This window comes from Puniceibacterium confluentis, from assembly GCF_007923445.1.
In the GTDB taxonomy this organism is placed as follows: domain Bacteria; phylum Pseudomonadota; class Alphaproteobacteria; order Rhodobacterales; family Rhodobacteraceae; genus Puniceibacterium; species Puniceibacterium confluentis.
Genome location: NZ_VOJI01000013.1, coordinates 57,011 through 113,435 on the forward strand (window position 1 = coordinate 57,011; position 56,425 = coordinate 113,435).

Consider the following 56,425-nt stretch of genomic DNA (forward strand, 5'->3'; position numbering starts at 1 on the left):
CTTGACCAGGGATGGGCGTGATCCGATCCCGGCACCTTAATCCGTCGGCCCGGAGTCGCGCCGATCCTGCCCGTCCCGTCCGCGCATCTGCCCAAGATACGGGATCCCTCCCCGGGCCTGCGCAATTTCCGGGACCAGGGCGCATTTGCGGGGCGAACGCCGTTTTTTGGCACAACCTATCCGAAATTGAGTTTACGCTGACCCTGTTGCCACACCGGGGCACATCACAAAAAGGAGGTTCCAATGTCCGGAAAAATCGTCGTCGGATACGACGGCAGCGCCGCGGGACGGCGCGCTCTCGACTTTGCGCTGGCACGGGCCAAGGCGCAGGATTCAAGCGTCCTGATCGCGCACGTCCTGGAGTGGTCGCCCTATTCCTTTCTGACTCCTGACGAACTGGAAGAGCGCCACGTCCGGCGCAAGGAAGAGATGGCGCGCGCCGAAACAGCGGTCATTGGCCCGGTGCTGGAAAAGCTCAAGGATTCGGGCGTCGAGATCACGACAGTCATAAAGTACGGCCATATCGCCGAAAAGCTGGCCGAAATTGCAAAGGACTCAGGCGCGATACAACTGGTCGTCGGCCGGGACGGCCACGGGTCCCTGGCGGCGCGGGTGTTCGGGTCGGTCGCGGGAACTCTGGTGCAGATCGCCACAGTTCCGACCACCATCGTGCCCTGACCCGGGCGCCATTCCAAAAGAAAAACAGACAGGGATAGTCAAATGCAAACGTACATTCGCACCGCGCTTGCGGCCTTGGGGGTAACGCTGCTTGGCGCTGCTCCGGCGCTGGCGCAATCCATCGACGAACAGGTGAACGCGCTCTTCGCGTCGTCGACCGGCTGGTTTGTCAATTTCATCTTCAGTTCTTTTCCCGGCACCAATTTCCCGTGGATTGTTGGCTGGCTCGTGGTCGCGGCGACAATCTTTACCTTTTACTTCGGTTTTGTGCAGTTCCGCTTTTTCGGCCACGCCATCGCACTGGTCAAAGGCGATTATTCCGACCCCGATGACGCGGGCGAGGTCAGCCATTTCCAGGCACTTGCCACCGCGCTCTCGGGCACCGTCGGTCTGGGAAACATTGCAGGTGTTGCAGTGGCCGTCGGCATCGGCGGACCCGGGGCAACCTTCTGGATGATCCTGGCCGGGCTCATGGGCATGGCGTCGAAGTTTACCGAATGCACACTGGGCGTGAAATACCGCAACGAGTATCCGGACGGCACCGTTTCAGGCGGCCCGATGTATTACCTCACCAAGGGGTTTGCCGAACGCGGCACCCCGGGGGGCAAGGTGCTGGCCGTGCTGTTTTCGATCTTCTGCATCCTCGGGGCCCTGGGCGGCGGCAACATGTTCCAGGCCAACCAGGCGCACGCGCAGCTGACCAACGTTCTGGGGGATTACCCGGGCTGGATCACCGGCATCATCTTTGCGACCATTGTCTTTGCCGTGATCATCGGTGGTCTGAAGTCCATCGCACAGGTCACCGAAAAGGTCGTACCGATCATGGGTGTCCTCTATGTCGGGACTGCCTTGATTATCCTGCTGTTGAACTATGACAAGATCGGCTGGGCTTTCGGCCAGATTTTCGAGGGCGCCTTTTCCGGTCTTGGCGTCGCGGGTGGTCTTGTCGGGGCGCTGATCCAGGGCTTCAAACGGGCTGCGTTTTCCAATGAGGCCGGAGTCGGTTCCGCCGCCATCGCCCACTCTGCGGTGCGCACCAAAGAGCCGATCACCGAAGGCTTCGTATCGCTGCTGGAACCCTTTATCGACACCGTGGTGATCTGCACGATGACGGCGCTGGTGATCGTGATCACCGGTCAGCTGATGATGGATCCGGAAACCGGCAAGTTCATCCTGAACGAGGCGGGAACGGCAATCAAGACGGTGGGTGACGTGTCGGGTGTGGCACTGACCTCTGCGGCCTTCTCATCCTCGATCAGCGGCTTCAAGTACGTCCTCGCGATTGCTGTCATCCTGTTCGCCTTCTCGACCATGATCTCGTGGTCTTACTACGGCCTCAAGGCGTGGACCTACCTGTTCGGCGAGGGCAAGACCAAGGAACTGGTGTTCAAGGTGATCTTCTGCATCTTTGTGGTGATCGGCGCAGCCGCCAGCCTTGGCCCGGTCATCGACTTTTCGGATGCGGCGATCTTTGCAATGGCGGTGGTGAACATCATCGGGCTCTACTTCCTGATGCCGATCGTGATGCGGGAGCTGACGAGTTACACCCAGCGGCTGAAGACGGGCGAGATCAAAAAGTACGCCTGATCTGATCCACTTGCGGCCACTGCATTGCGCGGGCAACGACCCTGACGCGTCCCGCCCCGCGGGACACAGGATTGCCGCCGGTCCATCTGGTCGGCGAAAAACCCACATGGCCGCGATTCTTCGGGTCGCGGCCATGTCATGTGCCTATTTGATCGACGGCGACATGTTATTTTAATTTTCGCTCATGGCCCGTGGCTGTCAGTCCAGATCTTCCGGCAGCAGCAGGTTCAGAACGATGGACAGGGTGGCGGCGGGCAGCAAGCCGCTTGTCAGCAGGATCTGCAGTGTCTTGGGCAGATGCTGCAACGCGCTCGGTTCGAGCTGAAGTCCGAGGCCGACCGAGAGCGACACCGCAAAAATCACCATGTTGCGGCGGTTCCAGGTCACGTCCGACAACATGTTCACGCCGGCGGCGCAGACCATGCCGAACATCACCACCACGCCGCCCCCCAGAACGTTGATCGGCACCGTCGCCACTGCCGCGCCGATCTTTGGCACCAGACCGCAGAGGATCAGGAACACCGCCCCGATGGTCACCACATGGCGGCTCATCACGCCGGTCATCGAGATCAGTCCGACATTCTGCGAAAACGAGGTGTTGGGCAGCCCGCCGAACACGCCTGCAACCGCTGTGCCCAGACCATCGGCAAAGGTTGCACCGGAAATCTCCGCGTCGGTCGCCTCGCGCCCCGCGCCACCCTTGGTGATGCCCGAAACGTCGCCGACAGTCTCGATTGCCGAGATAACGGCCATGAAGCACATGCCGATGACGATCGCAAAGTTGAATTCAATTCCCCAGCGGAATGGATTGGGCAGGGCAAAGACTGCGGCGCGACCGAGGTTGCCAAAGTTGACCTGGCCCATCACCAGCGCCACCAGATAGCCCGCGATCAGGCCGATCAGGATTGCCGCGACCGACATCAGCCCCCTGGTGAAGAACTTGATGGCCAGCGTCACGACGATCACCACCAGCGCCGGCAGCCACATCGCGAAGGTGCCGAATTCCGGTTTGCCCATCAGCGGCACACCCCCGGCCGCATATTAGATGCCCACCCGCACCAGTGCGAGACCGATCATAAGCACGATCAGCCCGGTGACCAGCGGCGGCAGGGCAAAGCGCAGTTTTCCGACCACCGTGCCAAGGCAGAAGTGGAACAGCCCACCGATCATGACACCGGTCATCAGCCCGGCCATGCCCGCCACACCCTGACCGGCAACCGCCGGGATCATGATCGGCAGAAAGGCAAAGCTTGTGCCCTGCACGATCGGCAGGCGCGCCCCGACCGGACCCATGCCAATGGTCTGGAACAGTGTGGCGATGCCCGCGAACAGCATCGACATCTGGATCATGTAGATCAGGTTCGGAAAGTCAGGGCTGTTCGAGCCAAAGCCGAAGCCCGCCGCTCCGGCAACAATGATCGCCGGGGTCACGTTGCTGGCGAACATCGCCATGACATGCTGGATGCCCAGCGGCACCGCCTTGGCCAGCGGCGGTGTATAATTCGGATCGGCAAGCTGTGCCGGAGCTCCCAGGCTGGTGTCTGTCATTGTCATATCCCTAGTTGTTCAGTTGGTAACAGCCGAGGTGTGTCTCTTGCTGGACAGTGCCCGGAATGAAGCCCGGGCCACAGAGGCCGGGAGCGATGATCGAGTCGGGGGCGCTCAGCCGAAATTTTTCCAGAGTGGCCGTGCTGCCGATCCTGTCGATGACAGCAAACAGCCCCGCGCCGTGCCGCGGTGTCAACACGCCATGCCATGTGCCAGGGTGCAAGCTCACACCCCGGCCCGGCGCTGCCGGAAAAGCGTGCAGAGCCCCCGAAGTCGGGCCGATCTCGACCCTATCCGGATCAGCCAGCAGCGGGCGGTACCTTGCAGGACATGCAGCCCGAGTTCCATCACCTCGACCATGTGCCGCCGAGCGGCCGGCCTGTATCGGCGCGGCGCCCCTTGGTCCCCGCGCCCAAGCGCCTATCTAAGATGGACAGACCCGCCACCTTTGGATATCACCCGCGCTCATGGCACAGACAAAGTCAGATCCCAACTACAAGGTGCTCTCGGAAAACCGCAGGGCGCGCTATGACTATGCCATCGAGGATGACGTTGAATGCGGGATCATCCTGCAGGGCTCCGAGGTGAAATCCCTGCGTGAAAACGCCTGCAACATCGCCGAAAGCTATGCTGCGGTCGAAAATGGCGAACTCTGGCTGGTGAACTCGTATATCGCGCCCTATGACCGCGCCATGTTCGGCCACGAGGAACGGCGTCGCCGCAAGCTGCTGGTGTCGCGCAAGGAGCTGTCGCGGCTCTGGAACGAGACTCAGCGCAAGGGCATGACGCTGGTGCCGCTGGTGATGTACTTCAATCACAAGGGCATCGCCAAAGTGAAGATCGGCATCGCCAAGGGCAAGAAGAATCACGACAAGCGTGAAGCCGACGCCAAGCGTGATTGGGGCCGCCAGAAGGCACGTCTGCTGCGCCACAACGGTTGAACCGGCGCTGTGGGGCGGAACAGGAACATCCTGTGACGCCCGTCTGAGCTGCCAGCCAGCCCTTGCCACCCCGGCCCTTGCGGAATATGCACGGGAACAGCTTCTTATGGGGGGAACATGGCCCAAGACGATCCCAGAACGCTGGTCTCGACCGACTGGCTCGCCCGGCACCTCAAGGACCCGGACCTGCGCATCCTTGATGCCAGCTGGCATATGCCGGACGCAGGCCGTGACGCCAGGGCGGAATTTGCGTCCGAACATATTCCGGGCGCCCGGTTCTTTGACATCGAGGATATCAGCGACAGCCGCTCGGACCTTCCGCACATGGCGCCGCCGATCGAGAAATTCATGTCCCGTTTGCGGGCGCTGGGCGTGGGCGACGGGCATCAGGTGGTGGTCTACGACACCGCCGGGTTGTTTTCGGCCGCGCGGGTCTGGTGGCTGTTCCGGCTGATGGGTCAGATGGACGTCGCGGTGCTGGACGGGGGCCTTGCCAAATGGCGCGCCGAGGGCCGCGAGACCGAGGACATGCCGCCCATTGTCCGCGACCGTCACATGACCGTGCGCCGCCAGAATCAGATGGTGAAGGACGTGACCCAGGTTGCCGCGGCCTCCAAGCTGGGCGATTACGAAATCCTCGACGCCCGCGCGCCCGCGCGTTTTCGTGGCGACGCGCCCGAGCCGCGCCCCGGTCTGCGGGCAGGCCACATCCCGGGCTCGAAGAATGTGCACTACGCCACGCTGCTGAACGATGACGGCACGATGAAGGACTCCGATGCGCTGAAGGCCGTTTTCGGCTCGGCGGGCGTGAATTTGTCCAAGCCGGCCATCACCACCTGCGGGTCCGGAGTGACGGCCGCTATCGTGTCGCTGGCGCTCGAGCGTATCGGCAAGACCGACCATTCCCTTTATGACGGGTCCTGGGCGGAATGGGGCATGTTCCCCACCGTACCCGTGGAAACCGGACCCGCCGCCACCGGAGACATCTGATGTTCGAAACCCTCAAGGAACAACCCGCGGACAAGATCCTGATGCTGATGCAGGCCTTCAAGGAAGACCCGCGCGACACCAAGATCGACCTCGGTGTCGGCGTCTACAAGGACGCCAGCGGCAACACCCCGATCATGCGCGCGATCAAGGCCGCCGAACAGCAGCTCTGGAACTCCGAACAGACCAAGGCCTACACCGGGCTGGCCGGTGATCCGGCCTTTGGCGATGCGATGGTCGCGCTGGTGCTGGGCGATGCCGTGCCACGTGCCAATGTCGCCGCCGCTGCGACCCCGGGCGGGACGGGAGCTGTGCGGCAGGGCTTTGACATGGTGCGTCAGGCCAACCCGGATGTGCGGGTCTTTGTCTCGAATCCGACCTGGCCGAACCACCTGTCGATCCTCAAGCACATGGGGATCCCGATGGTCCCCTACCGCTATTTCGACGAAGACACCCGTGGCGTCGATTTCGACGGGATGATGGCCGATCTCGCGCAGGCGAAAAAAGGCGACGTGGTGCTGCTGCATGGCTGCTGCCACAATCCCACCGGTGCCAACCTGAACCTGGCACAGTGGAACGAGGTCGTGGCCCTGCTGCTGAAAACCGGCGCGACGCCGATGATCGACATCGCCTATCAGGGCTTTGGCGATGGTCTCGACGCCGATGCCGAAGCGACGCGGCTGGTGGCCTCCTCGGTGCCGGAATGCCTGATCGCGGCAAGCTGTTCAAAAAACTTCGGCATCTACCGCGAACGCACCGGCCTGCTGATGGCGGTGTCGCAGGATGCCTCGGCGCAAAAGCTCAACCAGGGCACGCTGAACTATCTCAACCGGCAGAACTTCAGCTTTCCGCCCGATCACGGGGCCCGTCTGGTGACCATGGTGCTGACCGACGACGCACTGCGCGCCGATTGGAGCGCCGAGCTGGAAGAAGTCCGCAATTCCATGCTGGGTCTGCGCGAACAACTGGCATCCGAGCTTCAGCGGCTGTCCGGCTCTGACCGCTTCGGCTTTATCGCCCAGCACCGCGGCATGTTCTCGCGGCTCGGCACCACACCCGAGATGGTCGAAAAGCTGCGCGCCGATCATGGCATCTACATGGTGGGCGATTCCCGGCTCAACATCGCGGGTCTGAACAAGACGACCGTGCCGATCCTCGCCAAGGCGATCATCGACGTCGGCATCTGAGCCTGCGGGCTGACCGCTGGGGTCATTGCAATTGACGGATACAGGCGCTCCCGGGTTCGGGGGCGCTTTTTTGCGTTCCGGCACCGCGCGTCACAGATCAAAGGAACCATTCTTCAGGTCGCACGTTATTTGGGCACAGAGCAATCGCCGTGGCAGACGCGCCCGGCCATACACACAGAGTGAGGACCTTCGCATGAGCCGCATCATTTATATCATCGGTCTGATCGTCGTCGTTCTGATCATCCTCTCCTTCCTCGGCCTGCGCTGAGGGCGAGAGGACGGCGAAATCCGACATCCGGTGCTCTGCACGCCGGGCTGACGGTACACGCCATATCTGAAAGTAACCTGCCTGCGCGACGGCCTTTTCGCCGCGCAAGCTGATGACGCGCGGCACGCCGTGCCGCGGTCTCGAATGCGCCTCAGCGGGCGCATTCTGTTCGCTTGCAACACACGGAGCAGGTCTGGTCCTGCCCGGAAACCCCTGAAAGGAAAACCCATGAACTGGGATCAAGTCGAAGGCAAATGGAAAGAAATGACCGGCAACATCAAGGCACAGTGGGGCGATCTCACGGATGACGAGGTTACCGAGATCAACGGCAACCGTCAGGCGCTGGAAGGTAAGATCCAGGCCAAGTACGGCAAATCCAAGGAAGAAGCGCAACGCGAAGTCGACGACTTCCTGAACCGCTACTGAGTTTGCTCGGCGTGGCTGTCGCCCCCGGCAGCCACGTCCGACAAGCCCGAAAAGGCGTTCCCGACCGGGGGCGCCTTTTCGGTGTCACTCTCTCCTCGACAATCCCGCCCGTTCAGCCGCCTCTAATGTGTCCTGGCCCCTTTCGCGGTGAACGCGCGGCTGGTCAGCCGTGCACGTCGAGACTGTCCTGCGGGGCCTGCTCGCGGTCGAACATGCCGTAATCGCGGATCACGTGGCAGACTTTCAGGCGATAATCCGAAAACACGCCTTCGCGGCCACGCCGCTGTGCGCCTCGGTGCCCGTGAAGCTGGCGCCAGCGCTGAACCGCGGCTTCGTCCTCGAAAAAACTGATCGACAGCAGCTTGCCCGGGTTGGTCAGACTCTGGAACCGTTCGACGGACAGAAACCCCTCCACCTCTTCGACCAGCGGCCGCATCGCGGCGGCAATGTCCAGGTATTCCTCCTTGCGCCCCTCCGCAGGGATCACTTCAAAGATAATCGCGATCATGGCCACACTCCCTCACTGTTGGATGCACCATGCGGACCTGTTCCTGCACTGACAAGCCCCGGTCGCACTGTCCCGGAAGATCACCGGCCAGGCCACAGATCAGAGTCAATGCCCCTTGCGCCGACACAGCAAGCGCGGCCAGATGGCGATGTCAAAGCCCGGAGTCCTCCCATGCACATCCTACCCGTGACACCCTCGGTTCTTGCCGAATACGATGCACCCGCACCCGATCGGCTGATTTCCGGGTCACCCAGGTTCACCACCTGGAATCTGGAAGAGCGCGACGGGCTTTATTGCGGCATCTGGCAGTCGACACCCGGCAAGTGGCGTATTGCCTACGACGAATGGGAATACTGCCGAATTCTTTCCGGGGTATCGGTCCTGACCGAAGAGGGGCAGCCGCCCCAGACCTACCGCGCCGGCGACAGCTTCATCCTGCGCCCCGGGTTTACCGGCACATGGGAAGTGGTCGAAACCACCACCAAGGATTATGTGATCCGCCTGTGACCGGATCAGTGCGAACCTCCCATGCCCCTGGCGGCCTTTTGCGACCCGCGCCCGACCAGCGACAGACATGGCAAATCTCGCTCGGCGCGCCGGTCCTGGCGACATCCGAGCGGCAGGGGCGGGCAAATAATTGCCCGCGCCAGTTGTGGAAATGCCTCAGACCACGTTGAAGCCGGGGCCGTAGGGATAGTGGGTGATGTCTTCGGCCCCATCCGCATGCACCACCAGAATGTCATGCTCGCGGTATCCGCCCGCGCCCGGCTGCCCGGCCGGGATGGTCAGCATCGGTTCCATCGAAATCACCATTCCAGGCTCAAGCACGGTGTCGATGTCTTCGCGCAGTTCCAGCCCGGCTTCGCGGCCGTAAAAATGCGACAGCACGCCAAAGCTGTGCCCATAGCCAAAGGTGCGGTATTGCAGCAACTGGCGCTCTTCCAGAAAATCATTGATCTTGAGCGTGATCTCGGAACAGGTCGCACCCGGCTTCAGCAATGACATGCCATATTCGTGACAGGCCACGTTCGCCTCCCAGATGGCACGCGACGCCGCGTCGACTTCACCCACGAACATGGTGCGTTCCAGTGCGGTGTAATAGCCGGAGATCATCGGAAAAGTGTTGAGCGACAGGATGTCGCCGCGCTGCAACTTCCGCGCTGTCACCGGATTGTGTGCGCCGTCGGTGTTCAGCCCGGACTGGAACCAGACCCAGCTGTCCCGGTATTCGGCCTCCGGAAAGGCCCGCGCAATCTCGGTCTCCATCGCATCGCGCCCGGCCATGGCGACGTCGATTTCGCGCACACCCTCACGGATTGCGTCCTTTATGGCAAAGCCGCCGACATCCGCCACCCGGGCCCCTTCGCGGATCAGGGCAATCTCGGCTTCGGATTTGTGCATGCGCTGGCGCATTGTCGCGTCGTTGACTGCAACCCTTCCTTTGGGAGCGAGAAAGGTGTCGAGTTTTGCCAGCCCCTGAAGGGTCAGATGGTCCTCTTCAAAGCCGACGACCTGACCGGTGCCGGTAACCGACAGGATTGCACGCCAGAAGTTGTCGCGCTGCCAGTCGGTATAGGTGATGTTGTCGCCGTGGCAGCGCCGCCAGGGCTGGCCCGCGTCGATGCCCGCCGAAATGGTGACTGATTCGGTGGCGGTGACAACCAACCCGTACGGCCGCCCGAAGCTGCAATACAGAAAGCCCGAGTAATAGGCGATGTTGTGCATGGAGGTGAAGACACAGGCGGTGACGCCCAATCTTTCCATACTGCTGCGCAGGCCGGACAGCCGGGCGTCGTATTCTGATGCCGCAAACGGCAGGGCAGCTTTGTCGCCATTGTGAAACCGATAGAATTCAGGACGTTGTGTCATGTGACCCTCCAGAGAGCTATCGCATCCGGGAGTCATGGCAAACCTGACCCGCCTGTGACGCGACACAGAAAGGTCCCGGCGTTCAGGACGGGGAAAAAGCTCAAGGGGATCCCATGCGGCGACGCCATCGCCCTGCTTTGCAACAGCGATACGCCCGAAGGCGCCGCCACGCAAGATGGGTTTTCGGTCGCCGGATGCGGCGGTTGAAAAACGGCCCCGCTCGGCCCGGGAGGAGCCCCCGGTCGCGCCGCGCACCTGACGCCAGTCGGCAATCCGTCGGCCCGGGTCTTGCGCTGCCGGGCCCGGCGCTATGGCGCCAGCACCCGGCGGACCATTGCGCTGTCAGGATCCAGCAATCCGTCGATCACGTCAAAATGGTGTTTTGCGGGCTCGACCACATGGCCGCAACGCCATGCCTCGGCCAGCCACCGGGCCTGATCCAGAAAGGCCGGCCGCTCGTCGGCGCCGACCCATACGGTCACCGGCATTTCAGGCGCCTGCTGAAACACCGGGCTTTCGGCAAGGGCTTCGTCCGGGTCGAGCTTAAAATCGGTGTTCATCTGTGTGTCCAGCAGCGGGCGCAGGTCCGACACTGGTGAAATCGGCATCGCATGCGCGATCCGGCGGTGCACCTCGGCATCCAGCATCCCCGGAGCGAGCATCCGCGCCACCAGGTGACCGCCAGCCGAATGCCCGACCAGGCGCAACGGTCCCGCCACCTCGTGCGCGGCCACCGTCACGGCCTGCGCCACCTGGCGCGAGATGTCCGTGATCCGCACCCGCGGGACCAGATCGTAGGACGGCATCGCCACGGCCTGGCCGTGGCTCAGTAAACCGGTGGCAAGATGCGAGAACAGATTGCGGTCAAACCGCCGCCAGTAGCCGCCGTGCACAAACACGGTCAGTCCCTGTGGCGGCGCGTCGGGCAGAAACAGATCCAGCGCCTGCCGCGCGCCGTGTCCGTACATCAGCCCCAGCCGCGCCCGCCCCGTCACCGACAGCCGTTTGCGACAGGATTCGGCGGCGGCATCCCAGCGCGGCGCATAGCCTTCGGCGTCGGGGATATGACCGACATTGTCATAGGCATCGTCAATGTCCATTGCTTTCCTCGTGCTGAATTCTGAACTATATGCATAGCAGACGATGCGCCGCAGACTTCTGCAATATCGGAGACAGACATGCTCGACCAGACAACCAATCTCGCCTCGCTGCTCAATGACCCCAGCCTGCTGGAAACCCGCGCCTATATCGGCGGAAAATGGGTGGACGGAGACAAGGGCACCTTTGACGTGACCAACCCGGCGCGCGGCGATGTGGTGGCAAGGGTCGCCGACCTGTCCCGCGCCCAGGTCAACGGCGCCATCGCCCAGGCCGAGGCGGCGCAGAAGGACTGGGCCAGGTGGACCGGCAAGGAGCGCGCGGCGGTGCTGCGCAAGTGGTTCGACCTGATCATGGCCAACCAGCACGACCTCGGGGTGATCCTGACCGCAGAGCAGGGCAAGCCGCTGACCGAGGCCAAGGGCGAGATCGCCTACGGCGCGTCGTTCATCGAATTCTTCGGCGAAGAGGCCAAGCGCATCTATGGCGAGATGATCCCCGGCCACCAGCGTGACAAGCGCATCATGGTGATCAAGCAGCCGATCGGCGTCGCCGCCTCGATCACGCCGTGGAACTTTCCCAACGCGATGATCACCCGCAAATGCGGCCCCGCGCTGGCGGCGGGCTGTGCGTTCGTGGCCCGTCCGGCGGCAGAGACCCCGTTGTCGGCCATCGTTCTGGCGGTTCTGGCCGAGCGGGCCGGGATTCCGGCCGGGGTGTTCAACGTGGTGCCGTCGTCCTCTGCCTCGGAAATCGGCAAGGAGTTCTGCGAAAACCCGGCGGTGCGCAAGCTGACCTTTACCGGCAGCACCGAGGTCGGGCGCATCCTTCTCAGGCAGGCGGCGGATCAGGTGATGAAATGTTCGATGGAACTGGGTGGCAATGCGCCGTTCATCGTGTTTGACGATGCGGATCTGGATGCCGCTGTCGAAGGCGCGATCCTGTGCAAGTTCCGCAACAACGGCCAGACCTGCGTCTGCGCCAACCGGCTGTACGTGCAGGCGGGCATCTATGATGCCTTCGCCGAAAAACTGCGGGCGCGGGTGGCAGCGATGAAGGTGGGCGACGGTCTTGAGGACGGCACCGATCTGGGGCCGCTGATCAACCGTGACGCGATCGACAAGGTGCAAGAACATATTGCCGATGCGAAGGCCAAGGGTGGCGCGGTCATTCTGGGGGGCGAGACGCAGGAGATGCAGGGCAACTTCTTTGCCCCGACCATCGTCACCGGCGCCACCAAGGACATGCTGTTTTCGACCGAGGAAACCTTTGGTCCGTTGGCGCCGCTGTTCAAGTTCGAGGACGAAGACGAGGTGATCGCCCTGGCGAATGACACGATCTTCGGGCTCGCCTCCTATTTCTACGCCAAGGATCTTGCCCGGGTTTACAAGGTCGCCGAGGCGCTGGAATACGGCATCGTCGGCGTGAACACCGGCATCATCTCGACCGAACTGGCACCCTTCGGCGGGGTCAAGCAGTCGGGGCTGGGCCGCGAAGGCAGCCATCACGGCATCGAGGATTACCTGGAAATGAAATACGTCTGCCTGTCGGTCTGATCCGGCCGGCAAACTGATCCGAATGTGCGCGCCCCTGCGGGGCGCGCGCTGTGCGTCTCGTTTCCCGCCTGCGGCGGGACACTCGGGCGGGCGCCTGTGGGACCCGAAAGATGTCACGCGGACGTTGCAAAACTGTCAAACCGGTGTTGTCCAAACGGCGCACACCGCCCCAATGATAACCTGGGGGACATTCATGCCAATCCGCACCTTCTGCCTGACCTCGGCCCTCGCGCTGAGCGCGGGCGCGGCCTGTGCCGACAAGAACTTCAATCGCATTGCAAGCTTTGCCACGCCGGGCAACATGGCGGCCGGTGAGGTCGTCACCCGGGAAAGTTCGGCTGAAATCATCTCGGTCAGCGGTGACGGCATGACGCTGGCCTATACCGACAGCCCGCTTCGGGTGCTTGGGCGGATCGACATCAGCGACCCGGCCAATCCGCAGCCGCTGGGCAACATAGCCCTGGGCGGCGAGCCGACTGCGGTCAGTGTCGTGGGCAAGACCGCCTATGTCGCGGTGAACACGTCGCAAGATCACTTCGCGCCGTCGGGACACCTTGCGGCCTTCGACCTGGTCTCGGGCGATGAGCTGGGACGCTGCGATCTGGACGGTCAGCCGGATTCCACCGCCTTTGCCAGCGACGGCTCGTTCCTGGCGGTTGCCATCGAGAACGAGCGCGACGAGGAGGTCGGTGACGGGCGGGTCGGGCAACTGCCCGCCGGTGACGTGGTGCTGATCGATCTTGCCGACGGATCGCCGGACTGCGCCAGCCTGCGCCACATCGACGTGACCGGGCTGGCTGATATCGCGCCCGAGGACCCCGAGCCGGAATTCACCGATATCAATGCCCTGGGCGAGGTCGCGGTGACCTTGCAGGAGAACAATCACATCGTCATCCTGTCGCGCGACGGCACCGTCCTGAACCACTTCAGCGCCGGATCGGTGGATCTTGTCGGTATCGACGCCACCGACGAACGCGCCGTACTGCGGTTTGACGAGGCCCAGCCCGCCCGGCTGCGGGAACCGGATGCGGTGCAGTGGATCGACGACAATCATCTCGTCATCGCCAACGAAGGCGACATGGACGGCGGGTCACGCGGATTCACCGTGTTCCACAAGGACGGCACCGAGGTTTATGAAAGCGGCGCCAGTTTTGAACATGCCGTGGCGCAGGCAGGTCATTATCCGGACAAACGCTCGGACGCCAAGGGGATCGAACCCGAGGGCATGGAGATCGCCACATACGATGGCGTGCCCTACATGTTCCTGCTGGCCGAGCGGGCTTCGGTGATCGGGGTCTATGACATGCGCGATCCGGCGAGCCCGGTGCTGCGCCAGATCCTGCCCTCGGGAATTGCGCCCGAGGGTGTCGTGGCCATTCCGCAGCGCAACCTTTTGGTCACCGCAAACGAGGCGGATCTGGTCGAGGATGGCGGCCCCCGCGCGCATGTCATGATCTACGAATACGCCGAAGGCGCGGCGGCCTATCCGACGCTGACCTCCTCCGGAGCCGGGACACTGATCGGCTGGGGCGCGATTTCCGGCATGGTGGCTGGCGAGGGGGCGACGCTATATGCGGTGAACGACAGCTTTTACGGCTTTCAGCCGACGATCTTCACCATCGACACCGCTGTGACTCCGGCGCAAATCACCAGCGCCCTGCCGGTGACCCGGGCCGGCAGCCCGGCGCAGAAACTGGACATGGAAGGCATCACGCGTGACGGTGACGGCGGTTTCTGGGTGGCCTCCGAGGGGCGGAGCGACCGTCTGGTGCCGCATGCGCTCTACCACGTGAATGCCAAAGGCGAGATCACGGATGAAGTGAGCCTGCCCGCCGCGCTTCTGGCGCAGGAAACCCGGTTCGGCTTTGAGGGTGTGACTAGGGTTGGTGACTGGTTGTGGATGGCGATGCAGCGCGAATGGGGTGACGATCCCAGGGATCATGTGAAACTGGTCGCCTACAATGTCGAGACCGAAGAATGGGGCGCGGTGCTCTATCCCAAGGCGGCGGCCGACGTCGGCTGGACCGGACTGTCCGAGATCGTGGCCCGCGGCGACTGGGTCTACGTGATCGAGCGGGACAACCAGATCGGAGACGCCGCCAGGGTCAAGAAGATCTACCGTATTCCCGCTGCCGACATGGTGCCGGGCGCGCTGGGCGCGGAGCTGACCGTGGTCCGAAAGGAAGAGGTCCGCGACCTGATCCCGGACCTCAAGGCCTGGGGCGGCTATGTTGCGGACAAGGTCGAAGGGCTGGCAATTCTGGACGACGGCACCTTCTGGGTGTCGACCGACAATGACGGAGTCGACGACAGCTCGGGCGAAACCTTTATGTGGTCGTTCAAATAGGCGGCAGCCGGGCCCGTCTGCTCTGGCGTGCAGGGAGGGCGGCGGATCGGTGAAGGGTGATGTCGGTGACTGCGCCTGCCCTGTTCGGGGCGGGCGTTCCGGTTTGGCGACCGGCACCGCCTCGGGCGGGCAGGCACCGTGGCGATTGCCTGCAGGGCGCCGAAGGCCGTCACATCTCTGGCGACATTTCGATGCGATAGTGCACGCTGTCCCAGCCCTCGACCGAACAACGTGCCCGCACGAACAACTCGCGTACGCCATCCGGGACCATCACCGAGGACAGCGACCGGGTGAACGGCTGCTCCTGTACATGCGGGTGCAACAATTCGCGGGTGGCGATGACCCGGCCATGCACATCCTCGATCCGCCAGCTGTCGGCATAATGGTCCCAACCGGTATCCGGATGCCGCAGCGTCACCGCAATCCGCCAGTTCATGCCAACCTTGTCGGTCATGACTGCCTCGATGTTGGGGCCGTTGGCCCAGGCGGCGGAAGCCGTCAGGGCGGCGAGGACAAGACAGAGCAGGGGCGTTTTCATTCGCTCACCCTAGCAGTTTGCCGGGCCTTGTGGCGTCAACTCCGTGTGTCTCGGGCGTGTGCTTCTCGCGATCGCTGCCATCCAGCAACACTTTGCGGGAGGCTGACCAGAATTCGCGCCGCAGGATGACCACCAGCGTCACGATCGTGGCCACGGCCAGTGCCCATGCCCCCAGCAACCAGGCCGCCGCCGCGATGCCAAAGTAGACCGACCGCAGCCCGCCGTTGAAGCTGCGCGCGGCGGTGATGTTGATCTCTCCGGACTTGGCGGCACGGATAAAGGCCACCGGATTTCGGGCATCGTTGGGCACCGCCGCCATCAGCACGGCGCAATACCCGAACAACCGATGTGACCAGACGAATTTCAGGAATGCATCGGTGGCAAAGAACAGCATGAGCAGCAGCTTGATCTCCCAGACGATGGTGGGGGCGCTGCCCAGCGTCAGATCCTGCGCCACGCCGCGCAGCAGGTCGGCATTGCCGATCAGCGCCAGCCCGCCGCCGATGGCAATCATGCTCGCCGACGCAAAGAAGGCCGCGCCCTGGCGCATGTTGTCGATGATTGCGGAATCAAAGATCCGGGGTTCACGGGTCACAAAGTGCCGCATCCATTCGCGCCGGTAATCCGCCATCAGACGTGACACCGACGGCCTGTGTTCCGGTGGATGTTCGATGATCCGGTTGCAGATGATCCAGCCCAGCACAAGCACTGCCAGCGCCGCATAGTCCAGCGGCGAAAACAGGGCGAGTTGGTCCATCCAGATCAAAGCGCAGCGCCTCAGAACGGCTTGGCCACCACGACCCAGAGGATCGCGATCACGCCAAGCACACTGATTTCGTTGAAGATCCGCAAGAACCGGTCGGATTCACTGAACACGCCGCGACGTGCCCGCAACACCATGCGCCCGGTCCAGGCGTAATGGCCTGCCAGCGCCAGAACCAGCACCAGCTTGACCCAGACCCAGCCCGGAAACCCCCAGAACGCGGCCAGCCAGAGCCCGGTCAGCAGCGCGACAACGCCAAGGCCGGCGGAAAAGCGGTAGAGCCGGACAGTCAGATCCCCGAGCGGGCCGAACTCACCCAGGCGCGCGTGTTCCCGTTTCCAGAAGATCAGCGCCCGGGGCACGGCGAAAATGCTGGTCATCCAGCCCATGACGCAGAGAAGGTGTATGATCTTGACCCAGTTCATGACACGATCCCTGCGACAGCCCGGGGCGCAGTGCAAGCCGCCGGTGCGACTCTGGCAGAAATCAATTGTCGCGCGTGTCATTTTGGTTATATTATGTTACCAATTTACGGAGAAGCCCGATGGAAATGCCGGTCCCGAACGCCGATGTGATTGCCCGAAAAGCGCAGCTTGTCGACGGCCTTGCCAGGATCCTGCCGGCCGGAGCGGTGATTTCCGAAGTGTCCGAGACCCGAGCCTATGAATGTGACGCGCTGACCGCGTACCGCTGCCCGCCGCTGGCCGTGGTCCTGCCCAGGACGACGCAGGAAGTCTCGGCAGTGCTGAAGCTGTGCCATGCAATGGGGGTGCCTGTGGTGCCGCGCGGGTCCGGCACGTCGCTGGCCGGGGGGGCGCTGCCGACAGCGGACAGTGTGGTGTTGGGCGTGGCGCGGATGAACGACGTGCTCGAAACGGATTACGACAACCGGTTCATCCGGGTGCAGACCGGGCGCACCAACCTGTCGGTCACGGGGGCTGTCGAGCAGGACGATTTCTTTTACGCCCCCGACCCGTCCTCGCAACTGGCCTGCGCCATCGCCGGCAATATCGCGATGAACTCGGGCGGGGCGCATTGCCTGAAATATGGTGTCACCACCAACAACCTGCTGGGCGTCACGGTGGTGCTGATGGACGGCACGGTAACGGAAATCGGCGGCGCGTTCCTCGACAGCGGCGGATTGGATCTGCTGGGCCTGATCTGCGGATCCGAAGGGCAGCTGGGCGTGGTGACCGAGGCGACCCTGAGGATCCTGCGCAAACCCGAAGGCGCGCGCCCGGTCCTGATGGGGTTCGACTCCAACGAAGTCGCCGGCGCCTGTGTGTCGGACATCATCAAGGCCGGGGTGCTGCCCGTCGCGATCGAATTCATGGACCGTCCCTGCATCGAAGCCTGCGAAGCCTTTGCCAAGGCCGGTTATCCGATGTGCGAGGCACTGCTGATTGTCGAGGTCGAAGGGTCGGCGGACGAGATCGACGAGCAGCTTGCGGTGATCCTCGACATCGCCCGTCGGCACAACCCGGTCGAGTTGCGTGAAGCGAAAGATGCCGACGAGGCGGGCCGCATCTGGCTGGGCCGGAAATCAGCGTTCGGAGCCATGGGCCAGATCAACGACTATATGTGCCTGGACGGCACCATCCCGGTCACCGCGCTGCCCCATGTGCTGAAACGCATCGGTGAACTGGGCAAGCAGTACGGTCTGGGTGTGGCCAACGTCTTTCACGCCGGCGACGGCAACATGCACCCGCTGATCCTGTTCGATGCCAACAAACCCGGCGATCTGGAGCTTTGCGAAGCGATGGGCGCCGATGTGCTGCGTCTCTGTGTCGAGGTCGGCGGCTGCCTGACCGGCGAACATGGTGTCGGCATCGAAAAACGCGATCTGATGGTGGATCAGTTTGACCCTGCCGACCTTGAGGCGCAGATGGCGGTGAAGGATGTGTTTGATCCGAACTGGTTGCTCAACCCCGCCAAGGTGTTTCCGCTGGCGGTATCGCAGAGCCGGCGGCACGTTGCGCTGGCGGCAGAGTGACGGACAAGGAGGGGTCGGCGGTCGGCCCCGCTGCGCGCCGCGCATTCATCCCGGGATATTTGGACCCAGAGTAGACATGAGACCTGAGACAGAGGCCGAACTGGCCGAAATGATTGCCGCAGCCAAGGGCCCTCTGCATGTGCAGGGGGGCGGGACGCGTTCGGTTGGCCAACCGGTGACGGGCGATGTGGTGCGGACTGCCGGGCTGACGGGCATCACCCTGTACGAGCCCGGGGCGCTGACGCTGGTGGTCCGGGCCGGAACCCCGCTGGCAGAAGTCGAGGCGGCGCTGGAGTCCGAAGGCCAGAGACTGCCGTTCGAGCCGATGGATCATCGCGGGTTGCTGGGCACCGGGGGCACGCCGACGATCGGTGGCGTCGTGGCCACCAATGCCTCGGGGCCGCGCCGGATCCAGGTCGGAGCCTGCCGGGATTTCATGCTTGGGGTGCGGTTTGTCGATGGTCAGGGCACCATCGTCAAGAATGGCGGGCGGGTGATGAAAAACGTCACCGGCTATGACCTGGTCAAGCTGCTTTCGGGCAGTTGGGGCACGTTGGGGGTGCTGAGCGAGGTGTCGCTGAAAGTCCTGCCGAAACCGGCAAGCGCGGCGACGCTGATCCTCTCGGGACTGGATATCGGACAGGCAGTAACTGTGATGAGCCATGCGCTGGGCTCGCCCTACGAAGTCAGCGGCGCCGCGCATGTGCCCGCCGCCGGACAGACGCTGTTGCGGATCGAAGGCTTCGCGAAATCCGTGGCCTACCGCGCCGGAAAAATCCGGCAGATGTTCACGCAACACGACGTTGCCGTCGTGGACGATGCTGCGGCGGTGACAGAGATCTGGACAGGTATCCGGGATGTCGCGCCACTGCAGGACCGGCCCGGCGACGTGTGGCGGATCTCTGTCAAACCTTCGGACGCGGTGCAGGTGGCGGCGCAGTTGAATGCGGAGGCGTTGTTGCTTGACTGGGGCGGCGGGCTGATCTGGGCGCGGATGCCCGAAGGTACAGACCTGCGCGCCCGTCTGGGCGGCATCGCGGGGCACGCGACGCTGGTGCGCGGATCAGACGCCAGCCGCGCGGCCCTGCCGGTGTTCCACCCGGAACCGGCACCGCTGGCGCGCATTTCCGCAGGGCTGCGGGCCCGGTTTGATCCACGCGGCATTCTCAACCCCGGGCTGATGGCGGGATGACCGCCGCCGCGCTTCTTGCCTATGCTGTGGCGTTTGTGGCCGGGCCGCTGCTGTATGTGGCGATACTGAAACTTGCGGCCGTCAATACGGTGCCTGCGGCCCTGACCGTCGCGGTGGTCACATCCATGGCACTGGCAGTCAGCCTGCGCGAAAGCGTGCCGCTGCTGGCCCTGGCATGCCTGTGGCTGTCCTGGGTTCTGGCCGTTGCACTGATGATCCTGGCGCTGCGGCGCCGCGCCCTGTCCCCCCGGCTGAAACGCGTCAGCTTTGTGGCGGGACTTCTTGGAACGACTTTGCCCTGGTTCGGACTGGCCACGGCCCAAATGGTGACTTTCTGACATGCAGACGACCTTTACCCCCGAACAGTTGGCCAACCCCGACACGGCGCGCAGCAACGAGATTCTGCGCGCCTGTGTGCACTGCGGTTTCTGTACCGCCACCTGTCCGACCTACCAGATTCTGGGGGATGAACTGGACAGCCCGCGGGGGCGGATTTACCTGATCAAGGACATGCTGGAAAACGAACGGGTTCCGGATGAAAAGACCGTCAAGCACATCGACCGCTGCCTGAGTTGTCTGGCCTGTATGACGACCTGCCCCTCGGGGGTACATTACATGCATCTGGTCGATCACGCCCGGGCCTATATCGAGGATCGGTACAAACGGCCCTGGTCCGATCGCGCGTTGCGGTGGATGCTGGCACAGATCCTGCCGCACCCGACACGGTTCCGCCTGGCCCTGCTGGGGGCCAAGATCGGGCGGCCTTTTGCCTTTCTGATGCCGGATGCCCGGTTGCGGGCGATGCTCGAGATGGCACCGAAGTCGATCCCGCCGGTCAGCCGCAACGACACGCCGCAAAGCTTTGCGCCCACGGCCCCGCGCCGCCGACGGGTCGCGTTGATGACCGGCTGTGCGCAAAAGGCGCTGAACACCGATATCAACGACGCCACCATCCGGCTGCTGCGCCGTCTTGGCTGCGAAGTTGTCGTGGCCAGGGGCGCAGGCTGCTGCGGCGCGCTGACCCATCACATGGGCAAGATCGACCAGAGCCATGCGTCGGCGGCCGCCAACATCCGGGCCTGGGTGAGCGAGATGGACGGGGACGGTCTGGACGCGATCGTGATCAACACCAGCGGCTGCGGCACCACTGTCAAGGATTACGGCCACATGTTCCGCAATGATCCGCTGGCGGCGGATGCGGCCCGGGTGTCGGCAATTGCCAAGGATATCAGCGAAGTGCTGATGGATCTGGACCCCCCCGAAGGTACGGACAGGGGGCTGACCGTCGCCTATCACGCCGCCTGTTCCCTGCAGCACGGCCAGAAGATCAAGACCTTTCCCAAGGATCTGCTGAAGCGGGCCGGTTTTCGCGTCGTCGAGCCCGCGGACCCGCATCTGTGCTGTGGTTCGGCGGGGACCTACAACCTGATGCAGCCGGAGATCTCGCAGCAGCTCAAGTCCCGCAAGGTGCGCACGCTCGAGGCAAGAAAACCCGATGTCATTGCCGCCGGAAACATCGGCTGCATGATGCAGATCGGTTCGGCCACCGGAATTCCGGTTGTGCATACCGTCGAACTGCTCGACTGGGCGGCCGGAGGGCCCAAGCCGCCGCGCCTGATGACAGATACGTGAGCAGCGAATTAATCAAGCCCGTGACAAAGTTTCGCCTCAGGTGGCCGCTACACCGTGGACACCAGAACGGAGAATGACTGTGCGGCTGCCAATCGCTTTACTCGTGTCCCTGCTGCTGTCCCTGACCGGCGCGACGACTGTCGCGGCTCAGGGCCTGTTTTCGCTCAACAGCCTGCAGGACGGCCGCGAATGGCAGGCTGTCGGTCGTCTGGAAATCGCCGGCGAGGCATTTTGCACCGGTGCGTTGATCGACACCAATCTTGTGCTGACGGCGGCGCATTGTCTGTTCGATGCTGAAACCGGTGCCCGCGTGCCCACCGATCAGATCCAGTTCCTGGCCGGATGGAGCAGCGGCCGCGCTGCGGCCTACCGCCGGGTGCGCCGGGCGGAACCGCATCCGCAGTATGACTTTTTCGGTGCCAACGATGCGGGCCGGGTCCGGGTCGATGTCGCACTGCTGGAACTGCAGCATCCGATACGCAACGGGGTGATCGTACCGTTCCGGACGGATCTGCGCCCGCAGACCGGAGACCGGGTGGGCGTGGTGTCCTATGCCCACAATCGCTCCGAAGCGCCCTCGGTGCAGGACACCTGCGAGGTGATGTCACGCCAGCAGGGGGTGCTGGTGATGTCCTGCCAGGTCGATTTCGGCAGTTCGGGTTCGCCGGTGTTTTCCTTTGCCTCGGGGGCGCCGCGGATCGTTTCGGTGGTGTCGGCCAAGGCCGAGGCCAATGGCGTCGCGGTGTCACTGGGCACCGACCTGCTCGAACCACTGGTCGCGATCCGCGCGGTTCTGGAAGGCCAGGAGGGCCTGTCGGCCAACGGGATATCCAGCGTCAGCCGTGTCGGCTCGGCCTTTCACAACGACACCGGCGCGAAGTTCGTCAAACCATGAAGCTGCGGGGACTTCTTGCCCTGGCGGCGCTGTTCTGCGCGCCGCTCGCCGCCGCCGACAGCCTGAAGGGGCTGGATGGGCTGGACCGGCGCGGCGAACTTCTGGGCTGGGAAGGCGTTGGCCGGATCGACCTGCCCGGCGGGTTGTGTACCGGCGTGCTGATCGCGCCCGACGCAGTCTTGACGGCGGCACATTGTGTGCACGACCGATCGGTCGAGGATGGAATACTGTTTCGCGCCGGCTATGCCCACGGCACGTCAATGGCGGACCGGCGGGTGTCGCGTATCGTGCTCGCTCCGGGTTACAGGGGCACGTCGCAGGGCCGCATCGGCGGGGATATGGTGCGCCACGATGTGGCTCTGCTGCGGCTGGCCGCACCGATTTCCAGCGCAGAAGCGGACCCATTCCGGATCTTCGACGGTTCGGCCCCCGGCGCTCGGGTCAGCGTCGTGTCATACGGACGGGGCCGCGAAGAGGCATTGTCACGCCAGGCCGACTGCGCCATCACGCAGGTCTACCGCCACGGAATCATGGGGTTTGACTGCAATGTGACCTTCGGCTCGTCCGGGGCGCCGGTGTTCGTGCGTCAGGACGGGAGGTTGCGGATCCTGTCGCTGATCTCGGGCGGCACCGCGCCGGGCCAGGCGGGCGGCGAGGCCTATGGCATGTCGCTTCCCGACGTGGTCCAGCCGCTGATGGCGGAGCTGCGCCGCGATGACGCGCGCCCAAAGGTCACCAACGGTGCGCGCCGCGTCATCGTTGGCCAGCGCACCAGCGCAGGCGGCGCCAAGTTCGTACGGCCCTGAGACGCCGTGCCTGCCGGGTTCACCGGCGGACAAGGCTGCCTGTGTCTGACTGCGAGATCCCGAAAATCCTGTGCCGGGCGCTCTTGAAAGCACGAAAAACCCTTCCCAACTATAAGCCATCGGGATGCCGAAGATCGGGTCTCGATGCAACCTGCGCCTGTCCCATGACGGGAAGGCGTGACACATGAAAATGGTATCGCTCACTGGAGGATGACCCATGAGAAGCTTTGACTTTGCACCCCTTTATCGGGCCACTGTCGGATTCGACCAGATCGCAGACATGATGGACCGGGTGCTGGCAAATGACGGCGCACTGCCGACATATCCGCCCTACAACATCGAAAAAACCGCCGATGACACCTACCGCATCTCGATCGCGGTTGCCGGATTCTCGGACGAGGACCTGTCGGTCGAGGTCAAGGAACACGCGCTCGTCGTGTCCGCCCGCAAAGCCGATGAAGATGGGCCCCGGGCCTATCTGCACCGCGGCATTGCCACCCGCGCCTTCGAGCGCCGGTTCCAGCTGGCCGACCACGTCCGTGTCACCGGTGCCAGCCACGCCGACGGCATGCTGCATATCGACCTGTCCCGCGAGATCCCCGAAGCGCTGAAACCGCGCCGGATCGAGATCGCCAATGCCCAGACCAAGGCGATTGAAAAGGACGTGGTCGACGCCAAGTCGGTCAACTGATCCCCGTTCGGGCCTCAGCCTGAATTCCGGCCCCCGGCAAAGCACTTTGCCGGGGGCTTTTGCACGTCCCGGGCAGGTCTGAAAATCTATTCCCTGTGCGTGGTGCGCCACGCCGCGGGGGCTAGCTGCGGCCCTCGCGCAGCCAGGCGCCGATGACCATCACCGAAGCCAGCACAAGCACCAGCCAGGCGGGCAGCATCGGTGTCTGGGTGACATCCCGGGTTTCATAGGCGTTGCGCGGGGTGAGGCCGATCCAGCCGCGTCCGGCGGCGGGGCGGCCCGAACCGACCTCGCGCAGCGTCGGAAGTCCGTCTTCCAGTCTGGGCGTGCCGCCGCGCATCGTGTCGATCACCTGGTCCAGCAGATCGCCGGTCGCGATGGTCTGTTCGAATTCGCGCGGTGCCGCAGGCCCAAGGCCGATGACCGAGGTCTGCTCGCCTTCCGCCAGCCGGTACAACCCGATCTCGGATCCTTCGTACAGGGCTTCGAACCGGCCGGGGCTGACTTCGTTCAGCGTCACCGTCGCGGTGCTGCCGTCAGGAGCGGTGACGGTGACCTGGCCAACCGTTTCGGACAGGGTGCGCCGGACGATGCGCATGGTCTGGCCGGTGGCTTCGGCGAACAGCGCCTCTTCTTCCAGCTCGGGTTCCTTCATCATCCAGTGTGCAAGACGGCGCAGGAGGTCGAGCTGGGGGCCGCCGCCTTCGAAACCGCGCGACCACAGCCATGCCTGATCCGACGCCATCAGCGCCACGCGGCCTTCGCCGACCCGGTCCAGCACCAGCAGCGGGCGGTCGTCGACCCCGGACATCACCACTTCGGCGTCAGAGCCGGGTGTGACTTCGATCTGTCGCATCCAGCGGCCCCAGGTGTCCTCACCCGGCAGACCGGCGGTGACCGGATGGCGCCGACCCAGGTCGGTGATCGCGGGCCGATAGCCCTGGTCCAGAACCCGCGCAGTGGGTTCGGCAGGCAGAATCGTGGACAGCGGCGAGCGGTATAGACTGTCGGCGCTGGCGTAATCGGGCCCGGCCGCGATCAGCAGGGCGCCGCCCTGCTCGACATAATTGCGTACGTTGTCGAGGTAGATTGCCGGCAGGATGCCGCGCCGCTTGTAACGGTCAAAGATGATCAGGTCGAAATCCTCGATCTTTTCCAGAAACAGTTCGCGGGTCGGAAAGGCGATCAGAGACAGTTCGGTGACCGGCACGCCGTCCTGCTTTTCCGGTGGGCGCAGGATGGTGAAATGCACCAGATCGACCGAGGAATCGGACTTCAGCAGGTTGCGCCAGGTGCGCCCGCCTGCATGCGGCTCGCCCGACACCAGCAGCACGCGCAACCGGTCGCGCACGCCGTTGATCTGCACCAGGGCGGTGTTGTTGCGATCCGTCAGCTCGCCCTCTGCTTCGGGCACGGTGAACTGGATCACGTTGCGCCCACCGTGGGGCAACGGCACGGGCAGATCGAACGCCTCGCCGATCGGCATGGTGAAGACCTGCGGTTCGCCACCGTCGACGGATATTTCCAGCGTCGTCGAGAGGGCCGCCGGGGCCGCCCCCTCATCCTCGACCATCAGGGTCAGGGTCACCGGTTCGCCGAGAATGGCAAAGGCCGGAGCGTTGCGCACGATCAGCCGGCGGTCCCAGTCCGTCGTCTTGCCGGTCATCAGCAGATGCATCGGCGCCGGCAGGTCCGGCGCGCGCTCCAGGTCGTGAAGGCGCCCATCCGACAGCAGCAGGATGCCGGCGATGCGGGCGCGCGGTTCTTCGGCCAGGGCGGCGTTCAGCGCCGACATCAGCAGGGTGCCGGTATCGTCGTCACCATCGCCGACGTTGATGCGGCGAACTTCGGTGTTGGGGCGTCCGGCGAGCCGGGCCTGCAGCGTGGTTGCGGCGGTTTCGGTGACACCGGCCCGCTCGGCCAGGGACTGGCTGGCGCTCTGGTCCACCAGCATCAGCACGATGTCGGACAGCGGTGCGCGGTCTTCGATCTGATAGGAGGGCTGGGTCAGTGCCCCGATCAGGACAACAGCAGCCAGTGCGCGCAGCGCCCAGCCGGACAATCCGCGCCACAGTGCCAGCACGACGCCCAAGGCGGCCAGACCGGCGAATACCGCAATGACAGCCCAGGGCAGAAGCGGATCAAAGACGATGGTTCCGGTCATTGGCCCAACCTGTCGAGCAGTGCAGGCACGTGGACCTGATCGGATTTATAATTTCCGGTCAGCACGTGCATGACCAGATTGACGCCAAAACGATAGGCGATCTCGCGTTGACGCTCTCCGGAGAAGCCTCGGCCGACGGCGACCAGCGGATTGCCACGCGTGTCCATTGCCCAGGCGGCGGCCCAGTCGTTGCCGCCGATCACCACAGGGGTCACATTGTCGTTGAGGTTGCGGAACGGCATGCCTTCGATCAGCTCGGCATCGGGCGGCGCTGCTTCGACCCAGACGTCCCGGGCGGTGTAGCGGCCCGGGAAATCCTGCAGCAAATAAAAGGTGCGGGTCAGCACATGGTCCGGCGGAATCGGTTCCAGCGGCGGGATGTCCAGCGGCGCGGCGAGTTGCTGCAGCTTGCGACCGTTCGGGCTGGCGGCGCCAAAACTGGCGACATCGGCGTCGCGGGTGTCGAACAGGATCATCCCGCCCGACCGCAGGTAGGTGTTGAGCTTGGCATAGGCTTCGTCCGAGGGCGTCGGCTGGCTCGGGGTGACCGGCCAGTACAGCAGGGGGAAGAACGCCAGTTCGTCACGTTCGAGATCGACACCCATGGGTTCCGACGGCTCGACCGACGTGCGGAAATACAGGGTCTCCGTCAGCCCCCGCAGCCCGGCCAGCGCCAGATCGTCAAGCTGCGCATCCCCGGTCAGCACATGGGCCAGGCTGACTTCGGCGGTGGCGGCAAGGGCAAAGGCATCGTCCTGCGCCCGTGCCTGATCCGGAGCCATCGGCACCAGCATCACTGCAGCGACAATCGCTGCGGCGGCACGCGCCCCCCGCAGGCGGCCCGAAAGAGCCAGGGAGGCGATGACATCCGCCAGCAGCAGCGTGACCGCCAGCGCCAGAAGCCAACCTGCCAGCGGTGTTTCCTGCGGGCGGCTCAGACCCTCGACCGCGATGCGGGCGGGCCAGCTTGCAGCCATCAGCACCGTGTCCGGTGTCACCACGTTGCGGGCGAGACTGCGGTCTTCGCCCTGGTAAAGCCCGGGCCGCAGATCGGGGCCCAGCGGCGCCGTGATCAGCGCCGGACCGTCGACCCCGGGCAGGGTGTCGGCATCGCGCGGGGTGCCAAAGGCGTCAAGCACCACGGCAGGCTGCCAGATTGTGCCTTCGAGATCGGTGGCTTCGGGCTGTGTCGGGGTCGAGGAGACGGCAAGGCGTTCGAGCATCTGCACAAACAGCCCGGACAGTGGCAGCGACGACCATTCGGCATTGGCGGTCACGTGAAACAGAACGATCTGCCCCTGACCGACCCGCTTGCGGGTGACCAGCGGCGTTCCGTCGTCCAGTTGTGCAATGACCCGATCCGCCAGATTCGGATCCGGCTGTGCCATGACCTGTGCCGTGATCTTGACGTCCTCGGGCACGTCGAGCCCCGCAAACGGGCTTTCGGGCGTGAAGGCCGCCAGGGATTTCGGCTCGCCCCAGCTCATCGCGCCGCCGACGGTACGGCCACCGGCCCGCAGGCGGACAGGCATCAGGGCGTCCTCGCTGTCGCGGCTGACATCGCTGGCGGCCAGACGTGGACCGGCGAAACGCAGCAGCATGCCGCCGCTATCAAGCCAGTCCAGCGTCGCCTGTTGTTCGGCCGCGCTGAGGGTGGCGACATCGGCCAGAATGATGACGTCCGGATTGGCCGGCAGGATGTCGAGCAGTGCGCCGTCCAGCAGGTCGGCGTTGGGCTCCAGAGCACGGGTGAGGTAGTGCAGCGGCGAGAGCAGTTCCAGACCTTCGCGGTTCTCGTTCCCGGCGATCAGCGCGACTTCACGGCGGCGCAGGGAATCGTCGGGCAGGGTCACGGCACCGGCGCTGCGCTGACCTTCGACCTCGAAACGGGTAACGCGGGCCCGCAATTCCGCAGGCAGCGAAAGTTCGGTTTCTGCCGTCACCGCCTCTGTCGCGAAGGTTACCGAGGCACGTGCTAGGGTGGCGGGATTTCCCGCCGGATCCAGTCCCTGCGCGACCACGGATATGTCGGCTTCCGGTCCGGGATGCAGACGGCGCAGGTGCAGGGCGACATTGCCGTCGCTGAACCGCGCCGGTTCGATGGCGTAGAGGCTGCGCGGGCTTTCAAAGACCGTGACGCGCCCCCGTTGTTCCAGCGTCGCCAGCAGTTCGCCGCGACTGTCGCGCGCGAGTCCGTCGGACAGCCAGTAGGTGTCAAAATCGCTGTCAGGCAGCAGCGACATCAGGCGGGTGACCTGTTCTGCCAGCGGCTCCCAAGGCTCGGGCAACACGCCGGCCAGGCGGCTGCGCCAGACATCGGCGGCCTGGAACTGCGGCGCTTCGGGCGCGCTCAGCCGGACCAGCGCCACCGGACGATCGTCGCGACCGGCGCGGGTCAGCAGCGCCTCGATCGCGTCCTGCCGGGCGCGCCAGTCGGCGGCGCTGGCCCAGCTTGCATCCATCAGCACCAGCAGGGGGGACGTGCCTGCGGCGTCGGCCTCGGGTTCCGGGTTCAGCACCGGCCCGGCAAGGCCAAGGATCACCGCGGCGACAGCGAGCATCCGCAACAGCAGCAGCCACCACGGCGTACGGTCGCTGACCTGTTCGTCATCCTTGAGACCCAGCAGCAGCACCACGCCGGGAAACCGCCGCCGGATCGGCGCAGGCGGGACGGCGCGCAGGATCAGCCAAAGGATCGGTAGCGCCAGCAAACCAAGCAGCAGCCAGGGCGCCGAAAAGCCAAGCGCGCCGAAAACGGTCATCCGTGACCTCCATCCATCGCGCGGTACACCCAAAGCAGGGCCGATTGCGCTGATGTGTTGGTGTGATGGCAGCTGTACTGCCAGCCGGTGACCCGGCACAGGTGTTCCAGCCGCGCCTTGCGTGCAGCCAGCCGGTCGAGGTAGCGACTGCGCAGATCGGCGGCCTTGAGCGTCTCATGCGCCAGCGACTTGCCGATGCTTTCGAAAATGGTGCGGCCCTGAAACGGAAACGCCTCTTCGGACGGGTCGAGCACCTGCAACAGCACGCCGCGCACACCACGATCTGCCGCCTTGGTCAGCGCCGCCTCGATCGGGCCCGGATCGGCGAGAAAGTCCGATACGAACAGGGCGCGGGCGTGGGGCAGCATGCCGCGCGCCTCGGGTTCGGCGTAATCTTCGGGAGCGTCGGTGGTAAACGCCTCGGCCAGACGCAGTATCTGTTCCCGGCCACGCCGGGGCGGGAGGGTCCAGCCGGTCAGACCGACCCGTTCGCCGCCCCGCACCAGCAGGATCGACGCGGCGAGGGTCAGCAGGCGGGCGTGGTCCAGCTTGGTCGGGAGGTTCTTCTGGCTGGCAAAGCGCATCGACGCGCCCTGGTCGAGCCAGACAATCACGCTCTGGGCAATCTGCCATTCGCGTTCGCGCACATACTGACCGTCACTGCGCCCGGACCGGCGCCAGTCGATACTGCGCAGGCTGTCGCCTTGCTGCAACGGGCGGTACTGCCAGAAATCGTCGCCCAGTCCGGCCCGCCGCCGCCCGTGTTCCCCGAGAAGCACTGTGCCGGCCAGCTTTTCCGCCCGCGCCAGAAGGGCGGGCAGCCGGGCGGCTTCTTCTTCCGAGGTTTGCCTCAGGGCGAGGGCTGGGATCACGCTGCCGCCTCTGACCGCATCATGCCTGCGGCCACATCGTCAATCAGGGCGCCAAGGTCTTCGCCCCGGGCGCGCGCCGAGAAGGTGAGCGCCATGCGGTGCGTCAACACCGGGCGCGCCATGTTCAGAACATCCTCGGGTGCCGGGGCCAGACGGCCCTGCAGCAATGCCCGGGCCCGCACGGTCATCATCAGCGCCTGCGCTGCACGCGGCCCCGGACCCCAGGACACGGTGTCGCGCACACGCTCGCCCGAGGACGGGTCCGAGGGGCGGAAGGCGCGGACCAGATCAAGGATCATTTCGACCACCGCATCCCCTACGGGCATCCGGCGCAGCAGGCGCTGCGCAGCCACCAGCGAGGCGGGATCAAACACCTGGTGCGCCTCTTCCTCGGTCAGGCCGGTGGTGGCCAGAAGGATGTCGCGCTCGGTCTTGCGGTCGGGATAGGCGACGTCGATCTGCACCAGAAACCGGTCAAGCTGGGCTTCGGGCAGGGGATATGTGCCTTCCTGTTCGATCGGGTTCTGGGTTGCCAGCACGTGAAAAGGTGCATCCAGCGCACGGTTTTCGCCAGCGACCGTCACCACCTTTTCCTGCATTGCCTGCAACAGCGCCGACTGGGTGCGGGGGCTGGCGCGGTTGATCTCGTCCGCCATCAGCAGCTGGCAGAAGATCGGGCCGGGAATGAACTTGAACGCGCGGCTGCCGTCCATGCCGGTTTCCAGCACTTCCGAGCCGAGGATATCGGCCGGCATGAGGTCGGGCGTGAACTGCACCCGGTTGCCGTGCAGCCCCATCACGGTGCTCAGGGTTTCGACCAGGCGGGTCTTGCCCAGGCCCGGCAGACCGATCAGGATGGCGTGACCACCACAGAGCATGGCCGAAAGGGTCAGGTCCACGACCCGTTCCTGACCGATGAACCGCTTGGTAATCGCCTGCTTGGCCTCGGCCAGTTTCACTTCCAGCGCCTCGATTTCGGCGACCAGATCTTCGGCCTCGGTCATGACAATGCTCCCTGACATGCTAACTTGCTGGTATGAGTGTATCGCGCGACTGGGAAATGGCAAAAGCAATGAGCACACAAAATATCGTGACACCCTCGGCTGAGGGCATCGCCGCATCGATCCGTGCCGCCAAAGGACGCGGCCTGCCACCGGTGCACAAGTGGAATCCGCCGTTCTGCGGCGATCTGGACATGCGCATCGCGCGCGACGGGACCTGGTTCTATCAAGGAACTCCGATCGGTCGACCGGCGCTTGTGCGATTGTTTTCAACGATCCTCAAGCTTGAGGACGGCAAATACTACCTCGTGACCCCGGTCGAGAAGGTTGGCATCACGGTTGAGGACGCACCGTTTGTGGCCGTTGATTTCACGGTTGCCGACGCGGGAACAGGGCAGGTGCTCAGTTTTCAGACAAATGTCGGAGACACCGCTGATGCGGGCAAGGAACACCCGATCCGGGTGGTGCGGGACCCGGAAACCGGCGAACCGTCGCCCTATGTGATGATCCGCGCCGGGCTGGACGCGTTGATCGACCGCAAGAGCTTCTACCGGCTGGTCGAGATCGGAGCGCACCACGAGGTCGACGGCACGCAATGGTTCGGTCTTTGGTCGGGTGGTGTGTTCTTCCCGATGATCCCCTCGGCGGAGCTGCCCGACTGAGTGTTCCGAGCGGGGAACCTCGCGCTGGACGCGGCCCGGAAGGTCGCGGCATGAGCATCGGCACCTGAAAGATCCCGCCGGGTCCGGCCTGCCTTGCCTCAGGACCTGTGCCGTCCGGCGAGGGCGGGATTGTCGTCGGTGATCTGGCGGTGATGGGCTGCGTGCAGCGGGCGGATTCAGTCCCCGAGCTTGGCATGTACCTCATCGAGGTCGATTTCGCCGATCGGCATCTTGTTGCCCGGATTGGCAAAATCGTACCTGAACAGCTCAAAATCGCGTTTGAAGATCTCGTAGATCAGGTGCATCGCCATGTCGTCAAAGTAGTCCTCGACAGGGTGCAGGCGTTTTGGGCCGTGACCCTCGGATTCGTTGAAGCGGGGAATGTCGGCAAGGTCGATCTTGTGCGGCGTGTCGATGGCGTCCAGCACGCCCTGCATTCCTTCATTGAAGGCTTCGGTCCAGAAGATCCGATCATATTTGCCGCCGTTCACGATGAAGGTGCTGACATGGCCGGCCATCGCCGACCAGTGGATGTCCGGCTCCATCGGACGCCGCCAGCGGATGGTGTCGCGCACGAACAGCAGGAAGCGCCGGAAGGATTTCACCTGATCGAACTCTTCGGTGCCGTCCTCGCCACCGACCTCGATGCCGTATTTCTGGATCAGCAGCGGCACGAGGTTGCCGCGATACCGTTTTCCGTTGCGCTGAATGCCGCAGATCTTGTCGAAAAATGACGACAACACGCGGGTGTAGGGATTGCGCACGCAGGTGAAGGCATAGGAGTTGTGCGTCTTTACATTGGCATTGATCAGCTTCTGGCTGTCTTCGCGGGCCCATTTGTGCAGACCTTTTTCGGCATCGTGGATGTCGCCGTCAAAGAACCTGCCATGGTCCGAGTAGAACATGATCTGACCAATGGTCGAGCAGGCGCATTTTGGCACCACCCGATACACCATGCTTTCGCTTTCGGTCATCCACGTTCCGGGAAAACCCATTCCTGCCGCCTCCGCCCGTTCGCCGGTTTCGCGTTCCGGTCTGTTCATCACACAAAAAAGCAAAGAAACCCGGTTTATTCAACGCCCGTTCACCTTTATCAACATATTCAGTTTGGCATGAATAGGGCAGATTGTTCGAGAAATGGCAAAAATTGCCTTTATCCTGCTGTGCCACAGGGATCCTGACGCCATCGTCAAGCAGGCGCAGAGCCTGACGGCGGTTGGCGACTACATCGCAATCCATTTCGATGCCCGGGCGCCCGCCGCCCATTTCGACAAGATCCGCAAGGCCCTGAAGGGCAACCCCAACGTTGCCTTTGCCAAGCGGCGCATCCGGTGCGGCTGGGGGGAGTGGTCGCTGGTGCAGGCATCGCTGCACGCGATCCGGGCCGCGGTGGATGCCTTTCCGCGCGCGACGCATTTCTACATGCTGTCCGGGGACTGCATGGCGATCAAGTCGGCGGAATATGCGCATGAGTTTCTGGACCGGCGCGAAGCCGACTACATCGAAAGCGTTGACTATTTCGCCGGCGACTGGATCAAGACCGGCTGGAAGGAAGAGCGGCTGATCTACCGCCACTGGTTCAACGAGCGCACCCAGAAGCGTCTGTTCTACGGGATGTTCCATCTGCAACGCAAACTGGGCCTGACCCGGGCGATTCCGCAGGATCTCGAGATCATGATCGGCAGCCAATGGTGGTGCCTGCGGCGGCGCACAGTCGAATGGATTCTCGATTTCATCGCGCGCCGACCCGATGTGACGCGCTTCTTCCGCGCCACCTGGATCCCGGACGAGACCTTTTTTCAGACGCTGGTGCGTCATCTGGTGCCGGGGAACGAAATCGACAGCCGCACCCTGACCTTTCTGATGTTCACCGATTACGGCATGCCGGTGTCGTTCTACAACGACCACTACGATCTTTTGCTGGCGCAGGATTTTCTGTTCGCGCGCAAGATCAGCCCGGCGGCAAAGGAGCTGAAGCGGCGGTTGGGGGTGCTGTATTCCGCCGAGGGACAGCGGTTCCAGATCTCCAACGAGGGCCGGTCGCTGTTCAAGTTCCTGACAGGAAAGGGACGGATCGGCAGGCGGTTTGCCACCCGGTTCTGGGAAACCGAGAGCTCGCTGGGGCGCGAGCGGGAATTGCTGATCGTGGTCTGCAAGAAATGGCATGTGGCCAAGCGGCTGCTGGAGCGGATCCGGCAGGTGACAAATGTTCCGGCGATCGAATACCTGTTCAATGAACAGGACACGGAACTGCCGGATCTGGGGGGGGTGCAGTCGACCCTGAGCAAGCGGCACCGTCACCGCCGCGCGCTGATGCGGATGCTGTATGACTACTACGACACCGACCGGCTGATCATCTGCCTGGACCCGGCCAACCTTGATCTGATCGAGGATTTCTGCCGTGACCGGGCGGTCACCCGGCTGCTCGAGGTCGATTGCCAGTTCAGCGACGACTACCTGACGGGTCATGCGATGCGGGTGGGGCTGGCCGGAGAGCGCACGCCGCGCGAAACGCTCGAGCGGTTGCTGCCCGCGATCCGCAATGACATGGTGCACGAATCCGACCGCATCCGGGATGGGGAATTTGACAACCACGCACGGATGCGCGAGGTCGATTCGACCGAGGTGACGGCGCAGCATATTTCCGGCTTTCTGACGATTTCGATCGAGAAGGCGCGCGAGATTGCCGAAACCGACTATCTGTTTGCAGACTGAGGATGCCCCGATGGCCTATGCCTATGACGACCAGAACATCTTTGCCAAAATCCTGCGCGGAGAGATCCCCAACACAACCGTGCTCGAGACCGACCACTCGCTGGCGTTCCGGGATCTGCATCCACAGGCGCCGGTGCATGTGCTGGTGATCCCCAAGGGGCCATATGTCTGCTACGACCATTTTGCGCAGATGGCGTCGGATGCCGAGATCCTGGACTATACCCGTGCCATCGGCCGGGTCTGCGCGATGGAAGGGGTCGCCGGCGACGGCTTCCGGATGATCGCCAACGCCGGCGCGAACGGTGTGCAGGAGGTGCCGCATCTGCATGTGCACATCCTGGCCGGGCGGCCGCTGGGGCGGATGCTGCAACGGGCGTGAGCCGTCCGGCAACCTGATCCTGCGGGGCGCGCCCGCGGCGCGCGCTGGTTGTCTCGCACCCCGCCGTTGGCGGGGCGCTCGGCGCCAGACTGCACCCTGGCGCGCGGACCCGGCGGGACGGCGGCAGGGCAGGCCTCAGGCGGCTCCGGCGCGGGTCAGGTTCAGGAAAACGTCCTGCAGGTCGGCCTGTTCGGTCCGCACGTCCCGAATGCGGATGCCGGACCTGCGCACCAGTTCCAGCACCTCTTCGCCGTTGGTCCGTCGGGCGTGATAGGTGAAAGCGAGGCTGCCGTCGGATCGGTTTGCCACCTCGATGCCCGTGGCCGCAGGCAGGGTCGTCGGCGGGGATTCGGGGGTGATGACCATCGTCCGGGTGTCGATCTGACCAAGCAGGTTGGCGGTGCTGTCGCGGGCGATCACCGCGCCCTGCGAGAGGATGGCGATTTCGTCACACATCTCTTCGGCCTCTTCCAGATAGTGGGTGGTGAGGATGATCGTCATGCCACGGTCACGGTTCAGGCGGCGGACGTTGTGCCAGAGCATCTGGCGCAGCTCGATGTCGACGCCCGCCGTGGGTTCGTCCAGCACCAGGATATGCGGATGGTGCACCAGCGCCTTGCCCAGCAGCAGGCGGCGGCGCATGCCCCCCGAGAGGGTGCGGGCATAGGCCTCGGCCTTGTCGGAGAGACCGATCATCGCGAGAATCTCGTCGGTGCGGCGCTGCGCCCTGGGCACACCGTAGAGGCCGGCCTGCACGTCCAGCGCCCCGCGCGGCGTGAAGAACGGATCAAGGTTGAGTTCCTGCGGCATGACACCGATGGCGGCGCGGGACTGCCGCGGGTTCACGTCCTGGTCAAAGCCCCAGATCGTGACCTTGCCGGCGGTCTTGTTCACCAGTCCGGCGAGGATGTTGATGAGGGTGGACTTGCCCGCGCCGTTCGGCCCGAGCAGGCCAAAGACCGCGCCTGCGGGCACCGTGAGGTCGATGCCGTTCAGGGCCACTTTCGGCGGCTGCCTGCCGCTGACGCCGTAAGTCTTGCGCAGGCCGGTGATCTTGATCGCATCCGTGGTCATGCTCTGGCTTGCTCCTGTTTCGTCCTTCGCCCATAACGCAGGTAGTGCAAAGACAGCCCGAAGGGAATGTGCCCGATGACGACGCAAGCGCCGGAAACCAAGGTCGTGGACAAATACCGCATCGCCTGCGACGGCAGCGAAGGGGCGCTGGGCCATCCGCGCGTCTGGCTGCAGATCCCGGTGGACAGGGGATTTGTCGAATGCGGCTACTGTGACGCGAAATACGTTCACCGGGACTTTGAAGGCAAGGTCTGAGACGACCCGCTGCCGGGGGTGATGGCCTGAACGGCGCCAGGAGGACCGGGCGGAGCACCTGTTGGTGCGCCGTGTCGTTTGAGTATTTGGAAAGAGAAGAACATGGGGTGGCGGTGGGTTCCGGGCCGTGGCACCCTGTGGTCGAAGTGACAACGGAGGCGCGTCATGGCGTTCGGAAAAGGCCATCATCTGCATCTGATCGACGGCTCGGCCTTCATCTTTCGTGCCTACCATGCACTGCCGCCGCTGACGCGCAAATCCGACGGTCTTCCGATCGGCGCGGTGGCGGGATTCTGCAACATGCTGCAGCGCTATGTCGAGGGCAACGCCGGCGGGGATGTCACCCATCTGGCGGTGATCTTTGACAAAGGCAGCCACACCTTTCGCAATGACATGTACGACCTCTACAAGGCCAACCGCGAGGCGATGCCCGAGGATCTGCGACCGCAGATCCCGCTGACCCGGCGGGCGACCGAGGCGTTCAACATCGCCTGCAAGGAGCTTGAGGGCTACGAGGCCGACGACATCATCGCCACCCTGTCCTGTCAGGCGCGCGCGGCGGGCGGCCAGGTGACGATCATTTCGTCGGACAAGGATCTGATGCAACTGGTCGGTGACGGCGTCGAGATGCTGGACGCGATGAAGAACAAGCGCATCGACCGCGACGGCGTGTTCGAGAAGTTCGGGGTCTTTCCCGAGCGGGTGGTCGACGTGCAGGCGCTGGCCGGGGATTCGGTGGACAACGTGCCGGGCGCACCGGGAATCGGCATCAAGACAGCGGCGCTGCTGATCAACGAATATGGTTCGCTCGAAGCGTTGCTGGACCGGGCGGGCGAGATCAAGCAGCCCAAGCGGCGTGAGACGCTGGTCGAACACCGGGCGCAGATCGAGCTTTCCAAACGGCTGGTGCAACTGGACTGCGACACGCCGCTGGACTTTGGTCTGGACGATCTGGAGGTGCGGGAGCCCGAGCCGGAGGTGTTGCTGGGCTTTCTGGCCGAAATGGAGTTCCGCACGCTGACAAAGCGCATCTCGGAAGCCCTGAACGTCGCGGCGCCTGCCATCCCCGAAGCCGCGGTCGCGGCGACCCCGGAGAATGCGCCCGAGGCACCAGCGATTGATACCGCAAATTACGTCTGCGTCAGCGACATGGCGGCGCTGGAGGCATGGGTCGCCAAGGCCTATGCGCGCGGCTGGGTGGCGGTGGACACCGAGACGACGGGTCTGAACGAGATGATCGCCGACCTGGTCGGCGTGTCGCTCTGTGTCGAGGCGGGGGAGGCCTGTTATATCCCTCTGGGCCACCGGGGCGGGGCGGCGGCGGGCAGCGGGACAGGGGATCTGTTTGCCGAAAAGGCGGATGATGCGCTGGTCCCGGGCCAGATTCCGCTGGAGGCGGCACTGGCGGCGCTGAAGCCGATGCTGGAGGATCCGAGCATTCTCAAGATCGGGCAGAACATGAAATACGATGCCAAGATCCTGGCGCGCCATGGCATCACGATTGCCCCGATCGACGACACCATGCTGATGTCCTATGCCATGCACGCGGGCGAGCATACGCATGGAATGGACACCCTGGCCGAGCGCTATCTGAACCACACGCCGATTCCGATCAAGACGTTGATCGGCACGGGCAAGAACCAGATCACATTTGACCGGGTGCCGGTCGAGACGGCGGTGACATATGCCGCCGAGGACGCGGACGTAACGCTGCGCCTTTGGCAGCTGTTCAAGCCGGAGCTGCACCAGGCCCGTGTCACGCGGGTCTACGAGAGCATGGAGCGGCCGCTGGTGGCGGTGCTGGCACAGATGGAGATGGCCGGAATCAAGGTCGACCGTCAGACACTCAGCCGGATGTCGAGCGCCTTTGCCCAGAAGATGGCGGGGCTTGAATCCGAGATCCACGAGCTGGCGGGCGAGAAATTCAACGTCGGCAGCCCGGCGCAGCTGGGAGAGATCCTGTTCGACAAGATGGCGCTCGAGGGCGGCAAGAAGGGCAAGAGCGGCAAGTATTCGACCGGGGCCGACGTGCTCGAGGATCTGGCGACCGAGCATGATCTGGCGCGCCGGGTGCTGGACTGGCGGCAGTTGAGCAAGCTGAAGTCGACCTACACCGATGCCCTGCAGGAACATATCAACCCGGATACCGGGCGGGTGCACACCTCTTATTCCATTGCCGGGGCGAACACCGGGCGGCTGGCGTCGACGGATCCCAACCTGCAGAACATTCCCGTGCGCAGCGAGGAGGGCCGGCGGATCCGCGAGGCTTTTGTGGCGGAGCCGGGCAAGGTTCTGGTGTCGCTGGATTACAGCCAGATCGAGTTGCGGATTCTGGCGCATGTGGCAGGGATCGACGCGCTGAAACAGGCGTTTCGGGACGGGCAGGACATCCATGCGATGACCGCTTCGGAGATGTTCAACGTGCCGATGGCGGAAATGACCCCGGAGGTGCGCCGTCAGGCCAAGGCGATCAACTTCGGCGTGATCTACGGCATCTCTGGATTCGGTCTGGCGCGCAATCTGCGGATCCCCCGCGCCGAGGCGCAGGGCTTCATTGATCGTTACTTCGAGCGGTTTCCCGGGATTCGCGACTATATGGAGTCCACCATCGCCTTTGCGAAAAAGCATGACCGGGTCGAGACATTGTTTGGTCGGGTGATCCATACCCCCGAGATCAATGCCAAGGGGCCGCACGCCGGGTTTGCCAAACGTGCGGCGATCAATGCCCCGATTCAAGGCACGGCCGCGGATATCATCCGCCGGGCAATGATCCGGATGCCGCATGCGATCGCCGGCCTCGAGGGGCGCGCGGTGATGCTGTTGCAGGTGCACGACGAACTTCTGTTCGAGGTCGAAGACGGATGTGTCGAGGCGCTGATCGCCATCGCCAAAGAGGTGATGGAAGGCGCGGCGGACCCGGTGGTGCATCTGGACGTCCCTCTGATCGTGGATGCGGGTCAGGGCCGCAACTGGGCCGAGGCGCACTGACCCCGGCCACCGCTTTGGCGGCGCGACTGCATCTGAGTATTTGGAAAGAGAAGAAACAGGGGGCAGTTCGTGGCGTTGCAGTGCTGGCGCGGCTGCGCCCGGACCGACCCCCGGCGGTGCTTCTCAATGCCGAAGCCCGGGGCGCTCTGGCAATCGGTTTCATAACGGGGTTCGCGCAGGCGATGGCGCCTTGGCGTCTGTGCGGGCGGCGATGCCGCGGCAATGTGCACAGGCGATTGCGGCAGTCTTGCGGGCGCTGAATGATGCCGACTCCTACCTCCGGTGATGGCGACCCTGCCTGCCTTGGCCACAGGGCGTGGTGCGGCGAGACGGGGACCGACACTGCTGTGTTGACGGTGGCGGGACGCGAGACTTTTAGCTTGAAACGGTGCCGGAGCACCGAGTTGAAAAAGCCCGGAACGTGGTCACACGCTCCGGGCCTGGTGGCAGGGACGGACCGGGCGGACCTCCCGGAACCGGCTGTCCGACCCGCCGTATGATCAGGCGAGGTTCAGCCCGGCCTCGCGGAACAGCGCGGGCAGCGAGGTTTCGGGGCGCGGTCCCATGTGGCTGATCACTTCGGCGGCCGCGACACAGCCCATGCGCCCGGCGGTTTCCATGTCCTGTCCGGTGGCGAGACCGTAGAGGAAGCCGGCGGCGAACTGGTCGCCCGCACCGGTGGCGTCAACCGGGACAACCGTGGTCACCGGCACGTCGGTACGCAGGCCGTCGCGTATGATGGTGACGCCATCGCCCGACCGGGTGCAGACCACCAGCGGACAGATTGCAGCCACGGCGGCAAGATCGGCCTCGAGGTCATCATACTGGTAAAGTGCGCGAATTTCGGCCTCGTTGCCGATGACGAAGTCGAGTTCGTTCTCGATCAGGGTCAGGAAGTCGGCGCGGTGACGTTCGACGCAGAACGGATCCGAGATCGCGATTCCGGCGATGCCCCCTGCGGCCCGGCAGGCCCGGGCGGTGGCGATGAAGGCTGCCTTGCCCTTGTCCTTGTCGAACAGATAGCCTTCGAGAAAGACGATTTCGGCCTGATCGGCGACTCCGGCGGGCAGATCGTCGGGGCCGAGCTCGGCAGAAATCCCGAGATAGGTGTTCATCGAGCGTTCACCGTCGGGCGCGACGAAAATCATCGAACGCGAGGTGGGCAGTTCGCCTCCGGCAACCGGCGGATTGGCAAAGGTCGTGCCGATTTTCTCCATCTCGGCGGCATAGAACCGGCCCAGGGAATCGTCGTGCACCCGACCGATGAACCCGGTGCGCAATCCAAGGTTTCCCAGTCCGGCCAGTGTGTTGGCGACTGATCCGCCGGGGGCCTGGACCCGGCTTTCCATGGCGCCGTACAACACTTCGGCACGGTCGCGTTCGACCAGTTGCATGATGCCCTTGGTGATACCCATGAGTTCCAGAAAATTGTCATCGGCCCGGGTAAGGACATCCACAATGGCGTTGCCGATGCCGACAACCTGATAGGTTTTCATAAGGTCTTTTCCTCGAATAAGCAGAGATCGCGGAGCAGACAGGCACCGCATTTTGGTTTGCGCGCGACACAGATATACCGGCCGTGCAGGATCATCCAGTGATGTGCATGATGTTGATAATCGACCGGGACGTTGTCTTCGATGGCGCGCTCGACGGCCATGACGTCTTTGCCCGGGCAGATCCCGGTGCGGTTGCCGACGCGGAAGATGTGGGTGTCGACCGCCTGTGCAGGATAGTGCCACCACATGTTCAGCACGACGTTCGCCGTCTTGCGTCCGACGCCGGGCAGCGACTGCAGCGCGGCGCGCGAGTTCGGCACCTCGCCGCCATAGTCGTCAACCAGGATCTGGCTGAGCTTGAGGACGTTCCTGGCCTTGTTCCGGTACAGCCCGATGGACTTTATGTGCTCGGTCACACTTTCCAGTCCCAGGGCCAGCATCTTGGCGGGCGTGTCCGCGATCTCGAACAGTTTTGCCGTTGCGCGGTTGACGCCTGCGTCCGTTGCCTGGGCTGACAATGCGACCGCGACGACAAGCGTAAAGGCGTTCACGTGGTGCAGCTCGCCCCTGGGTTCCGGTTCGGCGGCGCGGAAGCGGTCAAAGATCTCTCGGATCGTATGATAATCAAGCTGTTGTACCATGTGCGTCTCTATGCCCGGCTCCGCCGGGATGCGCAATATTCGGGTCGCGTCACCGGCAGGCGGCAGGGTATGGTTGCGACAGGCGGCGCAGGCCTGGGGCAACGGGTTCCCGGGTCGACGCGAGAGGAGCGTTCTGACATGACCCATGTCCAAACCATGGCTGCACCGGACACCGGATACCACTACAACGTCATGCGGCGCGCGATTGCGGCGATTGACGCAGGTGAGCCCGGGCAGACGCTGGAACAGTTGGCGGCAGGGATGGGCATGAGCCCGGCGCATTTCCAGCGGCTGTTTTCGCGCTGGGTCGGGGTGTCGCCCAAGCGGTACCAGCAATATCTGACGCTGGGCCATGCCAAGGCGCTGCTGGCGGAGCGATTCACGATGATCGAAACCGCCGGATCGGTCGGGCTTTCCGGCACCGGACGGTTGCACGACCTGTTTGTGCGCTGGGAGGCGATGAGCCCCGGCGACTTTGCCCGGAAGGGCGCGGGGCTGGAGATCCGCTATGGCTGGTTCGAAACTCCCTTTGGCGCGGCGCTGGCAATGGGCACCGACAAGGGTTTGTGCGGATTGGGCTTCCTTTCCGAATCGAGTCCCGAAGAGGCAATGGCGGATCTCACCCGCCGCTGGCCCGAAGCCCGCTATGTCGAGAATCCGGAGGCCATTGGTCCCTGGGTCGACGCCGCATTTGCCCAAAGGGGCGACACGGCGCTGCACATGATGGGGGCACCGTTCCAGATCAAGGTCTGGGAGGCGCTGCTGACGATCCCGTCGGGGCAGGTGACAACCTATTCCGAAATTGCCGGAGCGGTCGGTCATCCGCGGGCGGTGCGGGCGGTCGGAACGGCGGTGGGACGCAACCCGGTCAGCTTTCTCATCCCATGCCATCGCGCCCTGCGCAAATCCGGCGGGCTGGGGGGCTATCACTGGGGTTTGCCGGTCAAGCGCGCGATTCTGGCGTGGGAGTCGGCGCGGGCGGATGCCTGATCTCATCTGGACGTGATCACGATGCGCGGATTAGCGCCGATTTCACCGTGACTTGACTTGGGCCGGGATGCAGATTGGCGCTATATGTTCCGCGACCCCGGATGCGGGGAGGAAAACAACGAGGCCCATGATGATCCGAGCAAGAACTTCCCTGCTGACCGCAACCGCCGCACTGATGGTGCTGAGCGCCTGTGCGGACCCCGCAGCCTATCCGGGCGGTGTCGACCCCAACCGCAAGGCCAAGACCGGCGCCGCCGTCGGTGCAGGCATCGGTGCCCTGGCCGGTGTGATGGCGGGCAACGATCCGAAAGAGCGCCGCAACAACGCCATCGCAGGCGCCATTGTCGGTGCCGCGGGCGGTGCCATCGTCGGCAACCAGCTTGACAAGCAAGAGGCAGATCTGCGTGCGCAGATGGGCAATTCGAACGTGTCGATCCAGAACACGGGTGACCGTCTGATCGTGACACTGCCGCAGGATATCCTGTTCGCCACCGACTCGGCATCGGTGCGTCCCGACCTGCAGCGTGACCTGCGCACCGTCGCGCAGAACCTGAACGCCTATCCCAACACCACGGTCCAGGTCATCGGCCACACCGACAACACCGGCGAGGCTGCCTACAACGCCAGCCTGTCCGAGCGTCGCGCGCAGTCGGTTGCCGGCATCCTGATTTCCGAGGGCGTGTCGTCGTCGCGGGTCCGCGCCATTGGTCGTGGCGAAGATGCGCCGGTGGCCAGCAACCTGACCCCCGAGGGCCGTCAGCAGAACCGCCGGGTCGAGATTGTGATCCTGCCAAACGCCTGATTTCCTGACTGTTTGCAGCCAATGAAAGCGCCGCGGCTTGCCGCGGCGCTTTTACGTTGTAGTTCATGCGGCAACCTGGACCGGAGAAATATTGATGTCTGAACTGAACCTGGTGGGGTTGTGCGGATCCCTGCGCAAAGCCTCGACCAACCGCATGTTGCTGAACGAGGCCGCGCGCCTGTTCGACGCCGCCGCGTTTACCGAAGCTGACCTGAACCTGCCGCTTTTCAGTCAGGACATCGAGAACGGACCTGGAATCCCGCCCGAGGTGCAGGCCCTGTCCGACTTGATCGGCAGCGCCGACGCGGTGATTCTGGCGACGCCCGAATATAACAAGGGCACGTCGGGTGTGATGAAGAATGCCCTGGACTGGATCAGCCGGACCAAGAACGCACCATGGCGCGACAAGCCGATTGCCGTGATCTCGGCCTCGTCGGGAATGCAGGGCGGGGCGCGGGCTCACAGCATGTTGCGCACGCTGATGCTGCCGTTCCGTCCACGCCTGGTTCCCGGGCCCGAGGTGATGCTTGGCCAGTCCGGCCAGCAGTTCGACGGCGAGGGGCGGCTGACCAGCGAAATGGGACTCAAGCTGCTGACCGAGTTGATGGACGAACTGCGCCGCGAGGCGCTGCGGATGCGCCAGGGCTAGGGGTGGCGGCGGGGTCAGCGCATGTCCTGATTTGATATCTCGATCAGGTTGCCGTCCGGATCGCGCAGATACAGCGACCGGATCGGGCCCTGTGCCCCGCTGCGCGCCACGGGCCCGCTTTCGACCGGTACGCCGTGATGTGCCAGAACGTTCATCCAGTCCTCGAGCGGCGCAGCGCTCAGGAAACACAAGTCCGCCGACCCGGGGCACGGCTGCTGTGCCCGGGGCGCGAATTCATGACCGGCAAGGTGCAGGTTGATCTTCTGCTGCCCGAAGTGCAGCGCCCACCGGGACGGACCGCCGGCGGGTGAAAAACTCTGCGCCTGCATGCCCAGAACCGATTGGTAGAATGCCAGTGTCGCGTCGATATTGGCGACCGTCAGGACAAGGTGGTCAAGGCTCTGGAGCGTCGGCGTCATCTGGGCAATATTCCTCGGGGCAGAAGGTGGACGGAGAGTAAGCGGATGTCTGACGCAGAACCGCAACCAGGTGAAAGCGATGCACTGGATCCGGCCCGCGCACGGGCGGTGCAGGCTGCGCTGGGGCTAAAGAGCGATATCTGCGCCGGGATGGCGTTGCCCGCGTTCTTTCACCAGATCTATTTCTGGGATCCGCAACCGCCCGCCACCCTGGGCCGCGATGGTCACCCGAAACCTGGCATCGGACTCATTCCCGATACGGGCCTGCCGCGCCGGATGTGGGCCGGCGGGCGGCTGTGGTTCGATGCGCCGCTGCTGGCGGGTGTTCCTGCACAACGGCGTTCCCGCGTGTTGCAGACTGTACACAAGTCCGGTCGCAGCGGGCCGCTGGCCTTCGTGACGCTTGGGCATGAAATATGGCAGGACGGCGCCGTTGTCCTGCGCGAAGAGCAGGATCTGGTGTATCGCACCGACCCGGCACCCGAAGCGCCGCGTGCCCCCGTCCCACAGGCGCGCCGGGACGAGACCGAGGCCCGCACGGTCACGTTCGACGCCACGCTGCTGTTTCGCTACTCGGCGCTGACCTTCAACGGCCATCGCATTCACTACGACGAATCCTATGCCCGGGGGGTCGAGGGCTATGACGGGTTGGTTGTTCACGGCCCGCTGCTGGCGCAGTTGCTGATGCTGATGGCAGACACGCCGCGCAGGCCACTGCGGACCTTTGCTTTTCGCGCCACTGCACCGCTGATGCACCATGAAACCGCCACTCTGTGTCGCAACGGTCCGGATGCCTGGGTGCGTGGTCCGCAGGGGCGGCAATGTCTGGTGGCGACCCTCACAACGTGAAAGGCCCAGCCGGGACGGGGCCTTGTGGTCAGATCGGACTCATTTTCAGACGCCGGTGCCGTTGATCACCACGCGCACAGTGCGCAGCAGGACAACAAGATCGGTTTTCAGCGACATCTGGCGCAGATAGGCGGTGTCGAAGGTCGCACGTTCGGCAAAGCTTGATTCATTGCGCAACGAGGTCTGCCAGAATCCGGTGATACCGGGGCGCAGGGCGTAATAGGCAGTGCCCGGGTACAGGACCCGTTGTTCCGGCAGCATCGGACGCGGCCCGACCAGCGACATGTCTCCGCGCAGAACGTTCCAGAGCTGTGGCAACTCGTCCAGCGATGTCTTGCGGATCAGTCGGCCGATCCAGGTGATGCGGGGATCGTTGCGCAGTTTCTGCGCATGGTTCCATTCCGCGAGCGCCTTTGGGCTGGCAGCGATGTGGGCCGCCAGCATGGTGTCCGCATTCGCCACCATGCTGCGGAGTTTCCACATCATGAAGATCCGGCCGTTCCGGCCCACACGTTTCTGCAGATAGAACGGAGAGCCGCCGTCCAGTGCAATCAGAGCGCCAAGGATCAGCATGACCAGCAGAACCGGCGCCGCCGCGACAGCGACCAGTGCCAGGTCGACGATCCGCTTGACCGTATCCCGGTACAGGCGTGCGTCCGGCGTGGCCTGCATGGCCTCGTCGATGAGGTGGTCAAAGGTCGGCAGGTGCATCGGGCGGCGTAGGTGCAGGGTCAAAAGCGACCTCCTTGAGGCAAATCGTCAATTCGGGAGTCACGGAAATCGGAACCCATGCGACACAGCGACAAGTTCCCGACCGCGAACACCGCACCCGTCAGACGGGTGCTGCACTCATCGGTGCCGCCTACTGGCCAGCGAAGTGTGGGATCGTTCAGTCGAGGACAGCGTTCGGCAGACTTACGAGTTACTCCAGGTTGAATGCACCAGCCCCCCAGTGCCTTGATGCAGGCGTCGGCAAAATTGTGTTAAAATTTGTCCAACTTAATTCTTATGACCTCATGCCTTATTTTAGTCAATATTCAGAAATCCTTCAACCAAAGGGAGAATCGGGCGGCCTGCTATGCCCGCGATTCAGAGGGTATTTCGGCGGCGCCGAGAGAGCGCTCAACATGTGGGTTTCCCTGGGCGAAGCCATTGATTCTGGCGGTTTATCACCGAAAAATTCGAGTCTGGATTTTGCAGTCAGGGGCAACAAAAATCCCCCGACTGTTTCGGCTTTGGCAACAAATTGGCGCTGTTGCGGGATTGGTCGGAAAAACACGCGAAATTACCCTGCGTCAGAGAGCGCTTTGAGCTTGCTTTTGGATATTCGGAAACAATCGGCGGCCACGTTCGGTACCCGCTCAGGTTGCCTGTCGGCGCGCTGCCTGCCTCCGGTCACGGTCTTGGCGCGGACGGTTCCGACGTCTGAACTGGTGACACGCTCCGGGTGAGTGCGATGCCTCACAGATTGTTACAATGGCGTAAAATGGGCGCATTCACCGTCTGATCACAGGCCGAATCATCGCGGCGCGCGCCACAATTCGGGCCAAGTTCCGCTCCCGCGACGAACTGTGCGGCCTTTGGCGCCGTCGGCGCCCGGGGTCAACATTGCAAGCCCGGGGTCCTGTGGTTATGTCCCGAGAGGACGCGGGAAACGGGGGCAGCATGACCAATTATTTGCATCAGGGCGATTTGCCGGATCAACTCGACCTCGGACCCGTCGTGGCGATCGACTGTGAAACCATGGGCCTGCATCCAAGGCGTGACCGCCTCTGTCTGGTTCAGCTGTCCAGCGGCGACGGGACGGCACATCTGGTGCAGATTGCGCCGGGGCAGACGGTGGCCGCGAACCTTGCCCGCATTCTGACCGATCCCTCCGTGCTCAAGCTGTTCCACTATGGCCGTTTCGATATTGCCGCGATGTACAATACGTTTGGCGCCCTGGCGGCGCCGGTGTATTGCACCAAGATCGCCAGCCGACTGGTGCGCACCTACACTGACAGGCACGGGCTGCGGAATCTGGTGCAGGATCTGCTGGGCAGCGATCTTTCCAAATACCAGCAGTCCAGCGACTGGGGCGCCGCAGAACTGACCAAGGCGCAGCTCGATTACGCCGCCTCAGATGTGCTGTATCTGCATGACCTGCGCCGCGCGCTGGATCTGATGCTGGAGCGCGAAGGCCGCAGCGCCCTGGCGCAGGCCTGTTTCGATTTTCTGCCCACGCGGGCGCAACTGGATCTGGCGGGCTGGCCGGAAACAGATATCTTCGCCCACAGCTAGGATCGGGCAAAGAGCATCATGCGTCAGCGCGGCAGCAAATATTCACGTATGATCGCGTGGCTCAAGATCCTTCTGCCGATGGCGGCGCTGGTGCTTTTGTCGACGACATTCCTGTTGTCGCGGGATCCCGATCCGTCGGCCAATCTGCCAATCTCTGGCAGTGCGGACCCGGACGGGGTGGTGCGCGAACAGGTGACCGATCCCTATTTTGCCGGCACCACAAGCTCGGGGGGGTCGCTGACGATGACGGCGCGATCAGCCCGGCCCCTGCCCGACAGCGATGAGGTCGAGGCCGACACTCTGGATGCGGTGATGGTGATGACCGATGGCACCAAGATCGAACTGAAGGCGCCGCTGGCCAACCTGAGCGACCGGCGTGGCGATGCACATATGACCGGTGGCGTCACCGTGTCGAGCACTACCGGCTACACCCTGAGCACCGACAGCCTGACCGCCGCCCTCGACCGGATCGAGATCGAAAGCCTGGGGCCGGTCGAGGGTGACGGGCCGGCCGGGCATCTGACGGCCGGCAAGATGCGCGTCACCAGTGGGGAAACCGGCGATGACGTCCAATTGCTTTTCACCGGCGGGGTAAAGCTGGTATATGACCCGCAAACAGAATGAGTGCTTCCCGATGTTGCGAAACCTGACTCTTGTCCTGGCGCTGATGGCGCCATGTTCCGTTCTGGCACAGGGGGCGCAGGTCGCCTTTGGTGGCATGACTCAGGACACATCGGCCCCGGTCGAAGTCACGGCCGATCAACTGGCGGTGAACCAGGCCGACGGTACCGCGCTGTACACCGGCAACGTCATCATCGGTCAGGGGGCAATGCGTCTGGCCGCACCGCGGGTGCTGGTGGTCTACGGCGAGGCGGCGGGCCGGATCGAGCGGCTCGAGGCGACGGGCGGTGTGACGCTGGTGAATGGCGACGACGCCGCCGAGGCAGAGCGCGCGGACTACAACATCGACGCGGGCACCGTCGTCATGACCGGCAATGTGCTGCTGACGCAGGGCGACAATGCGCTGACCGCCGAAACCATGACCGTCAATCTCGACGATGGCACGGCGCAGATGTCCGGCAGGGTGAAGACCGTGCTCCAGCAACAGCCAAAGGCGGCCAACCCCTGATGTCGCCTCCGGAGTTCACCGTGACGACAGGCTCCAGCGGCCTGCATGTGCAGCACTTGCGCAAGAGTTACCGCAAGCGCGTGGTGATCCGGGATTTTTCGATGGAGTTGAATCGGGGTGAGGTGGTGGCGTTGCTGGGCCCCAACGGCTCTGGCAAGACGACGACTTTCTACGCGATCGCCGGGTTGGTGAACCCCGAGGGCGGCCAGGTCCTGATTGACGGCAAGGATGCGACCTATCTGCCGATGTACCGCCGTGCGCGTCTGGGAATCGGGTATCTGCCGCAGGAAATGTCGATCTTCCGCGGGCTGTCGGTCGAAGACAACATCGCCGCGATCCTCGACATCAGTCAGCCCGACCGCCACAAGCGCCGCGAACGGCTGGAAGAGCTGCTGGGCGAGTTTTCCATCGAGCATTTGCGCCGCGCCCCGGCGCTGGCGCTGTCCGGCGGGGAACGCCGCCGGGTCGAGATCGCCCGCTGTCTGGCGGCGGACCCCAAGTATCTGTTGCTGGACGAACCCTTTGCCGGGGTTGATCCAATCAGTGTCGGCGACATCCGGCACCTTGTCTCGGACCTCAAGAAACGTGGCATCGGTGTGCTGATTACAGACCATAACGTGCGCGAAACGCTCGAAATCGTGGACCGCGCCTACATCCTGCATGACGGTGCCGTGCTGATGTCCGGCACCCCCGACGAAGTTGTCCGCAACGAGAACGTGCGGCGGGTCTATCTGGGCGATAACTTTCGCATCAGCTGAACCGGCGTTCCGTGACGGTGTTCATGATCGGTTAAGAATATTCTCGGACAGTGATGCTGGATTTGATTGACAGAGCGGGGCCTTCTCAACTCAAATGAAGGGTATGACGCTTTCGTGGACCGCATGTCTGATTGGTGAACACCCCCTCTCCAGGGTGTCTGCGATCAGGCCAAGGTCGGGAGTGTCACCTTCCCTCCAGACGCGGCGATAGGCCGGGCGGCTTCGCCCGTTGCTGCGTATGGGTTGATAAAGAAAAGGAAAAACAATGCGCTATCAGATCACGGGAAAGCAGATCGACATCGGAGAGGCTCTGCAGACGCATGTCCAGACCGAACTGGGCTCGGTGGTGCAAAAGTACGCCGGGCGGCCCACGGATGCGACCATCATCTTTTCCAGAAGTGCGCACGAGTATGTTTGTGAATCCACCGTTCACCTGTCCACCGGGCTGACCGCCACCGCCAAGGCCCATGCGACCGAAATCTATGCCGCGTTCGACGGATGTTCGGAAAAACTCGACAAACAGCTGCGCCGTTACAAGCGTCGGTTGAAAGATCACCACAAGGACCGCGTCGAACCCGTTGAACTCTTCGGCGCGTCCTCGTATATCCTCGCGCGTGAATCCGATATCGAGGATACGGAGCCGGATTCACTCGCGCCGGTGATCGTGGCCGAAATGCAAACGCAGATTCCGTCGCTCTCCGTGGGCGAGGCGGTGATGCAGATGGAACTGGCAGGGGCACCGGTACTGGTATTCCGGAACGAAAAGAAGAATGGCGTCAACGTCGTGTACCGCAGGGAAGATGGCAATATCGGATGGATAGATCCATGACATTGCCGTTCTGCGCGTGACGCGTTAGGGCACAGCAGAAACTAGAACAGGCAGCTCATGAAATTCGCGCAGCTTATAAAGCCGTCCGCCGTCAAAGTCATTTCAGCCGCATCAAGCAAGAAGCGGCTGATGCACGATCTGGCGGATCTGGCACAATCGGCGCATGGAATACATGCGCCGACCGCCGTCGAAGCCTTGATGGAACGGGAAAGCCTCGGGCCAACGGGTGTGGGACATGGGGTTGCGTTGCCGCACGCGCGCATTCCCTCGCTCGAGGATGTCGTAGGCGTTTTCATACTGCTTGAAAAACCCATCGACTTCGAAGCGGTCGACCGCCAGCCGGTGGATGTCGTCTTTGCCCTCTTTGCGCCGGAATCGGCGGGCGTAGAGCACCTGAAGGCGCTGGCGTTGGTGTCTCGCACCCTGCGCGAAGATGCTGTCTGTGCAAAATTGCGGGCCAATCATGACGCCAGCACCCTCTACACCATCCTGACCGAACCCCATACGTCCCAGGCCGCCTGAGGGCCGTTCTCGACGATATGCCGGGTCAAGGCGCAGGTAGGGGCGCGGATCGGGTCGGCTAATCCCAGTCGGCAAAGCCAAACATCAGGTAATCGCGGTTGTAGGCATCGCGCGCCAGGCTTTCGATCTCGTCGTCGTAGATTTGCGCCAATGCGAATGGCGCGCGGGTCGGGACGGGCACAGGATCGGGCGGCGCAGGATGCCCGACCTGCATGGCCAGCGCGGGCAGGTAGTCCCCCATTTCTTCTTCGCGGATGATCATGTCGGGCAGGGTGAATTCCGCCATGCCCTGCAGCACCTGGGCCTGGGATGCCCAGTGCGCGTCCACCCGCACAGCCGTTTGTCCGGCAAGATTCGCCTTGAGGAACGTCAGCCAGGCGGTAAAGGCGCTGCGGTGGGCACTCAGATCATACTCCGGCCCCGGCGCTGCCTCAGGTATCGGCAGATTGTGCGCCCGTCGCAGGGTCTTGCGGATCTGCAGAAAGGTGCCGGGTCCGGTGGACAGGATCCGCGAACAGAAGGCGTCGTGCGCGCGGGCCACCGGGTGGCGCAGGACACAAAAGCTGCGGTGGCCTTCGTGCTCGCGTTTCCACTGACGCAGGTCTTTCTGGCTGAAATCGCGCAAAAGGGCCGAGTCGTCGACCGCGTCCAGTTCCGCAAGCCAGGTGTTGACCGCCGCCTCGGGCCCCGAGCGGATCGGCATCGACAGCAGCCCGGTGCGCGCGGCGGCGACATAAGAAGGGACAACCGGCCCCCGGCGCGGTTCAAAATTCGGCGTGCGAGCCATGTTGAACCGATCCAGCCGGGCCAGCGCATCCTGCATCGTTTCAAAATTTTCTACTTTTTCAGACAGGGGTTCCGGATTCTGCCGTTTGAGCGCGGTGTTGAGACTTTTCAACCGGTCGTCCACGCCCAGCCAGCGGGCCAGACCGTTCATCACCGCGACGTCTTGCAAGTCCTCGTAGGCAACGTAAAACGCCGTCTGCCCCGAGGTCTGCAGCGCGTTCATCAGGTGAATCTGAAAACCCTGCAACGTGGCCATGTGCGCTTCGAACTCTGCTGGATCAAACAGCGCCCGCCCGCCCTTGCGCCTTTTCACATGTGTCAGCTTCCACTGACCGGTCGACTGGGCGATCTTCCAGCTGACATAACTGTCCACCGGATTACGCGTCAGGATGATCTTGGCACAGTGCGCATCCTGCAGCAGCTTGGGCAGGATACGGGCATCATGGTCGTGAAAGAACCGGAAACCGCCCAGTCCTGCCGTGACATTGCGAATCTGGTGCAGCAGCCGGTCGGGGGCGGCATCGCGCTCTTCCTGGGTGATGCCAAGGATGTGTTCCGAATTGGGATATCCGATGAAGTGCGGATTGAACGCTTCTCCGTGGCAGGTGACGCCGTCAAAGGCATTCAGGTTCGCCTCGAGAAAATTTGACCCGGTGCGCATTTCGGCGAAGATCACGAAACAGTCGAAAGGCTTGGCCATAGGGGCTCACTTCTTCACAAGATAGGGTTTGCGCGGCCGACCGATCGGGGTGCGGGGCAGAGGGTCAACCGGGAAATCACCCATGAGGTAGGGGTGCATCCCCTGGTTCTTGAGGTTTTGCAAAAACTGGCCAAAGCCGGCGAGATCCTGCATCAGCGGTGCTTCGGCCAAACGACGAAGGGATTTTTGACCGATCTCGTCGATGATGATCTGCAGCGGCTCCATCGGCGCCTCGATGAATTCCGCCATCGTCCAGATCCGGATACGGGCCTTCACGTCGGGGCTGCGCAATTCGTCCAGCATCCGGCTTTCGATCTTCTGCAGCGCCGCCGCTTCCTTGCGGATGTCGGCAAAGTTGGCGTTGGACCTGAAAAGTTCGACGGCCCAGGCGCCGGAAATGACCGAGATCTGGGCATTGGGATCGCGCGCCATGTGCCAGTTGATCTTTTTGGTGTCGCGCGGACCGTACTGAAAACACTGACGCTCGCCCCGGGTGTTCCAGATCAGGTTGGTCAGAAAGCCCATCGGATTGTTGTCGCGCAACAGGGCATCGTCAGACAGTGCGCCGTTTATCACAGACTGGCCATTGGCAAACTCGGCCCGGTCCGGGCCGTAGAGATGGCCGTGCACCTGCGCCCCTGTCGCGCGGGCAAGCCAGGGTTCAAAATCCTGGAAAAGTTCAGAAAACCCCTGAAATACCGAGTACTTGGTCGCTGTTACACCGTTTTCCCAGCCATAGTTGGGAAAGCGCGAATGCATGTAAAGCCCGGCCCGTCCGCGGGTTCGGCGATCGACGGCACGGGCGAAGATGCGGTCGATCTTGCCAGGATTGGGTTCCGTCTTGTTCATCACGCCGTCTCTGTCGGACAGGAATGCCTCGTAAAGTCGTTCGGCATGGGGCCAGATCTTGCGCGCGACAAAACAGTCCGAGCGGCGCAGCAATTGCAGGTGATCATCATAAAAGATGTGCGGTTTGCCCTGAAAGTCGAACTTGGAAAGGGTCAGGGACCGGCTTTCGATCCGGGTCGCGTAGAGCCGTGCCAGCGTCTGGAAATAAGATTCGTCCGGAATCCACACCTGTTTGAAATAGCGGTCATAGACCGGTCGGGCCGGATCCTGCAAAATCGCCGACAGGGTCTGACGGGTGAGGCACCACCACTGGCTGCCCATATGCGGCACGATGTCATGCGGAACACTGCGGCGATAACCGAGCCATCGCTGCACGGCGACGGATTTGTCAAAGAGATACCTGTGCTTGCGCCAGGAGAACGGGAACCTCAGGGTGAAACGCTCGTGATCGAGACCGCCCACCGTCCAGGGCACGTCCGCTGTGGTCGCACTTTCGATGAAATCGGTGCGTGGACGGGCGGCCAGATATTCGACCAACTCTTCGACCGGACGCAGTGGCAGGCAGGATCCGGACGACAGATAGACATGGCGCACATCGTCGAACCATTCCAGCATCATCTCGGCGGCATCCTGGCTGGCCGCGACCAGCCCCCAGGTGCCCCATTCGCAGCTGTGGCGGCGTGAAAACAGCACCGTCGGCACATCCGAGAGACCGGCGACAAAGGCGTCGTAAATCTTGCGCGGCACATTGCGGTCCACGTGAATGACCACAGGACAGCCCGCGCGTGTCCAATGGCGCGCCACCTGTTCGGCCCGCCCGAGTGCGGTGTGCACCAGCATGATGATGCCGACACTCATGCCCAGTTGCCCTTGGACATCAGGCCCAGAATTTCAAGCTGACGCCAATTGATGTACTTCTCGCTCCACTTGCACCACAGTTCGGGATTGTCCCGCAGCCCGGCGGCATAAGCGATGTATTCCTTGGACCCGGAGTAGTGTTGCTTGCGCTCGATTTCCTCCTCGGCCTTGGCGGTGAAGGTGTCGAGAAACTTGGTGTGCAGCAACACGCCGCTGGCCTTTTCTCCGCCCCATTCGTCATAGACGAGGTTCAATCCGCGCGGCAGCAGCTGATGGGTCGAACTGGCATAGGCATAGCGCCGGTCCCATTTTACCAGCGGCACCTTGTTCAGGGCCGGAGCCCGTTCGGGGTTTTCGGGGAAAAAGACACGGGCGCGCGGTCCGCCCTGGATCCAGAGATTGCCAAAGCGCGGGTTCTTGGAAATCGTGTAATTGCCGGCATCGAACCACGACGCAATCTCGATCGGGTTCTGTCCGGCCTGATAAGGTTCGGCATCGATCCGACCCTTTGGATACATGTCCAAGAGCATGGCGCTGAAGCTCTTGATCGACGAGGCATCAAGCCAGTCGGTCAGCGCCCGCAGTGGCCGTGTGTCGCAGAACGGATAAAGGAACAGCTCGTCCGGGTCGACGACAAGCGTCCAGTGGCCGTGACCATATTTCATCTGCAGCCAGTTGAGCCAGTCGACGCCGAAACGTGCCCGCTTGTAGCTGGCGCGGGTGGACCAGACCGAAACATCGTCCTGCCGGGCCAGGTAGTCGAGCGATCCATCGGTGCTGTCATTGTCGACGAAGAAAAAGTGGTTCACCCCCATGTCGCGGTAATACTTGAGGAAATAGGGCAGGCGCACACCTTCGTTGCGCTGGGTCGAAAACACAAAGATGTCCGATGACCGGGTCTGTTCGTGCCGCAGTGCCACAGGTTTCAGTTCGCGTCGCTTGCGAAAGGCACGAATCCGCCAGCGCTGGCGCTGCAGCCGAAGCCGGTATGACTGCCATGCCCCCAAACTCTTACCTCGTTATGGACCGGCGTCCCGGACCTTCACTTTCTGGCGCCTATCAGATCGACCTTAAGACGATGTTGAAATGGGTCTGCCAGTCCGGCGGAACAAATTCCAGCGCCTGTTTCTTGTCCGTCTGTTGCGATTTGGCCAGTGCGATGATGCTTTGACGCCAAAGATACCGGTCCGTGACCTTTGCGTAAATGGGAATGTTGCCAAGCACTTCGCGGCAGACAGCCAGATCAGAGCAGATCACCGGCACCCCCAGCGCGGCCGCTTCGACCGGGGGCAGACCGTAGCCTTCGGCATGACTGGGGAACAGGAGTCCGGCACTTTGCGCGAGCAGCGCGAAAACCGCGCCATCCTGCAACCCGCTGAGTTCGTGGACCCGGGGCGAGGCGCGGTCAAGACGCGCGAAAACGTCATGATTTTCCCAGCCACGCGCGCCAAGAATGACCAGATGCGGCGCGGTCGCACCCATCTCATCCCAAAGGTCCAGCAGCAGCGCGTGGTTCTTGCGCGGCTCGATGGTGCCGAGAGCGACAAAATAGGGCGCCTCCCAGGGGCCTTCCGGCGCGACACCCGGTACCGGCAGGGGCACCCCGAGGTGGGCGACGACGCAGGAAGGTGCGGCCTGCCAGCGGGCGGCATGCCGCAACACATCGCCCCGAGTCTGGGCGGAATTGCAGATCACCACATCGGCATTCTGCACCAGCCTTTGCAGGAAACCCGCAAACTTCCGGGCGGTTCCTGCGCGCTGATATTGTGGAAAATCCAGCGGAATCGTGTCGTGCACCAGCACCCCGATCCGCATGCCCGACACCTGCCGCACCGCGCGCAGCACACGGGCGGTCAGATTGCTGTGACCGGTGTTCAGGTAATGAGTCCGTTCGGGCAGATGGCGCCGCAGCATCCGGCCGAGACCAGGCGGCAAACAGCGGGCAATCGCCAGCCGACGGGCATCGGCCTCGCCCTGCCGACGTCCCGTGTTGCCACCATGCAAACGTCGCGGCAGATCCACCGGTCCCCAGGTGCCCTGCGCTACCCTCTCGTGCACGGCGGCGCACCCTGAGAAGTCCAGCAACAGGTATCCCAGCGAGGTCCGCACCAACCCGTACAACGGTTCGGGAACGGTCAGAAGATGTTCAAGATAGGCAAATTCGACCCGGTCAACGCCGGTCATCCGGCGATCCGCCCGCCGGATCAGCCGCGTCAGGTCCAGCAGTCGGGCTGACGGACCTGACGTCATTGGATCACTTGGCAAAATGCCCCGACTGGTGCCAGCGCCAGGCGTCGGCAATCATCTGGTGCATGGTGGAACGTTCGGGGCTCCAGCCCAGTTCCGCCACGGCCCGGGTCGACCCCGAAACCAGCGCGGTGCAGTCGCCCGCCCGGCGCGGGCCGTCGTGTGCCGGAACGGCGCGATTGGTGACCGCACGGCTGGCCTCCATCACCTCGCGCACGGAGAATCCGGTGCCCGTGCCCAGATTGAACACCCGGCTGCCCCGTCCGTCCTGAAGCCACTTCAGCCCCAGCACATGCGCATCGACCAGATCACAGACATGCACGTAGTCACGGATGCAGGTGCCGTCCGGCGTGTCGTAATCGGTGCCGTGGATGGTCAGCGCGTCGCGCTTGCCCTGAATCGCGTCCAGCATCACCGGGATCAGGTGGGTTTCGGGACGGTGATGTTCCCCCACCTCGGCTTCGGGGTCGGCGCCTGCCACGTTGAAGTAGCGGAAGATCACGTGGCGCAGGCCGTGGGCCGCTTCAAAGTCGCGCAGGATGTCCTCGATCGCCCGCTTTGACGCACCATAGGCGTTCAGCGGTATCTGCGCGCTGGTTTCATCCAGCACGACATTGTCCTGCTCACCATAGGTGGCGCAGGTCGAGCTGAAAACAAAGTCAAGACAGCCCGCCGCCACCGCCGCTTCGATCAGGGTCAGCGAACCGGTGACGTTGTTGCGCCAGTATTTTCCGGGCTCGGACATTGCCTCGCCAACCTGGCTCAGTGCCGCGAAATGCATCACCGCAACGGGTTTCCACCTGGCAAAAACCTCGTCAAGCCGGACGCGGTCCAACAGGTCACCAGGTTCGAAAGGACCGAATTTCACGGCATCCTGCCAACCTGTGGACAAATTGTCATAAGTGATGGGGGTATAGCCTGCACGGGCGAGCGCCTTGCAGGCGTGGGCGCCGATGTAACCGGCGCCTCCTGTAACCAGAACGTTTTGCACGGTGTTATTCAGCCGCTTTCTCGACCGAGATCACTTCGTGCAGGAAGCGCCGCAGGTCATCTTTCAGTTCGTCACGGGCGAGACCAAAGGCCACGGTTGCCTGCAGGAAGCCGGCCTTCGAGCCGCAGTCGAAACGCTGGCCGCGGAAGCGCAGGCCGTACACCCCTTCTTCGCCGCCGATTTCCTGTGCGATGGCGTCAGTCAGCTGGATTTCTCCGCCGGCGCCAGCCTTCATCTTGTTGAGGTTC

The 56,425-nt window shown here is 63.5% G+C and carries 55 protein-coding genes and 1 pseudogene (2 of these 56 cut by a window edge); 32 read left to right on the forward strand and 24 right to left on the reverse strand.

Features of this window, described 5'->3' with window-relative positions:
* The 3 genes from FOY53_RS15270 to FOY53_RS15280 form a co-directional block, all read left to right on the forward strand.
* Nucleotides 1-40, forward strand: the end of a protein-coding gene (locus FOY53_RS15270; RefSeq protein WP_146590367.1) for a metallophosphoesterase. 680 nt of this gene lie to the left of the window's left edge; 40 of the gene's 720 nt are visible here — the last part of the coding sequence; its start codon lies beyond the left edge, outside the window; the stop codon is at nt 38-40.
* Nucleotides 41-243: 203 nt separating this feature from the next.
* Nucleotides 244-678, forward strand: a complete 435-nt coding sequence (locus FOY53_RS15275; protein WP_146590369.1) for a universal stress protein — start codon at nt 244-246, stop codon at nt 676-678.
* A gap of 42 nt (nt 679-720) precedes the next feature.
* Entirely contained in the window at nt 721-2,265 is a 1,545-nt protein-coding gene (locus tag FOY53_RS15280; protein WP_146590372.1) for an alanine/glycine:cation symporter family protein, read from the forward strand.
* A 198-nt stretch (nt 2,266-2,463) separates the two neighbouring features.
* Here FOY53_RS15280 and FOY53_RS15285 read toward each other — a convergent pair.
* Both FOY53_RS15285 and FOY53_RS23755 read right to left on the reverse strand, forming a co-directional pair.
* A pseudogene (locus FOY53_RS15285) lies at nt 2,464-3,813 on the reverse strand (uracil-xanthine permease family protein).
* Between the two features lie 10 nt (nt 3,814-3,823).
* Nucleotides 3,824-4,237: an ureidoglycolate lyase gene (locus FOY53_RS23755; protein ID WP_146590374.1), complete on the reverse strand. Its 414-nt coding sequence runs from the start codon at nt 4,235-4,237 to the stop codon at nt 3,824-3,826.
* 43 nt (nt 4,238-4,280) lie between these two features.
* On the opposite strand from FOY53_RS23755, the gene smpB reads away from it, so the two are divergent.
* From smpB to FOY53_RS15315, 4 genes are all read left to right on the forward strand, one after another.
* The gene (smpB, locus tag FOY53_RS15295; protein ID WP_146590376.1) at nt 4,281-4,754 is read left to right on the forward strand and encodes an SsrA-binding protein SmpB; all 474 of its coding nucleotides are present in this window, start codon (nt 4,281-4,283) and stop codon (nt 4,752-4,754) included.
* A gap of 117 nt (nt 4,755-4,871) precedes the next feature.
* On the forward strand, nt 4,872-5,744 hold the full coding sequence (gene sseA, locus FOY53_RS15300; RefSeq protein WP_146590378.1) for a 3-mercaptopyruvate sulfurtransferase: 873 nt from the start codon (nt 4,872-4,874) through the stop codon (nt 5,742-5,744).
* The gene (locus tag FOY53_RS15305; RefSeq protein WP_146590380.1) at nt 5,744-6,928 is read left to right on the forward strand and encodes an amino acid aminotransferase; all 1,185 of its coding nucleotides are present in this window, start codon (nt 5,744-5,746) and stop codon (nt 6,926-6,928) included. Before sseA ends, FOY53_RS15305 begins: the two co-directional genes overlap by 1 nt.
* A 496-nt stretch (nt 6,929-7,424) precedes the next feature.
* Nucleotides 7,425-7,622 (forward strand): CsbD family protein, encoded by a 198-nt coding sequence (locus tag FOY53_RS15315; RefSeq protein ID WP_146590384.1) that lies wholly within the window; start codon nt 7,425-7,427, stop codon nt 7,620-7,622.
* Nucleotides 7,623-7,785: 163 nt separating this feature from the next.
* On the opposite strand, the gene FOY53_RS15320 is transcribed toward FOY53_RS15315, so the two are convergent.
* Nucleotides 7,786-8,130 carry an antibiotic biosynthesis monooxygenase family protein gene (locus FOY53_RS15320; RefSeq protein WP_146590386.1) on the reverse strand — a complete coding sequence of 115 codons (345 nt, stop codon included), beginning with the start codon at nt 8,128-8,130 and terminating at the stop codon, nt 7,786-7,788.
* 171 nt (nt 8,131-8,301) lie between these two features.
* Between FOY53_RS15320 and FOY53_RS15325 the strand changes: the two genes are divergently transcribed.
* The gene (locus FOY53_RS15325; RefSeq protein ID WP_146590388.1) at nt 8,302-8,637 is read left to right on the forward strand and encodes a cupin domain-containing protein; all 336 of its coding nucleotides are present in this window, start codon (nt 8,302-8,304) and stop codon (nt 8,635-8,637) included.
* A 156-nt stretch (nt 8,638-8,793) separates the two neighbouring features.
* On the opposite strand, the gene FOY53_RS15330 is transcribed toward FOY53_RS15325, so the two are convergent.
* Nucleotides 8,794-9,999, reverse strand: coding sequence for a M24 family metallopeptidase (locus FOY53_RS15330; protein WP_146590390.1), 1,206 nt, complete (start codon nt 9,997-9,999; stop codon nt 8,794-8,796).
* Nucleotides 10,000-10,307: 308 nt separating this feature from the next.
* Nucleotides 10,308-11,099 carry a hormone-sensitive lipase gene (locus tag FOY53_RS15335; RefSeq protein ID WP_146590392.1) on the reverse strand — a complete coding sequence of 264 codons (792 nt, stop codon included), beginning with the start codon at nt 11,097-11,099 and terminating at the stop codon, nt 10,308-10,310.
* 78 nt (nt 11,100-11,177) lie between these two features.
* Here FOY53_RS15335 and FOY53_RS15340 point away from each other — a divergent pair, with 78 nt between their 5' ends.
* Together FOY53_RS15340 and FOY53_RS15345 are read left to right on the forward strand one after the other, a co-directional pair.
* Entirely contained in the window at nt 11,178-12,653 is a 1,476-nt protein-coding gene (locus tag FOY53_RS15340) for an NAD-dependent succinate-semialdehyde dehydrogenase (protein WP_146590394.1), read from the forward strand.
* A 193-nt stretch (nt 12,654-12,846) separates the two neighbouring features.
* Complete coding sequence (locus FOY53_RS15345) at nt 12,847-15,000, forward strand: esterase-like activity of phytase family protein (protein ID WP_146590396.1); 2,154 nt, start codon at nt 12,847-12,849, stop codon at nt 14,998-15,000.
* Between the two features lie 169 nt (nt 15,001-15,169).
* Here the strand turns inward: FOY53_RS15345 and FOY53_RS15350 are convergent, their stop codons facing one another.
* The 3 genes from FOY53_RS15350 to FOY53_RS15360 are packed head-to-tail and all read right to left on the reverse strand — an operon-like array spanning nt 15,170 to nt 16,726.
* Nucleotides 15,170-15,538, reverse strand: coding sequence for a hypothetical protein (locus FOY53_RS15350; RefSeq protein WP_146590398.1), 369 nt, complete (start codon nt 15,536-15,538; stop codon nt 15,170-15,172).
* Nucleotides 15,539-15,542: 4 nt separating this feature from the next.
* A complete protein-coding gene (locus FOY53_RS15355; RefSeq protein ID WP_372833052.1) occupies nt 15,543-16,295 on the reverse strand; it encodes a DUF599 domain-containing protein in 753 nt (250 codons plus the stop codon).
* A gap of 20 nt (nt 16,296-16,315) precedes the next feature.
* Nucleotides 16,316-16,726 (reverse strand): CopD family protein, encoded by a 411-nt coding sequence (locus tag FOY53_RS15360; protein ID WP_146590402.1) that lies wholly within the window; start codon nt 16,724-16,726, stop codon nt 16,316-16,318.
* Nucleotides 16,727-16,845: 119 nt separating this feature from the next.
* Here FOY53_RS15360 and FOY53_RS15365 point away from each other — a divergent pair, with 119 nt between their 5' ends.
* From FOY53_RS15365 to FOY53_RS15395, 7 genes are all read left to right on the forward strand, one after another.
* Entirely contained in the window at nt 16,846-18,294 is a 1,449-nt protein-coding gene (locus tag FOY53_RS15365) for an FAD-linked oxidase C-terminal domain-containing protein (protein WP_146590405.1), read from the forward strand.
* A gap of 76 nt (nt 18,295-18,370) precedes the next feature.
* Complete coding sequence (locus FOY53_RS15370; protein ID WP_146590407.1) at nt 18,371-19,486, forward strand: FAD-binding protein; 1,116 nt, start codon at nt 18,371-18,373, stop codon at nt 19,484-19,486.
* The gene (locus FOY53_RS15375) at nt 19,483-19,824 is read left to right on the forward strand and encodes a hypothetical protein (RefSeq protein WP_146590408.1); all 342 of its coding nucleotides are present in this window, start codon (nt 19,483-19,485) and stop codon (nt 19,822-19,824) included. Before FOY53_RS15370 ends, FOY53_RS15375 begins: the two co-directional genes overlap by 4 nt.
* Before the next feature lies 1 nt (nt 19,825).
* A complete protein-coding gene (gene glcF / locus FOY53_RS15380; RefSeq protein WP_146590411.1) occupies nt 19,826-21,118 on the forward strand; it encodes a glycolate oxidase subunit GlcF in 1,293 nt (430 codons plus the stop codon).
* Nucleotides 21,119-21,191: 73 nt separating this feature from the next.
* Nucleotides 21,192-22,013, forward strand: coding sequence for a trypsin-like serine peptidase (locus FOY53_RS15385; RefSeq protein WP_146590413.1), 822 nt, complete (start codon nt 21,192-21,194; stop codon nt 22,011-22,013).
* The gene (locus FOY53_RS15390; RefSeq protein WP_146590415.1) at nt 22,010-22,819 is read left to right on the forward strand and encodes a trypsin-like serine peptidase; all 810 of its coding nucleotides are present in this window, start codon (nt 22,010-22,012) and stop codon (nt 22,817-22,819) included. The genes FOY53_RS15385 and FOY53_RS15390 overlap by 4 nt, the downstream gene beginning before the upstream one ends.
* A gap of 217 nt (nt 22,820-23,036) precedes the next feature.
* On the forward strand, nt 23,037-23,510 hold the full coding sequence (locus tag FOY53_RS15395) for an Hsp20 family protein (RefSeq protein WP_146590417.1): 474 nt from the start codon (nt 23,037-23,039) through the stop codon (nt 23,508-23,510).
* Nucleotides 23,511-23,631: 121 nt separating this feature from the next.
* On the opposite strand, the gene FOY53_RS15400 is transcribed toward FOY53_RS15395, so the two are convergent.
* Genes FOY53_RS15400 through FOY53_RS15415 form a run of 4 tightly spaced genes read right to left on the reverse strand, consistent with a single transcriptional unit; the run spans nt 23,632 to nt 30,312 of the window.
* Entirely contained in the window at nt 23,632-25,674 is a 2,043-nt protein-coding gene (locus tag FOY53_RS15400; protein WP_146590419.1) for a glutamine amidotransferase, read from the reverse strand.
* On the reverse strand, nt 25,671-28,436 hold the full coding sequence (locus FOY53_RS15405) for a DUF4159 domain-containing protein (RefSeq protein ID WP_146590421.1): 2,766 nt from the start codon (nt 28,434-28,436) through the stop codon (nt 25,671-25,673). The genes FOY53_RS15400 and FOY53_RS15405 overlap by 4 nt, the downstream gene beginning before the upstream one ends.
* On the reverse strand, nt 28,433-29,308 hold the full coding sequence (locus FOY53_RS15410) for a DUF58 domain-containing protein (RefSeq protein ID WP_146590423.1): 876 nt from the start codon (nt 29,306-29,308) through the stop codon (nt 28,433-28,435). Before FOY53_RS15410 ends, FOY53_RS15405 begins: the two co-directional genes overlap by 4 nt.
* Nucleotides 29,305-30,312, reverse strand: coding sequence for an AAA family ATPase (locus FOY53_RS15415; protein ID WP_146590425.1), 1,008 nt, complete (start codon nt 30,310-30,312; stop codon nt 29,305-29,307). Before FOY53_RS15415 ends, FOY53_RS15410 begins: the two co-directional genes overlap by 4 nt.
* Nucleotides 30,313-30,380: 68 nt before the next feature.
* On the opposite strand from FOY53_RS15415, the gene FOY53_RS15420 reads away from it, so the two are divergent.
* On the forward strand, nt 30,381-30,971 hold the full coding sequence (locus FOY53_RS15420) for a DUF1285 domain-containing protein (protein WP_146590427.1): 591 nt from the start codon (nt 30,381-30,383) through the stop codon (nt 30,969-30,971).
* A 176-nt stretch (nt 30,972-31,147) separates the two neighbouring features.
* Here FOY53_RS15420 and FOY53_RS15425 read toward each other — a convergent pair whose 3' ends face one another.
* On the reverse strand, nt 31,148-31,966 hold the full coding sequence (locus FOY53_RS15425; protein WP_146590533.1) for a sulfotransferase family protein: 819 nt from the start codon (nt 31,964-31,966) through the stop codon (nt 31,148-31,150).
* Between the two features lie 142 nt (nt 31,967-32,108).
* On the opposite strand from FOY53_RS15425, the gene FOY53_RS15430 reads away from it, so the two are divergent.
* Nucleotides 32,109-33,686, forward strand: a complete 1,578-nt coding sequence (locus tag FOY53_RS15430) for a DUF5928 domain-containing protein (protein WP_146590429.1) — start codon at nt 32,109-32,111, stop codon at nt 33,684-33,686.
* 10 nt (nt 33,687-33,696) lie between these two features.
* A complete protein-coding gene (locus FOY53_RS15435) occupies nt 33,697-34,065 on the forward strand; it encodes a histidine triad nucleotide-binding protein (RefSeq protein ID WP_146590431.1) in 369 nt (122 codons plus the stop codon).
* 135 nt (nt 34,066-34,200) lie between these two features.
* Here the strand turns inward: FOY53_RS15435 and FOY53_RS15440 are convergent, their stop codons facing one another.
* A complete protein-coding gene (locus FOY53_RS15440; RefSeq protein ID WP_146590433.1) occupies nt 34,201-35,139 on the reverse strand; it encodes an ABC transporter ATP-binding protein in 939 nt (312 codons plus the stop codon).
* A gap of 75 nt (nt 35,140-35,214) precedes the next feature.
* Here FOY53_RS15440 and FOY53_RS15445 point away from each other — a divergent pair, with 75 nt between their 5' ends.
* Entirely contained in the window at nt 35,215-35,394 is a 180-nt protein-coding gene (locus tag FOY53_RS15445; RefSeq protein ID WP_146590435.1) for a zinc-finger domain-containing protein, read from the forward strand.
* A 165-nt stretch (nt 35,395-35,559) separates the two neighbouring features.
* Nucleotides 35,560-38,382: a DNA polymerase I gene (gene polA, locus FOY53_RS15450; RefSeq protein WP_146590437.1), complete on the forward strand. Its 2,823-nt coding sequence runs from the start codon at nt 35,560-35,562 to the stop codon at nt 38,380-38,382.
* A gap of 500 nt (nt 38,383-38,882) precedes the next feature.
* Here polA and FOY53_RS15455 read toward each other — a convergent pair whose 3' ends face one another.
* Together FOY53_RS15455 and nth are read right to left on the reverse strand one after the other, a co-directional pair.
* A complete protein-coding gene (locus FOY53_RS15455) occupies nt 38,883-39,878 on the reverse strand; it encodes an adenosine kinase (protein WP_146590439.1) in 996 nt (331 codons plus the stop codon).
* Nucleotides 39,875-40,519 carry an endonuclease III gene (gene nth, locus FOY53_RS15460; protein ID WP_146590457.1) on the reverse strand — a complete coding sequence of 215 codons (645 nt, stop codon included), beginning with the start codon at nt 40,517-40,519 and terminating at the stop codon, nt 39,875-39,877. Before nth ends, FOY53_RS15455 begins: the two co-directional genes overlap by 4 nt.
* A gap of 138 nt (nt 40,520-40,657) precedes the next feature.
* Between nth and FOY53_RS15465 the strand changes: the two genes are divergently transcribed.
* From FOY53_RS15465 to FOY53_RS15475, 3 genes are all read left to right on the forward strand, one after another.
* The gene (locus tag FOY53_RS15465; RefSeq protein ID WP_246107429.1) at nt 40,658-41,509 is read left to right on the forward strand and encodes a methylated-DNA--[protein]-cysteine S-methyltransferase; all 852 of its coding nucleotides are present in this window, start codon (nt 40,658-40,660) and stop codon (nt 41,507-41,509) included.
* Between the two features lie 130 nt (nt 41,510-41,639).
* Nucleotides 41,640-42,311 carry a YiaD family glycine zipper/OmpA-like lipoprotein gene (locus FOY53_RS15470; RefSeq protein WP_146590459.1) on the forward strand — a complete coding sequence of 224 codons (672 nt, stop codon included), beginning with the start codon at nt 41,640-41,642 and terminating at the stop codon, nt 42,309-42,311.
* A 94-nt stretch (nt 42,312-42,405) separates the two neighbouring features.
* Entirely contained in the window at nt 42,406-42,960 is a 555-nt protein-coding gene (locus tag FOY53_RS15475) for an NADPH-dependent FMN reductase (protein WP_146590462.1), read from the forward strand.
* A gap of 14 nt (nt 42,961-42,974) precedes the next feature.
* Here the strand turns inward: FOY53_RS15475 and FOY53_RS15480 are convergent, their stop codons facing one another.
* Nucleotides 42,975-43,379, reverse strand: coding sequence for a VOC family protein (locus FOY53_RS15480; RefSeq protein ID WP_146590464.1), 405 nt, complete (start codon nt 43,377-43,379; stop codon nt 42,975-42,977).
* Nucleotides 43,380-43,424: 45 nt separating this feature from the next.
* On the opposite strand from FOY53_RS15480, the gene FOY53_RS15485 reads away from it, so the two are divergent.
* Nucleotides 43,425-44,228 (forward strand): HTD2 family dehydratase, encoded by an 804-nt coding sequence (locus FOY53_RS15485; RefSeq protein ID WP_146590466.1) that lies wholly within the window; start codon nt 43,425-43,427, stop codon nt 44,226-44,228.
* A 45-nt stretch (nt 44,229-44,273) separates the two neighbouring features.
* On the opposite strand, the gene FOY53_RS15490 is transcribed toward FOY53_RS15485, so the two are convergent.
* A complete protein-coding gene (locus tag FOY53_RS15490; protein ID WP_246107430.1) occupies nt 44,274-44,963 on the reverse strand; it encodes a sugar transferase in 690 nt (229 codons plus the stop codon).
* A gap of 930 nt (nt 44,964-45,893) precedes the next feature.
* Between FOY53_RS15490 and FOY53_RS15495 the strand changes: the two genes are divergently transcribed.
* From FOY53_RS15495 to FOY53_RS15520, 6 genes are all read left to right on the forward strand, one after another.
* Nucleotides 45,894-46,508, forward strand: a complete 615-nt coding sequence (locus tag FOY53_RS15495) for a ribonuclease D (RefSeq protein WP_146590468.1) — start codon at nt 45,894-45,896, stop codon at nt 46,506-46,508.
* 48 nt (nt 46,509-46,556) lie between these two features.
* Nucleotides 46,557-47,132 (forward strand): LPS export ABC transporter periplasmic protein LptC, encoded by a 576-nt coding sequence (gene lptC, locus FOY53_RS15500; RefSeq protein WP_246107431.1) that lies wholly within the window; start codon nt 46,557-46,559, stop codon nt 47,130-47,132.
* A 10-nt stretch (nt 47,133-47,142) separates the two neighbouring features.
* Complete coding sequence (gene lptA / locus FOY53_RS15505) at nt 47,143-47,637, forward strand: lipopolysaccharide transport periplasmic protein LptA (protein WP_146590472.1); 495 nt, start codon at nt 47,143-47,145, stop codon at nt 47,635-47,637.
* A complete protein-coding gene (gene lptB, locus FOY53_RS15510; protein ID WP_146590474.1) occupies nt 47,637-48,395 on the forward strand; it encodes an LPS export ABC transporter ATP-binding protein in 759 nt (252 codons plus the stop codon). The genes lptA and lptB overlap by 1 nt, the downstream gene beginning before the upstream one ends.
* 265 nt (nt 48,396-48,660) lie before the next feature.
* Nucleotides 48,661-49,224 (forward strand): ribosome hibernation-promoting factor, HPF/YfiA family, encoded by a 564-nt coding sequence (gene hpf, locus FOY53_RS15515; RefSeq protein ID WP_146590476.1) that lies wholly within the window; start codon nt 48,661-48,663, stop codon nt 49,222-49,224.
* 57 nt (nt 49,225-49,281) lie between these two features.
* Nucleotides 49,282-49,746, forward strand: coding sequence for a PTS sugar transporter subunit IIA (locus tag FOY53_RS15520; RefSeq protein ID WP_146590478.1), 465 nt, complete (start codon nt 49,282-49,284; stop codon nt 49,744-49,746).
* A gap of 58 nt (nt 49,747-49,804) precedes the next feature.
* Here FOY53_RS15520 and FOY53_RS15525 read toward each other — a convergent pair whose 3' ends face one another.
* The 6 genes in view from FOY53_RS15525 to galU are tightly spaced (at most 52 nt apart) and all read right to left on the reverse strand, a layout consistent with a single transcriptional unit that may run on beyond the window.
* On the reverse strand, nt 49,805-51,232 hold the full coding sequence (locus FOY53_RS15525) for a sulfotransferase family 2 domain-containing protein (protein WP_146590480.1): 1,428 nt from the start codon (nt 51,230-51,232) through the stop codon (nt 49,805-49,807).
* A 6-nt stretch (nt 51,233-51,238) separates the two neighbouring features.
* Nucleotides 51,239-52,939 carry a DUF5927 domain-containing protein gene (locus FOY53_RS15530; protein ID WP_146590482.1) on the reverse strand — a complete coding sequence of 567 codons (1,701 nt, stop codon included), beginning with the start codon at nt 52,937-52,939 and terminating at the stop codon, nt 51,239-51,241.
* Nucleotides 52,936-53,946: a glycosyltransferase family 2 protein gene (locus tag FOY53_RS15535; protein WP_146590484.1), complete on the reverse strand. Its 1,011-nt coding sequence runs from the start codon at nt 53,944-53,946 to the stop codon at nt 52,936-52,938. Before FOY53_RS15535 ends, FOY53_RS15530 begins: the two co-directional genes overlap by 4 nt.
* A gap of 52 nt (nt 53,947-53,998) precedes the next feature.
* Nucleotides 53,999-55,189 carry a glycosyltransferase family 4 protein gene (locus FOY53_RS15540; protein ID WP_146590486.1) on the reverse strand — a complete coding sequence of 397 codons (1,191 nt, stop codon included), beginning with the start codon at nt 55,187-55,189 and terminating at the stop codon, nt 53,999-54,001.
* 4 nt (nt 55,190-55,193) lie between these two features.
* Entirely contained in the window at nt 55,194-56,177 is a 984-nt protein-coding gene (galE, locus tag FOY53_RS15545; RefSeq protein ID WP_146590488.1) for a UDP-glucose 4-epimerase GalE, read from the reverse strand.
* A gap of 4 nt (nt 56,178-56,181) precedes the next feature.
* A protein-coding gene (gene galU, locus FOY53_RS15550; protein ID WP_146590490.1) for a UTP--glucose-1-phosphate uridylyltransferase GalU crosses the window boundary here: on the reverse strand, nt 56,182-56,425 show its 3' portion. The gene runs 650 nt beyond the window's last position; only the last 244 of its 894 coding nucleotides appear in the window; the start codon falls outside the window, past its right edge — the gene reads right to left on this strand; its stop codon occupies nt 56,182-56,184.

Coding starts and splice junctions, on each gene's coding strand:
- lptA (WP_146590472.1), top strand. CDS start 47,143: ATGTTGCGAAACCTGACTCTTGTCCTGGCGCTGATGGCGCCATGTTCC.
- FOY53_RS15425 (WP_146590533.1), bottom strand. CDS start 31,966: ATGGGTTTTCCCGGAACGTGGATGACCGAAAGCGAAAGCATGGTGTAT.
- FOY53_RS15415 (WP_146590425.1), bottom strand. CDS start 30,312: ATGACCGAGGCCGAAGATCTGGTCGCCGAAATCGAGGCGCTGGAAGTG.
- FOY53_RS15430 (WP_146590429.1), top strand. CDS start 32,109: ATGGCAAAAATTGCCTTTATCCTGCTGTGCCACAGGGATCCTGACGCC.
- FOY53_RS15280 (WP_146590372.1), top strand. CDS start 721: ATGCAAACGTACATTCGCACCGCGCTTGCGGCCTTGGGGGTAACGCTG.
- FOY53_RS15390 (WP_146590415.1), top strand. CDS start 22,010: ATGAAGCTGCGGGGACTTCTTGCCCTGGCGGCGCTGTTCTGCGCGCCG.
- FOY53_RS15340 (WP_146590394.1), top strand. CDS start 11,178: ATGCTCGACCAGACAACCAATCTCGCCTCGCTGCTCAATGACCCCAGC.
- glcF (WP_146590411.1), top strand. CDS start 19,826: ATGCAGACGACCTTTACCCCCGAACAGTTGGCCAACCCCGACACGGCG.
- lptB (WP_146590474.1), top strand. CDS start 47,637: ATGTCGCCTCCGGAGTTCACCGTGACGACAGGCTCCAGCGGCCTGCAT.
- FOY53_RS15355 (WP_372833052.1), bottom strand. CDS start 16,295: ATGGACCAACTCGCCCTGTTTTCGCCGCTGGACTATGCGGCGCTGGCA.
- lptC (WP_246107431.1), top strand. CDS start 46,557: ATGATCGCGTGGCTCAAGATCCTTCTGCCGATGGCGGCGCTGGTGCTT.
- FOY53_RS15470 (WP_146590459.1), top strand. CDS start 41,640: ATGATCCGAGCAAGAACTTCCCTGCTGACCGCAACCGCCGCACTGATG.
- FOY53_RS15530 (WP_146590482.1), bottom strand. CDS start 52,939: ATGAGTGTCGGCATCATCATGCTGGTGCACACCGCACTCGGGCGGGCC.
- FOY53_RS15400 (WP_146590419.1), bottom strand. CDS start 25,674: ATGACCGGAACCATCGTCTTTGATCCGCTTCTGCCCTGGGCTGTCATT.
- FOY53_RS15375 (WP_146590408.1), top strand. CDS start 19,483: ATGACCGCCGCCGCGCTTCTTGCCTATGCTGTGGCGTTTGTGGCCGGG.
- FOY53_RS15370 (WP_146590407.1), top strand. CDS start 18,371: ATGAGACCTGAGACAGAGGCCGAACTGGCCGAAATGATTGCCGCAGCC.
- FOY53_RS15350 (WP_146590398.1), bottom strand. CDS start 15,538: ATGAAAACGCCCCTGCTCTGTCTTGTCCTCGCCGCCCTGACGGCTTCC.
- FOY53_RS15520 (WP_146590478.1), top strand. CDS start 49,282: ATGAAATTCGCGCAGCTTATAAAGCCGTCCGCCGTCAAAGTCATTTCA.
- smpB (WP_146590376.1), top strand. CDS start 4,281: ATGGCACAGACAAAGTCAGATCCCAACTACAAGGTGCTCTCGGAAAAC.
- hpf (WP_146590476.1), top strand. CDS start 48,661: ATGCGCTATCAGATCACGGGAAAGCAGATCGACATCGGAGAGGCTCTG.
- FOY53_RS15385 (WP_146590413.1), top strand. CDS start 21,192: ATGACTGTGCGGCTGCCAATCGCTTTACTCGTGTCCCTGCTGCTGTCC.
- polA (WP_146590437.1), top strand. CDS start 35,560: ATGGCGTTCGGAAAAGGCCATCATCTGCATCTGATCGACGGCTCGGCC.
- FOY53_RS15525 (WP_146590480.1), bottom strand. CDS start 51,232: ATGGCCAAGCCTTTCGACTGTTTCGTGATCTTCGCCGAAATGCGCACC.
- FOY53_RS15275 (WP_146590369.1), top strand. CDS start 244: ATGTCCGGAAAAATCGTCGTCGGATACGACGGCAGCGCCGCGGGACGG.
- FOY53_RS15315 (WP_146590384.1), top strand. CDS start 7,425: ATGAACTGGGATCAAGTCGAAGGCAAATGGAAAGAAATGACCGGCAAC.
- FOY53_RS15540 (WP_146590486.1), bottom strand. CDS start 55,189: ATGACGTCAGGTCCGTCAGCCCGACTGCTGGACCTGACGCGGCTGATC.
- FOY53_RS15455 (WP_146590439.1), bottom strand. CDS start 39,878: ATGAAAACCTATCAGGTTGTCGGCATCGGCAACGCCATTGTGGATGTC.
- FOY53_RS15320 (WP_146590386.1), bottom strand. CDS start 8,130: ATGATCGCGATTATCTTTGAAGTGATCCCTGCGGAGGGGCGCAAGGAG.
- FOY53_RS15335 (WP_146590392.1), bottom strand. CDS start 11,099: ATGGACATTGACGATGCCTATGACAATGTCGGTCATATCCCCGACGCC.
- FOY53_RS15445 (WP_146590435.1), top strand. CDS start 35,215: ATGACGACGCAAGCGCCGGAAACCAAGGTCGTGGACAAATACCGCATC.
- FOY53_RS15480 (WP_146590464.1), bottom strand. CDS start 43,379: ATGACGCCGACGCTCCAGAGCCTTGACCACCTTGTCCTGACGGTCGCC.
- FOY53_RS15435 (WP_146590431.1), top strand. CDS start 33,697: ATGGCCTATGCCTATGACGACCAGAACATCTTTGCCAAAATCCTGCGC.
- FOY53_RS15395 (WP_146590417.1), top strand. CDS start 23,037: ATGAGAAGCTTTGACTTTGCACCCCTTTATCGGGCCACTGTCGGATTC.
- FOY53_RS15325 (WP_146590388.1), top strand. CDS start 8,302: ATGCACATCCTACCCGTGACACCCTCGGTTCTTGCCGAATACGATGCA.
- FOY53_RS15360 (WP_146590402.1), bottom strand. CDS start 16,726: ATGAACTGGGTCAAGATCATACACCTTCTCTGCGTCATGGGCTGGATG.
- FOY53_RS15420 (WP_146590427.1), top strand. CDS start 30,381: ATGAGCACACAAAATATCGTGACACCCTCGGCTGAGGGCATCGCCGCA.
- sseA (WP_146590378.1), top strand. CDS start 4,872: ATGGCCCAAGACGATCCCAGAACGCTGGTCTCGACCGACTGGCTCGCC.
- FOY53_RS15465 (WP_246107429.1), top strand. CDS start 40,658: ATGACCCATGTCCAAACCATGGCTGCACCGGACACCGGATACCACTAC.
- FOY53_RS15495 (WP_146590468.1), top strand. CDS start 45,894: ATGACCAATTATTTGCATCAGGGCGATTTGCCGGATCAACTCGACCTC.
- FOY53_RS15345 (WP_146590396.1), top strand. CDS start 12,847: ATGCCAATCCGCACCTTCTGCCTGACCTCGGCCCTCGCGCTGAGCGCG.
- FOY53_RS15485 (WP_146590466.1), top strand. CDS start 43,425: ATGTCTGACGCAGAACCGCAACCAGGTGAAAGCGATGCACTGGATCCG.
- FOY53_RS15305 (WP_146590380.1), top strand. CDS start 5,744: ATGTTCGAAACCCTCAAGGAACAACCCGCGGACAAGATCCTGATGCTG.
- FOY53_RS15330 (WP_146590390.1), bottom strand. CDS start 9,999: ATGACACAACGTCCTGAATTCTATCGGTTTCACAATGGCGACAAAGCT.
- FOY53_RS15440 (WP_146590433.1), bottom strand. CDS start 35,139: ATGACCACGGATGCGATCAAGATCACCGGCCTGCGCAAGACTTACGGC.
- FOY53_RS15365 (WP_146590405.1), top strand. CDS start 16,846: ATGGAAATGCCGGTCCCGAACGCCGATGTGATTGCCCGAAAAGCGCAG.
- FOY53_RS15475 (WP_146590462.1), top strand. CDS start 42,406: ATGTCTGAACTGAACCTGGTGGGGTTGTGCGGATCCCTGCGCAAAGCC.
- nth (WP_146590457.1), bottom strand. CDS start 40,519: ATGGTACAACAGCTTGATTATCATACGATCCGAGAGATCTTTGACCGC.
- FOY53_RS15405 (WP_146590421.1), bottom strand. CDS start 28,436: ATGACCGTTTTCGGCGCGCTTGGCTTTTCGGCGCCCTGGCTGCTGCTT.